The organism is Streptomyces sp. MMG1121 (assembly GCF_001280015.1).
Lineage (GTDB): Bacteria > Actinomycetota > Actinomycetes > Streptomycetales > Streptomycetaceae > Streptomyces.
Genome location: NZ_LGDV01000096.1, coordinates 1 through 57,671, shown reverse-complemented (window position 1 = coordinate 57,671; position 57,671 = coordinate 1). Strand labels below are relative to the sequence as shown.

Sequence of the window (57,671 nt, the reverse complement as noted above, 5' to 3'; positions counted from 1 at the left end):
TGTCCGGGAGAGGGGGACGGAGGCGGCCGCCGGTGGGGGAGTTACCGACTTGCCGGACTCCCGTGGGGGTACCGTTCGCGTGCCCAGGATCCGGCGGGCCATGCACGCCGTTCCGGAATTTCACCCGCCCGGTTTCACACGGGCGTTGTTACGTACGCCTCCGCCACGTTTCGTACGTCTTGCCGGCCGCCTTTCCCGTGCCGCGTCCGCTACTTCGTGCACCCCGTCCGTCCGGCGGCGAGGGTCGCGCAGGCCTTGGCCTGTGCCGCGTCCTTCACGGCGACCATCGGGGTGTAGGCGATGGCGTCTCCCGCGGCCGTGATCTCACCCGTCTGGCGGGCCGTGCCGGCAAGGACCTGCACCTTGTCGCCCTGCCTGGCGCCGGTGATCCGGCCCCAAGCGGTGCCGCAGGCCTTGCTGTAGCGGACCTCCAGGGTGGTGGCGCCGACGGTGGCGGTCTTGGCGGTGGTCACCAGGTCGCCGCTGCATCCCATGGCCTCGGCGTCCTTGCCGTCACAGGCGGAGCCGGCGCACTTGACCCCGGGCGGTGGGCTCGGGTGGCGGGTGGCGGCCGACGACGGGCGGGTGGCCGCGCCCTGCTGCCGGCCGTGGTCGCGCTGGGTGAAGAAGAAGACGGCGGCGATGACGACGAGCATGCCGACGAGCCCCGCGAGGAACATGGTCAGCCGCTGCCGTCCGCCACCTGCCCCGGCGGGCCGGGGCGCCTGCGCGTCGTACGCGTCCGGGGCACCCGGACCCGAGGCGGACCCGTCGGCCGCACCGGCTCCTCCCGCCCCGCTGCCGGACCCCGCACCGGCACCCTCCCGAGCACCGGAGCCGGGCGGGGCGTTCACCTGCGACGGCCCCTGATACCCGGCCAGGCCCCAGGAGTTGCCGGCGTCACCCCCGAAGGCGGCACCGGCACCACCGGCCGGGCCACGCCCCGCACCGTCGACCGGTCCGCCTACCCCGCCCTCGGCCGGGCCACGCCCCGCGCCCTCGCCCGGACCACGCCGCCCGCCGTCCCGGACGTCGGCGTCCTGGCCCGTCGGCTGGGGCGGGATCGTCGGGGAGACTCCGGCGGGACCGGCGATTCCCGTGGAGATGCCGGTGGGAGGCGGGGTCGCCTTGGTGCTGCCGTCACGCCGGCCCGGCGGGCCCCCGGTCGCCTCCGCCGCGCCGAAGTCCCCGAGCGCGGCGCGCGCCTGGGAGATGCGGATCGCCTCCATCGTGCGGTCGTGACGCATCTCCGCCCGGCTCCAGGCGCGTTCGGCCAGTTCCCACATCGTGGTCAGATGGACGGGGTTGGTGCCGGTGACCTCCGCGAGCGCGACGACCGCGCCCTTGGGCGCGAGGAGCCGGCCGCTCAGGTAACGCTCCCAGGACGTCCTGCTGTAGCCCGTGCGGTCGGCCAGTGCGGCCACGCTCAGCCCGCTGCGGTCCACCAGCCGCCGTATCTGGCTGGTGAACTCCGTGATCTGCGGGTCCAGATCCTCGGGCAGGTCCTTCCAGCGAGGCATCGTCTCCCCCCTCTTCCCCCCGGTCAGTGCTCTTGGTCCTGGCTACCCACAGGGATGCGCTGCCTAAGGATCCCAGTTCCCGGAGCGGGGGCGCACGGGAGCATGGCCGGCCGTGGGAATGCACCCGGCGCCACGGGGTCTTCGTAACGTATCCCGAACTGTCAAGACATCGACACCGGAACGGTACATGTGGCAGTGCGCGGACACCGTAGCGGAACGGTCACTTCCGTGCCACAGCGCAAGGACAGGCGTTGAACAGGCAGTTCAGGGGCGGAAGGCTGGATCCCGACGGCGGTTCGTCCCTCCTCGGGGGTGGGGACGAGCCGCCGTCACCGGCCCGCCGGGCTCACCCGCCCGGGGTCACCAGTCCCGTCTCGTACGCGAGGACGACCGCCTGGGCCCGGCTGCCCAGTTCGAGCTTGGTCATCGTGCGGTTGAGGTGGGTCTTGACGGTGGCCTCGGAGATGTAGAGGCGGTCGGCGATCTCCCCGTTCGACAGCCCGCGCGCGGTGAGCTTGAGGACCTCGGTCTCGCGGGAGGTGAGCACGCCGAGGTCGGGCGGGGCCGCGTCGGCCGGGGCGGGGGCCTGCTGCCGGGCGAAGGCCTCCACCAGGCGCCGGGTGACACTGGGTGCGAAGAGCGCGTCACCTCCGTCGACGGCGGCGACCGCGGCGAGCAGCCGCTCGGGCCCGGAGTCCTTCAGCAGGAACCCGGCGGCCCCGGCGCGCAGCGCGCCGTACACGTACTCGTCGAGGTCGAACGTGGTCAGCACCAGCACCCGGGGAGGGCGGCCGTCGGCCTCGGCGAGGATCCGCTCGGTGGCCTCGATGCCGTTCAGGCCGGGCATCCGGATGTCCATGAGGATCACGTCGGGGCGGGTCTCGGCGGCGAGCCGTACGGCCTGGGCGCCGTCGCCCGCCTCGCCCACCACCTCGAAGCCGGGCGCGGCCGCCAGCAGGCCGACGAGTCCGGCGCGGATGAGGAACTGGTCGTCGACGACGAGCACTCTGGTCATGCCGTACGGTCCCCCCCCCCGCCGTGCGCCGCCCTAGGTCTGCTCCGCCTCCGGCAGGTCCCCGCGGCCCCGCTCGGCGGCCGACGTGGGCAGGGTCAGACGGACCTCGAAGCCGCCCTCGGAGCGCGGGCCGACGGTGATCGACCCGCCGTAGAGCTTGGCCCGCTCGCGCATGCCAATCAAGCCGTGTCCACCGCCCGCCGGCACTCTGGCCGGATTCACCCCCTCCCCGTCGTCGGTGACGCGGACGCTCAGCTCATGGGCGCCGTACCGGAGTTCCACGCGTGCGCGTGCCGGGCCCGCGTGTTTGAGGGCGTTGGTGAGGGCCTCCTGGACGACGCGGTAGGCGCACAGTTCGACGCCGGGCGGTAGCGGGCGTGCGGTGCCCTCGACGGCGAGGTCCACGGGCAGTCCGCCGGCCCGGACCCGGTCGAGGAGTTCGCCGAGCCGCTCCAGGGTGGGCATGGGGGCCCGCGCGGGGGTCCCGGGGTCCTCCTCGCGCAGCACGTGGAGCATGCGGCGCAGCTCCTCCAGGGCCTCGCCGCTGGTGTCCGCGATGGTGGTGAGCGCGCCGCGGGCCGTGCCGGGGTCGGTATCGAAGACGAAACGGCCGAGGCCCGCCTGGACGGAGATCACCGACATGTGGTGGGCGACCACGTCGTGCAGTTCGCGCGCGATCCGCCCCCGCTCCTCGGCGACCGCGCGCCGGGCCCGCTCGGCCTGATCGGCGCTCAGCCGCCGGGTCAGCTCGGCGGAGCGGCGGGCCAGGTGCCCGAACCAGACCAGCACCGAGCAGTACAGCAGCGCCTGGCCGAGCACGGAGGCCATGGAGGGGGTGTGACTGATCACGCCGCCGTACGCCCACACCGCGGTCATGGTGGCCGCGCAGGCCAGGGCGGTGCGCACCCGCCGTACGGAGGCCACGGTGTACAGCGCGAGCATCAGGCCGAAGGTACACACCACCGGCCAGTAGCCGAGGGTGACATAGACGATCGAGGCCGCTTCGACGACGGCGAAGACGGCGACGGGCCACCGGCCGCGCAGGGCGACCGGCAGATGGGCGAGGGCGACCAGGACGTAGGCGCGGGCGTCGAGCTCCGGCCAGCCCCACGACCGCGACTCCTGCCCGAGCAGGACGGCGACCACGGCCATGGCGACCGCGATCAGGGTGTCCACGACGAGCGGGCGGGGGGGCATCGGTCGCACCGCCGCAGGTTAACGCCCGCGGCCGCGACCGGGAGTCAACCGCACGCGGTACCGCGGAAGTTGCAGGAGCCCGGCGCCTACGTCCGCGGGTGGCCGACGAGTTCGGCCCGTCGGCGGACGCGGGCCGGGGCGGACGGCCGTAGCGTCGATGGGCGGGGGAAGCGGCGGTGGCCCGCGTCCCCGGGGGAGACGCGGGCCACCGGCCGTGCGGGCACCGCTACTTGGTGACCGTGAAGTGCAGGGTGTCCTTCAGGAACGGGACCTCGATCCACGGTCTGGGCTGGGCCATCATCGTCAGCAGGACGATCGCGAGGCCGAGGATGCCGTACGTGGCGATGTCCGTGAACCGGGAGCGGACGGCGAGCATGCCGACGCTCGGCAGTATCCAGCGCATGACCGCGCCGGCCAGCAGGGCGGCCCCGATCAGCAGGGTGCCCCAGCGGAACACGTCGAGCGACGTCAGCAGCAGGCCGAGCGCGACCGCGCCCAGCACGACCAGCAACGGCCACTGCCGGGCGGGGGCCGACGCGTCACCGGGCGCGGCCCGGCCGCCGCCCTCGGGCCGCGCGGTGTCCCTGGTGATCCGCGGGAAGCGGCGGGTGGGCCGCTGCGGGCCCTTGTCCGGGTGCTGCGTGCCGCGGGTGACCGCCCCCGCGCGGGCGTTCTCAGCCGGCACTGCGCTCCGCCGCCTCGACCACGTTGACCAGCAGCTGCGCCCGGGTCATCGGGCCCACACCACCGGGGTTCGGAGAGATCCAGCCGGCCACCTCGGTGACGTCCGGGTGGACGTCACCGACGATCTTGCCGTCGGCGTTGCGGGAGACGCCGACGTCCAGGACGGCGGCGCCCGGCTTGACGTCCTCGGCGCGGATCAGGTGCGGGAAGCCGGCGGCCGCGATGATGATGTCGGCCCGCTTGAGGTGGCCGGGCAGGTCGCGGGTGCCGGTGTGGCACTGGGTCACGGTGGCGTTCTCGCTGCGCCGGGTGAGCAGCAGCGGCATCGGCCGGCCGATGGTGACACCGCGGCCGACGACCACGACCTCGGCGCCCTTGATCTCGACGCCGTGGGCGCGCAGCAGGGAGAGGATGCCGTTGGGGGTGCAGGGCAGCGGCGCGGGCTCGTTCAGCACCAGCCGGCCGAGGTTCATCGGGTGCAGGCCGTCGGCGTCCTTGGCCGGGTCCATCAGCTCCAGGATGCGGTTCTCGTCGATGCCCTTGGGCAGCGGCAGCTGGACGATGTAGCCGGTGCAGGCCGGGTCCTCGTTCAGCTCGCGGACGACCGCCTCGATCTCCTCCTGGGTGGCGGTGGCGGGCAACTCACGCTGGATGGAGGCGATGCCGACCTGCGCGCAGTCGCGGTGCTTGCCGGCGACGTACTTCTGGCTGCCGGGGTCGTCCCCGACCAGGATCGTGCCGAGGCCGGGCGTGACGCCCTTCTCCTTCAGCACCGCCACGCGGGCGGTCAGATCGGACTTGATCGCGGCTGCGGTGGCCTTGCCATCGAGAATCTGGGCGGTCATGCACCCATCCTCGCGGATGAACCGGTCCCGGTTCCAATCCGGGTCGCCGTACGCCGTACCACGTCCCCCGAACGCTGATCAACGAGGTTGCACTTGCACAACGCTGACCTCTCCGGCTGGACAAGCCCATATCCGGTCAAGAACGATGAGCAGCACAGTGCAGCGGGCAGCTCATCGGGGGGACGGACCGCATCTGTAGAAACTCTCCTCCGTGCAGTGCCGCGCCTCGTCCCCGCACTCGATCAACGGAGGAATCAGCGCCATGAGCTTCGGCGACCCGAACAACCCGTACGGCCCGCCGCCCCAGCAGCAGGGCTACGGCTACCCGCAGGGCCAGCAGCAGGGCTACGGCTATCCCCAGCCCCCGCCCGTCCAGCAGCCCTACGGCGTCGGCGCCCCGATGGCCGACATGCCGGGCAACGTCAGCGCGGCCCGGGTGATGCTCTGGGTGATCGTCGGCCTTCAGCTGATCGGCGCGGCTGCGTTCGTGTTCTACGCGGTGGTCGTGAACCACGCGAAGAACGACAGCACCCTTCAGGACGACTCCGCCTTCCAGCGGGTCGCCGACTACGGGACCGGCCTCCTGGTGGGCCTGGCGGTGTTCGCGCTCGCCTGGGGCGTCTTCGCGGCGGTCCTCGCCGCGAAGTTCAACACCGGCGGCAACGGCATCCGCATCACCACCTTGGTGTTCGGCATCATCACCGCGGTCCTCGGCCTGTACCCGTTCATCGTGGTGGGCCTCGTGCACACCGTCCTGTCGATCCTGATCGCCTGCTTCGTGGGCGGCGCCGGCGGCAAGGCCTGGTTCAACCGCCCGCGCTACTGAACCCACCCGCGCGACAGAACAGTTCGCGCCATTCACCGCCAAGGGCCGTGTCTCACCCGTCCAGGGGAGGCACGGCCCTGGTGTGTCCCCCTAGTCTGGCCGGAATGGCCGTACCGGCCGGGGTTGCCGTCAGGCACGGGGAGACGCACCTTGTACAGCATCATCGTCGTACCTCCGCCGACCCCGGAGGACGACCACCAGCAGATCCGCCTCGCCCCCGGCGAGCGCCTCGGCTTCGGGCGGGCACCGGGCAACGGCCTGCCGATCCCGCACGACGGGGTCTCGCGCCGGGCCGGCGAGGTCACCGCGCAGGGCACGTTCTGGATACTGAGCAACCTGTCCGCGCGCCACACGTACGTCGTGGAGAACCCGGAGGGCGCCGGCGAGCACATCAAGGTCGGCCCGGGCCGGCTCGACGCGCCCGTCCCGTTCGAGTTCTCCCGGATCGTGCTGCCGGCCGCCGGCGACCTGCTGCCCATCGAGGTGTGGGCACCGCGCCACGACTATCGCAACGACGACGCGGGGCCGGACGGCGACACCACCGCCGCCGCCTTCTCCGTCGACCGCACCAAGCGCTACTTCGCCGTCCTGGCCGCCCTGTGCGAGCCGCGGCTGCGCGGCGACCCGCACGCCCCGCTGCCCACCGTCGACCAGGTCGTCGACCGGCTGCGCCCCGCCTGGCCGGCCGCCTCGCGGGCCTCGGTGCAGTGGAACATCGACTACCTGGCCGTGAAGCTGCGGCTCAAGCCCGGTCCGGAGAGCGCGGACCCCGGGCCCCGGCTCAACGGCAAGAAGGAGTCCCTGGTCTCCCTGGCGCTCCGCTTCGACGTGGTGCGCGAGGACGACCTGGTCGTGCTCGCCGGGTCCGGATCCGCGAGCCGGACGGCTCGGTGACCGAGCCGTACGCCGTCGCGGTGCCCAAGGGCTACCGGGCCGGCGTCTGGGAGGTGCGCGAGCCGATCGCGACGGGCGCCTTCGGCAGCGTGTACGCGGCCCGGCGCGCCGAAGCCGCCGACGACCTGCCCGAGACCGCCGCCCTGAAGTTCCTGCCCACCGGCACCAACACCCCGCGCCAACTGACCCATCTGCGCGAACTCGTGCAGCGGGAGGTCGAGTTGCTGCGTCGGCTCAGGCGGCCACGGCTGATCCGGATGTACGAGACGCTCGTCGTCGACGACCCGGCCCGCCCCGCCCTCGACGGCGCCACCGTCCTCGTCCTGGAGAAGGCCGAGGGCTCGCTGTCCGCGCTGCTCGCCGGCTCGCCCCGCCCGGCGGCCGGGCCCGCACTGCTCGCGCAGGTCTGCGAGGGACTGGTCCAACTGCACCGGGCGGGCTGGGTGCACGGGGATCTGAAACCGGCCAATGTGCTGCTGATGGCGGACGGTTCGGCACGGCTCGGCGACTTCAACATGGCCGCCGAGCTGGAGGGCACCCACGCCTACACGCCCGCCTTCTCCACCCCCGACTACACCCCGCCCGAGCTGCTGTGGGCGGAGATCGGCGACCGCGGCCGGCGGATCCGCCCGTCCGCCGACGTCTGGGCCTTCGGCGTGCTCGCCCACCTCGTCCTCACCGGCGCCTTCCCGCTGCCCGGCGGCACGCCCGCGGCCCGCCGGGACGCGGCGGCCGGCTATGCGCGCAGCACCGACGACCTGCGCCTGTCGCCCGAACTGCCGGACGCCTGGCGGGAGATCGTCCGCGACTGTCTGGCCCGTACGCACGCCGAGCGGGTCGGCACGGACGAGCTGGCACGTCGCGTCGAGGCGGCGGCCACAGGCCGCCCGCCGCGTCGCTTCCCGCGCCGCCGACGCCGGTGGGCGGCCCTCACGGGCGCCGCCGTCGCCGTCGCGGCCCTCGGCTACGGCATCAGCACCCGGACCGGGAACGACGACGCCGGGGCCGCGTCCCTGGCGCGTTACGGCGCCGCGGAGCTCCGTACCGACCAGGGCGTCCCGGTCGTCTACCGCCGGCTCATCGTGGACTCCGCGCACACCTGCTCCCAGCCGGACGTCACCCCCGCGCTCATCGCGGCGATGCTGAAGTCCGAGAGCGATTTCGACCCGAACCTCGCCGACCCCGGCCATCAGGAGTTCGGCATCGCCCGCTGGACCCCCGCCGTGCTGCGCTGGTGGATGCGCGACGACGGCATCCCCGCCTCGGCCACGCCCACGCCCCCGCTCACCCCCTCCGTGTCCATCGCCGCCATGGGCCACTACCTGTGCTTCATGGACCCCCGCCTGAAGGCCGGCCTGCCCGGCGACAAGCGGGTGCTGCTCGCCGCCGCCTACCGGACGTCGTACACGAAGGTGAACGACACGGGCGGAGTTCCCCCGAAGTACCGCGACTACTGCGCCCATGTCGCTCACTACCTCAAGGAATACGCGCCCCCGGGCAAGAAGTGACCCTGAGACTTCCGAGGTACCGGCGGACGGACGCGACTGGGACGGTGGAACCACTCCGCCACGGCGGAGGAACCGAACCACTCGTTCACATGGGGGAACACGTGAACATCGCCAAGCCCGCCGCACTGCTCGTCGCGGCCACCGCCCTGCTCGCCGGCTCCACGGTCGCGGCCACCGCGACCACCGCGGCCGCACCGGACGGCACCCGGGTCACCGCACTCCAGCGCACCGCCGACCAGGTGCTCGCGGGACACTCGAAGCCGCTGAAGGTCTCCGCCGACCAGGTCCGCTACGACGGCCTGACCCTCACCGCCGCCCCGAAGGGCAAGGCCGCCGCCAAGGACCTCGACTGCGCCTACGGTCATCTGTGCATGATCGTCAAGGGCACCAAGTTCGACTTCTACAAGTGCCAGACCTGGACCGTCAACAACTGGACCGGGAACGGCCCGTTCACCAACAACCAGACGCCGGGCACGGTCGCGAAGTTCTTCAACCAGGACGGCAGCGTCCGCTGGACCTCGACGGCCTACCAGGCGGGCACGGCGACCTGGGACCCGATCTGGTCCCTGCGCCCCTGCTGACCTGACAGGCCGACGGCCTCCGGCTCCCTCGGGGGAGGGCCGGAGGCCGTCCGTTCGTGCTGGTGCGGTATCAGTGGAAGAAGTGGCGCGTGCCCGTGAAGTACATGGTCACGCCGGCCTTCTTCGCGGCCTCGACGACGAGTTCGTCACGGATCGAGCCGCCCGGCTGGACGATCGCCCGGACACCGGCGTCGATGAGGATCTGCGGGCCGTCGGGGAAGGGGAAGAAGGCGTCGGAGGCCGCGTAGGAGCCGCGGGCGCGCTCCTCGCCGGCCCGCTCGACGGCCAGCTTGCAGGAGTCGACACGGTTGACCTGGCCCATGCCGACGCCCACCGAGGCGCCGTCCTTGGCGAGCAGGATCGCGTTGGACTTCACCGAGCGGCAGGCCGTCCAGGCGAAGGCCAGCTCCGCCAGCTCCTCGGCGGAGAGCGCCTCGCCGGACGCCAGCGTCCAGTTGGCGGGGTCGTCGCCGTCGGCCTGGAGCCGGTCGGTGACCTGGAGCAGGAGACCGCCGTCGATCTGCTTGGCCTCGACGCGGTTGCAGGGGCCGTTCGGGGCCTTCAGCACACGGATGTTCTTCTTCTTGGTGAGGGCCTCCAGAGCCCCCTCCTCGTAGTCCGGCGCGACGATGACCTCGGTGAAGATGTCCGCGACCTGCTCGGCCATCTCCTTGCTGACCGGCCGGTTGACGGCGATGACGCCGCCGTACGCGGAGACCGGGTCGCAGGCGTGCGCCTTGCGGTGCGCCTCGGCGACGTCCGAACCCACCGCGATCCCGCAGGGGTTGGCGTGCTTGATGATCGCCACACAGGGCTCGTCGTAGTCGTACGCGGCCCGGCGCGCGGCGTCCGTGTCCGTGTAGTTGTTGTACGACATCTCCTTGCCGTGCAGCTGCTCGGCCGCCGCGAGGCCACCCGTGCCGTCGACGTACAGGGCGGCGGGCTGGTGCGGGTTCTCGCCGTAGCGCAGGGTGTTCTCGCGCTCGAAGGTGGCGCCCAGGAAGTCGGGGAACCGCGACTCGTCCACGGGGGCGTACGACGACGCGAACCAGGAGGCGACGGCCACGTCGTAGGCGGCGGTGTGCTGGAAGGCCTCGGCGGCCAGCCGTCGCCGGGCGGCGAGGTCGAAGCCGCCGTCCTTGACGGCGGCGAGCACGTCGGCGTACCGCTCGGGGCTGGTGACCACGGCGACCGACGGGTGGTTCTTGGCGGCGGCGCGGACCATCGACGGCCCTCCGATGTCGATCTGCTCGACGCATTCGTCGTCGCTCGCGCCCGAGGCCACGGTCTCGCGGAACGGGTAGAGGTTGACGACCACGAGATCGAACGGCTCGACGCCCAGCTCGGCGAGCTGCTCGCGGTGGCTGTCCAGGCGCAGGTCGGCGAGGATGCCCGCGTGCACCTTCGGGTGCAGGGTCTTGACCCGGCCGTCCAGGCACTCGGGGAAGCCGGTCAGCTCCTCGACCTTGGTGACGGGGACGCCGGCGGCGGCGATGCGGCCTGCCGTGGACCCGGTGGAGACCAGCTCCACACCGGCCTCATGCAGCCCGCGCGCGAGGTCTTCCAGCCCGGTCTTGTCGTAGACGCTGACGAGCGCCCGGCGAATGGAACGCTTGTTGCCCTCGGCGGTGGCGGTCACTGGATAACTACCTTTCGTCCCTCAATGCGATGGCCGTGGCGGGCGAGCCGCCCCACGACCTCGACGAGCAGCCTTCGCTCGACTTCCTTGATGCGCTCGTGCAGCGCGCTCTCGTCGTCCTCGTCCCGGATCTCGACCACGCCCTGGGCGATGATCGGGCCGGTGTCGACGCCGTCGTCGACGAAGTGGACGGTGCAGCCGGTGACCTTGGCGCCGTACGCGAGCGCGTCGCGCACACCGTGGGCCCCCGGGAAACTGGGCAGCAGGGCCGGGTGCGTGTTCACGAACCGTCCGCCGAAGCGCGCGAGGAACTCCTTGCCGACGATCTTCATGAACCCGGCGGAGACGACGAGGTCGGGCTCGTGGGCGCCCACGGCCTCGGCGAGGCCGGCATCCCACTCCTGACGGCTGCCGAAGTCCTTGACCCTGCACACGAAGGTCGGCAGTCCGGCCCGCTCGGCGCGGGCGAGCCCCTCGATACCGTCACGGTCGGCCCCTACGGCGACGATCCGGGCGCCGTACTGCTCGGCTCCGGTGCGCTCGATCTCGTCCAGCAGCGCCTGCAGATTGGTGCCGGATCCGGAGACCAGCACGACGAGACGCTTGACCGCGGGGTCAGCGGGGGTGGCGGCCACGGAGGGTGCCCTTTCTCGGGAACTTGTACATTCGTACGAATGCTTCGCGTCCCTGGATACGGGGAACTCTACGAAGCAGCCGACCGGCAGCAACGATACCGGCACTCGGGAAGGCCCCCACGGGACGGGGGTGTGGCCGGAAGGTAGCGTTCGGGAGGAACCGGCTCGGGAACGCGCACGCGGTGCGATGCGTTTTCGGGGTGGAAGCTCACGTCGGACAGCCGTATTCACCAAGGGGAAGACGCTCTCTTGATGCCCGATCGCAGCCTGCGACTCCGCACGTTCCCGCCGCGCCCGGCCCAGGGAGGCGAGCGTGGCGCCGTCCTGCTGCGGGAGCGCCCGGCCTCGCCGCCCAAGGCGCCCCAGGGAGGTCAGAACGGCGACGGACGCGACGACGGGCAGCAGAACGACAACCCGTTCGCCCCGCCCCCCGAGGGCACCCCGGACCGCCCTTGGCAGCCCCGCCGTCCCGAGGAGTCGGGCGACTCCGGGTCCGGTTCCGGCGGCGGCCACGGAAGCGGCGGCCCCTGGGGCGGTCCGGGAGGCGGCGGCTCCGGGGGCGGGTCTCCCTGGGGCAGCCAGTGGAGCGACCGGCAGCCCGGGCGCTCCTCCGGCGGCGGTTTCGGCGAGCGCCCCGGCGGCGGACCCCAGGGCTCCGGCGGCGGACCGGCCGGCTCCGGCATGCGCTGGGACCCGACCGACCCCGCCCAGCGCCGCGCGCGCTACGCCCTGCTGTCCGGCATGTGGGCGGTCTTCTTCGCCCTGTTCAGCTGGCCGTACGTGGCACTGCTGCTGGGCGTGCTGGCCCTGTACTGGGGCATCAGCGCCCTGCGCGCCAAGCCGCGCACCCCGAGCCCGGAGGGCCCGGCGCCCACCCCGGCCGGCCGGCCCCAGGTGACGTCGGCGGTGGGCGGCCTGGTGACGGCGTCCCTGGCCCTGGTCCTGGTGGCCTCGACGTTCACGGTCCAGTTCGTCTACCGCGACTACTACACGTGCGTGACCGACGCCCTGACCCATGAGGCCAAGCAGTCCTGCGACAGCTTGCTGCCGAAGCAGTTGCGGGGGGTTCTGGGGACCGGGGACAGCTGAGGCCCGGGGCGGGCCGCCGCTTTCAGTCGGCGGTGGCGGCTTCCGTCGGGGGTTCTTTCCCGGCTTCTTCCGCGGCCTCTTCCAGGGCTTCTTCCGTGACTTCTCGCGTGGCCTCTTGCGGGGGCCCGGTCCAGGGCTCCGTCAGGGGCTCCGTCAGGCGTTCGGTCTGAGGTTCCGTCCGGCGTTCGGGCTGAGGTTCCGTCCGGCGTTCGGGCTGAGGTTCCGTCAGGGGTTCGGTCTCAGTTCCCGTCGGGGGTTCCGTCTCGAGTTCCGTCGGGGCTTTCCCGGTGGCGGGCATGTGGTCGGTGGGGTCCGGCCGGGGCTCGGTGGGCGGCGCCGAGGGGGCGGCCGCTGCTCGTAGCGCCGCCCAGCGGGAGGCCCGGGCGAGGTCGTCGTGCCAGTCCGGGGTGGGCGGTTCACCGGCCGGGAGGACGTCGTAGGCGTCCTCGTCCTCGACGGCGCCGGGCCCAGCGGAAGCCGTCGTCTCCGCCGCCCTGCCCCTGGCAGGGTCCCGCTCCCGTCCGTTCCCGGTGCTCGCCGGGGCGGAGTCCGTCGTGGCCGCCCGGGTCTTCCGCCGTGCCCCCGTGTCCTGGGCCGGGACCTCCCCGGCCCGCGTACGCGGGCCCCACAGCCGCCACGCCCGCACCACCAGGGCCACCGGCATCGCGAGCACCGCCGTCCAGAGCCCCGCCGCTCCCCCGGTCTGCCACCACACCGGGCCGAAGCGGGCCAGCGCGGCCACACCCAGCGGGCCGCCCGCCAGTTCGGCGAGCACGGCGCAGACCACCGCGCAGACCGCCGCCGTCAGCAGGACCACCCCGGCGGTCCGGGCGGCCGACCAGCGGGCCGAGGCCGCTTCCCCGGGCTTCGGCCGGCCCACGGCGGCCCGTGCCACGAACCACCCCGCCGTCACTCCGGCCGCCACCGGCACCAGCCCCGCCGCCCAGTTCACCGGCGTGCCCGCGCCCGGGCCGGGCACCGCCGCCAGCAGCGGGAACGGCGGCAGCAGCGGGGCCGGATCGGAGGCGAGCGGATGCACCACGTGCCCGGCGCCGAGGACGAAGCCGGGGCCGAGGGCGTAGGACGCGGCCCACACCGCCGCGTTGGGGATCAGCGCGATGCCGAGCAGCAGGACGGCGAACCGGCCCGTCCAGCCCTCCGTCAGCTGGAGGAAGGACGCCTGCGCCGCCCCGCCGTGCCACACCAGCGACACCCCGAGCAGCAGCGCCCCGCCCCCGAGGAGCACGGTCGTCGCGGCGCCGGCGGCCCGTACGGCCGTACCCAGCCGCCGCCGTGTGTCCGGGCCGGACACCAACCGCCGCGTCGGCCCCGGCAGTACGGCCGCGGCGCTCAGCAGCGGTTCGCGCGGACAGCCGTACGCCGTCCACACCCCGGCCGCCGCCGCACCCGCCGCGACCAGCGGCAGACACGCCGTCACCCAGGGCCACACGGGGCGCAGTTCGGCACCCGCGCAGTACAGCGCGGCCGGGACGCCGACGCCCAGATAGCCGAGGACGACCCCGGTCCACGCCGTACGGGCGGGGACGGGTGGCGGTCCGTCGGAGTCGGTGGGCGCGTCGACGGCGTCCCTGGCCGCCCGGTACAGCAGCCACACCGGCAGTGCGAGCAGCAGCAGCGGGGTCACCCCCACCGGCAGCGGTGCGCCGGAGAGCGTGTCGGTGCGGTCCAGTTCGACGCCGTGCGCCAGCAGCCACAGGGCCGCGGCGACATGCAGTGCGCCGCCCGGTCCGCTGTCGGGGTACGGCGAGCTGACCCACAGCACCATCACGAGCACGGCGAGCGAGGCGAGTCCGAGTCCGGCGGCGACCGCGCCACCGAGGAGGCTCGCGGCCAGCCCGGGCGAGCGGTCGCGCAGCCGGGTCAGCAGCGGTGACAGCGAGGGGCGGCGAACGGTCATCGGGATCACGCCCGCCATGCTCCCAACGACACGCGCTTTCCCGGCGTAACAGGCGAACCACGGAAGTGTCGCTCAATATATGTTTATGTTCTTTTTCGTACGGAAGGGTGCACGGTGACGAGCCTGGACGAGCCCAAGGCGGAGAGCCCCGATCCTCTGACGCCCACTCAGGCCTTCGACGCGCTGTACGCGTTCTGCGCCCCCGCTCTCGTACGCCAGACCTATCTGCTCTGCGGGCGCCGGGAACTGGCCCGCGAGGCCGTGGAACGGGCCTTCCAGCTGGCCTGGCAGCGCTGGCCCGAGGTGGCCCGGGACCGGGATCCGGCGGGCTGGGTACGGGCGGTGGCATACGACTGCGCGCTCTCCCCCTGGCACCGTTTCCGCCCCCGCTACCGGAACCCGGGGCCGCCGCCAGCCGACCCGGCCGACCGCGCACTGCTGCACGCCCTGCTGAAGCTGCCGTCGTCGTACCGGCGCACGCTCGTCCTCTACGACGGCGTCGGCCTCGACCTGCCGGAGACGGCGGCGGAGACGGAGGCCAGCACCCCGGCTGCCGCGAACCGGCTGACCCATGCCCGACAGGCCGTCGCGGCCCGGATCCCGGAACTGGCCGACGCCGCCGAGCTGCACCGCCGGCTCCTCGAACTGGCCTCGGCCCAGCGGCTGCGCGCCGCGAGACCCACGACGGTACGGTCCGTCGGCGAGCGCCGGAACGCCTTCTGGACCCGGTCGGCGATCGCGTTCACCGTGGCGATCATCGGCGCGACGGCCCTCGCGGTGCGGACGGCCCCGACCCACTACGAGGCCCCGATCGCTCCCGCCCAGGCGGTGGGAGGGGTGCCGACCCGGGTCGCGCCGGGGCCGTTGTCCCAGGGCGAACAGGCCCTGCGGACGAAGCTGCACACCTCGCACGAGGGCGGCCCGGAGAGACTGGAGCCGCTGGCCGGATGAGTGAGAACGCCGGCAGGCCCGCCCCGGACGACGGGACGGGCCTGCCGGTGTGCGCCTGGGACGCTCAGCCGCCGAGGATCTCGCGGGCGAGCTTGGCCGTCTCGGTCGGGGTCTTGCCGACCTTGACGCCCGCGGCCTCCAGGGCCTCCTTCTTGGCCTGTGCGGTGCCGGAGGAGCCGGAGACGATGGCGCCGGCGTGACCCATGGTCTTGCCCTCGGGCGCGGTGAAGCCCGCGACGTAGCCGACGACCGGCTTCGTCACGTTCTCCTTGATGAACGCGGCCGCGCGCTCCTCGGCGTCGCCACCGATCTCACCGATCATCACGATCAGCTCGGTCTCGGGGTCGTCCTGGAACGCGGCGAGGGCGTCGATGTGCGTGGTGCCGATGATCGGGTCACCACCGATGCCGACGGCCGTCGAGAAGCCGATGTCACGCAGCTCGTACATCATCTGGTACGTCAGCGTGCCGGACTTCGACACCAGGCCGATGCGGCCCGGCTTGGTGATGTCGCCCGGGATGATGCCGACGTTCGACTGGCCCGGGGTGATGATGCCGGGGCAGTTCGGGCCGATGATGCGGGTCTTGTTGCCCTTCTTGCCGGCGTGCGCCCAGAAGGCGGCCGAGTCGTGCACGGCGATGCCCTCGGTGATCACGACGGCCAGCGGGATCTCGGCGTCGATGGCCTCGACGACCGCGTCCTTGGTGAACTTCTCCGGCACGAAGATGACGGTGACGTTCGCACCGGTCTCCTTGATGGCCTCGGCGACCGTACCGAAGACCGGTACCTTCTTGCCGTCGAAGTCCACGGTGGTGCCCGCCTTGCGCGGGTTCACGCCGCCCACGACCTCGGTGCCGTCACCGAGCATGAGCTTGGTGTGCTTCATGCCGGTGGCGCCGGTCATGCCCTGGACGATGACCTTGCTGTCCTTGTTGAGCCAGATAGCCATGGTGTGTTCTGTCCTCGTCCTGAGTGCTTACTTGGCGGCGGCCAGCTCGGCGGCCTTGTCGGCCGCGCCGTCCATGGTGTCGACGCGCTGCACCAGCGGGTGGTTGGCGTCGGTGAGGATCTTCCGGCCCAGCTCGGCGTTGTTGCCGTCGAGGCGGACGACGAGCGGCTTGGAGACGTTCTCGCCGCGGTCCTCGAGGAGCTTCAGGGCCTGGACGATGCCGTTGGCGACCTCGTCACAGGCGGTGATGCCACCGAAGACGTTGACGAAGACGGACTTGACGTCCGGGTCGCCGAGGATGATCTCCAGGCCGTTCGCCATGACCTGGGCGGAGGCGCCACCGCCGATGTCCAGGAAGTTGGCGGGCTTGACGCCGCCGTGGTTCTCACCGGCGTACGCGACGACGTCCAGGGTGCTCATGACGAGACCCGCGCCGTTGCCGATGATGCCGACCTCGCCGTCGAGCTTGACGTAGTTGAGGTTCTTCTCCTTGGCAGCGGCCTCGAGCGGGTTGGCCGCGGCCTTGTCGTGGAGCTCCTCGAAGTCGGGGTGACGGAACTCGGCGTTGTCGTCGAGCGACACCTTGCCGTCAAGGGCGATGACGTCGCCGGAGGCGACCTTCGCCAGCGGGTTGACCTCGACCAGGAGGGCGTCCTCCTTGATGAAGGTGTCCCACAGCTTCACGAGGACGTTCGCGACCTGGTCGGCGACCTCGGCCGGGAACTTGGCGGCCGCGACGATCTCGCGGGCCTTCGCCTCGTCCACACCGTCAATGGGGTTGATCGGGGTCTGGGCGACAGCCTCCGGACGGGTGGCCGCCACCTCCTCGATCTCCACGCCGCCCTCGACGGAGGCGATGGACAGGAAGGTCCGGTTGGCACGGTCGAGGAGGAAGGAGACGTAGTACTCCTCGACGATCTCCGGCGCGGTCTCGGCGATCATGACCTTGTGGACCGTGTGGCCCTTGATGTCCATGCCAAGGATGTCCGTCGCGCGGGCCACGGCCTCGTCCGCGGAGGCGGCCAGCTTGACGCCGCCGGCCTTGCCGCGACCACCGACCTTCACCTGCGCCTTGACGACGGACTTGCCGCCCAGCCGCTCGGTGATCTCGCGCGCCGCCTCAGGCGTGTCGATGACTTCACCGGCCAGCACCGGTACATCGTGCTTGGCGAAGAGGTCCCTCGCCTGGTACTCGAACAGGTCCACGCGCTTCCGTCCCTATCAGTGATCTCGCGGTTCGTTGGATGCGTGGGCGTGCCGCGAAGGGCAACGTGACGTCCGCTTGTCACAAGGGGGGCGCACACGGTGTCCGAGCGCGCGGCATGTCCGTCTCGCAGGTTATCTCTGCTTGCGGGGGGCCTCTAAATCGCGGGTCACACCTGAGCGGTGATACCTGTCACATGATGCCGGATTCCGTGGCACGGCGTGCCGCGATCCGGGTGACGTACGGGCCGTCCTCGCGCGATGTGCGAGGCCTCACCGGGCTGGGGTTGGCCCGGTGAGGCCTCTGGGCGACCCCGGTGGTTCCGGGGCCGCGGCGGTCGGCCCCCACCCCTATGGGGACCGGCCACCTCACCCGTGAGGGTCCGCCCGGACGATCCGACGGCATTCGGCCGTCCGGGTCCGGACGCCCCACGGAAGCGAGTCGGGAAACCACCGGCCGGCGATGGGCCATCGGCCATGGATCAACGGCCATGGATCATCGGCCGTCGGCCGTCGATCACCTGCCGCGCACGACCGGTGATCGGCGGGCCCCTGGCGCAGGCGCAGACCTAGCCGGGGAAGACGGGGATGTCCGCGTGCCGTTCCCGGGTCCGGGGCGCGTCGCCGCGCGCGGCGGCGCGGGGGGCGAACCACAGGGGCGCCCGGTCACCCGGGGTGACGGCGTAGGCGCAGGCGTCACTATGGCGGGACGTGGTGCCGTCGCCCGCCTGCTTGCCGAGGACGCCGTCCGGGTCTCCGGTGGGCGCGGGGCGACCGGGGGCGCCTACGACGGTGGCGGTGCCGGGGTGTGCGGAGGTCTGCGCCGGGCGCTGCGGCGCGGGGGTGAGCTGCGGGCCGTACGACGCGAGCGGCGCCGGTTCGGCCCTGCCGGGGGTACGGGTCCCGTTACGGGCGAGTCGCTGCCGTACTGCGGCCGGAGCGGCAGCCGGGGCGGCGGCCGGAGTCGCGGCCCGAGCCGCCGTGCCGCCGCTCCCCTGCCGCGGTCCCGGTGCCGGGACCTGCGCCTGCGGCGTCGACGGGGCCGGCTCAACCGGCAGCGGGAGAGAAGGCGGCGTGGCCCGTGGCCTTGCCTTCCCCACGGTCCGGGACACGTTCCCGGCGGTCCGGTACACGCCCTCCGCGGTCCGGGACACGGCGCTCGCCACCTCCCGTACGGAGGTGACGACCCGCTCGCCGCCCGAGCGCAGCACGCGGACCGGGTCCCCTGGTACGACCGCCCCGGATCCCGTCGACGTCACCGACTCCCGCACCGCCGTCACGGTCTCCCGCGGCGGAGTCCCGTCGGCCGCGTGCGCCTGCTCGCCGCAGAGGAACCCCAGCGCGAACAACCCGCCCACCAGGAGCGCCAGTTGGAGCGCGCGCCGCCCGCCCGCCGTACGCAGCACGCGCACGGTGGTGCCGAGGAAGGCTGCTGGGAAGGTCAAGGAGGGGAACGTCCTCGGGTCGGCTCGGCGCGGGCTGCGCCGATCCTCGCACGGCACGCCCACGGCCGCGCAAGCCCCCTGTTACCGATGGGTAGCCATGTCCCCTTTCCCGCCCGGTGTCATGCGGTGTCCGGTATCGGCAGCGCCCGCTTCTCCAGGGCCGCCGCCATCACCTCGGGGAACAGGTCGGGCGTACAGGCGAAGGCCGGTGTGCCGAGCGCGGCCAGCGCCGCCGCGTGCTCCCTGTCGTACGCGGGCGCCCCTTCGTCCGACAGGGCGAGCAGCGCCACGAACTGCACCCCGGACGCCTTCATCGCGGCCACCCGCTTGAGCATCTCGTCGCGGATGCCTCCCTCGTAGAGGTCGCTGATCAGCACGACCACCGTCTCGGCGGGCCGGGTGATCTGCGACTGGCAGTAGGCGAGCGCCCGGTTGATGTCCGTACCGCCGCCGAGCCGGGTGCCGAAGAGGACGTCGACCGGATCGTCCAGCTGGTCGGTGAGGTCGACCACCGCCGTGTCGAAGACGACCAGCCGGGTGCTGATCGACCGCATGGAGGCGAGCACCGCCCCGAACACGGATGCGTAGACCACGGACGCCGCCATCGAGCCCGACTGGTCGATGCAGAGGACGACCTCCTTCTTCACCGACCGCGCTGCCCGCCCGTATCCCACGAGCCGCTCCGGCACGACCGTGCCGTACTCGGGCAGGTAGTGCTTGAGGTTGGCCGCGACGGTGCGGTTCCAGTCGATGTCGTGGTGGCGCGGGCGGCTGATGCGGGCGCTGCGGTCGAGGGCACCGGTGAGGGTGGCCCTGGTGCGGGTCGCGAGCCGCTTCTCCAGGTCCTCGACCACCTTGCGGACGACGGCGCGTGCCGTCTCCTTGGTGGTCTCCGGCATCGCTTGGTTGAGCGAGAGCAGCGTGCCGACCAGGTGCACATCGGCCTCCACCGCCGCCAGCAGCTCCGGCTCCAGCAGAAGGGAGGAGAGCCCGAGCCGGTCGATGGCGTCGCGCTGCATGACCTGCACGACGGAGGACGGGAAGTAGCGCCGGATGTCTCCGAGCCAGCGCGCCACGGACGGTGCCGAGGCCCCGAGCCCGGCCGAACGGTCCCGTCCCGTCTGCAGTGTGTCCCCCTTGCCGTAAAGCGCGGCGAGCGTGCCGTCCATCGCCGCGTCCCGGCCGGACAGCGCGCATCCGGTGCCGTCGGCCTGGTCCCCGCCGAGCACCAGCCGCCAGCGCCGCAACCGCTCCCTCGCGGGGTCGCCGGTGTCGGTCCCGATGTCGTTCGCCATCGGCTCGGTCGTCATGTGCCCACCCCCGCACAGCTGTCGGTATCGCTCGTCTCGTGCTGTCGCTCTCCGTCCAGGCCGAGCAGCAGCCGCAGCACCGGCAGCACGGCGTCGGCGCGCTCGGTGTCCGGCTCGGCGGCGAAGCCCTGTGCCGCCGCGCCCTGTGCCGCCCGGCCGGCGGTCCGGTCGCCCGGGCCCCGCCGGACCAGTTCGCCGAGCGTTCTGCGCACCCCCGGCTCGTACGCAGCGAACGTGCGCCGCAGCAGCGGCAGTACGTCCGTGAACGCCTCCGCCGGCACCCCCGTGAGCCAGCTGTCGACCAGGCCGAGCAGCCGCTCGTCGTGCACCAGCAGCAGCCCGCCCCCGCCGCCGACGAAGCCCTCGATCCAGGCGGCCGCGTCTACGGGCGGGGTACCCGGCGACAGGACCAGCCCCATCAGCCGCGCCGCCTCCTGAGGTCCCAGCTCGCCGTCGTCCAGCAGCAGCCGCACCGCCCGCCCCCGCAGGACTCCGGCCACCGAGTCGCGCAGCGCCAGCGTCCGCAGCACGGCACGCCAGCGGTCCCGCAGACCGCCCTGTCCGGCACCGCCCTGCGCGCCCAGGCCGCCGTCATGACCGTGGGCGCTCGTGCCGCTCGTGCCGCTCGGGTCGGCACGGGCGGGCGAAGGGACTTTCCCCGCTCGATCGGACCCGGGAGGGGCAAAGACGCCCGCACGGACACCGACACTCTCCGCCAGCAGCACCACCGCCGCGTGAACGGCGTCCACATGGCCGCGCATCTCCTGCGCCGCGTCCGTGTCGAGCGCGGCGCAGGCTCCGGGCAGGCCGACGAAGACGCGCTCGGCGAGGCCCGCCGCGACCCCGGCCAGGGCGCCGGTGTCGGTGCCGCGCACATCGCCGTAGCGCAGGGACCGGACCAGGGCGGGCAGGGCCTGGGCGAGGTGGCCGACGTCCGTGTCGAGCGCGGCCCGGTCGGCGAGCACCCGCATGACGACCGGCAGGGCGTCCGGCAGACCGGCGAGCAGACAGAGCTCGGCGAGCGCGGTGACGTCGGCGAGGGTGCGCGCGGCCGCCGCGTCCGCCTCCGCCTTGGCCTGCGCCGCGCCGCGTACGGTCGTCCCCCACCCGCCCGCCTCGGCGACCCGCACCGACAGCTCCGGCTCCCAGCGCAGCCGCCAGGTCTCCCGGAAGGTGCCCGTGCTCCCCCGCGACCGGGCCGGCTCGCCCCAGCCGACGCCGAGCAGCCGCAGTCGGTGCAGCAGTCTGCTGCGGCCGGCGTCGGTGTCCCCGCGCAGGTCCAGCTCCAGCTCCCGCTCCTGCGCCTCCGGTTTGAGCCGCAGGGAACGCTGCCGGCGGGCCAGGTCGCGCTGGAGCGGCACCGCCGGGGCCGAGTCCGGCACCTCTCCCAGTACGTCCCCGACCACCAGCCGGTCGTGCACCAGCGCCAGCGGCATGTCCGAACCGTCGCCCATCACCGCGCGCACGGCGTCGGTGGTCTCGATCAGTCCGGCCAGCGGGCGGCCGCGCAGTGCCGCCAGGGTCTCGGCGAGCCTGACGGCCTCGATGACATGGGCGGAGGAGACGAACCGGTCCTCTTCGCGCAGCAGCCCCGCCACCTTGGTCAGCCAACGCTCCACCGGCCGGTCGGGGGCGTGGAACAGATGGCCGTACCAGCCCGGCGAGTCGATGCCCGCGCCGTATCCGCCGGCCCGGGCCAGCCTGCGGTACGTCCAGGGCACCCAGGTCAGGTCCGTCTTGACCTTGGGCAGGCCTTTCAGCAGGGCCCGGTCGCCGGCGACGGTGGTCCTCGCGCGCAGCGCGGGCACGTGCCAGGCCCCGCACACCACCGCCACCTCGTCCCCGAACTCCTTGTGCGCCGCCCGCAGTTGGAGCCGCATGTGGGCCTCGCGCACAAGGTCCCGCGCATGCCCGCCGGCACCGTACCGCTCGCGCAGCGCGCCCATGGCCTCCTCCAGGGCGGCGAACGGGGCGAAGGGATCCAGCTCGCCCGGGCCCCGGTGCTCGACGACGTCCTCCCACCAGCGCTCGGGATCGTCGTATCCGGCGGCCTCGGCGAGAACGGCGAGCGGGTCGACCCGGACCTGATCGCAGGCGTCCTGCGACTCCTCTCCGTCCTGAAGTCGACAGCCGCTCCGAGGCTCATCGCCGCTCTGAGGCTCATCGCTCCCCTGAGGCTCGTCGGCCCCCTTCCACGCGAGCGTGTGCGTGGCCGGCAGGTCGATGAAGCGGGCCGGGACGCCCTGCTCCAGGGCCCAGCGGATCGCCACCCATTCGGGGCTGAACTCGGCGAACGGCCAGAACGCCGAGCGGCCGGGCTCGTCCACGGCGTGGGCGAGCAGGGCGACCGGGGGCCGCAGGTCCGGGTCGGCGGCCAGCGGGATCAGCGCGTCGGCCTCGGGCGGGCCCTCGACCAGGACGGTCCGGGGCCGGGCGGCGGTCAGCGCGGCCCGCACCGCGCGCGCGGAGCCGGGCCCGTGGTGCCGCACGCCGAGCAGCAGCGGACCTGCGTCGTACGCCGTGCTCCGGCCGGAGCCGGTCATGCGCTCACCTCGCGGCAGGCGCGGTAGAAGTCCGTCCAGCCCTCACGCTCGCGGACGACGGCCTCCAGATACTCCTGCCAGACGACCCGGTCGGCCGCCGGGTCGCGGACGACCGCGCCGAGGATGCCGGCGGCGATGTCACCGGGGCGCAGTACGCCGTCGCCGAAGTGCGCGGACAGGGCGAGGCCGCTGGTGACGACGGAGATCGCCTCGGCCGTGGACAGCGTGCCGCTGGGTGATTTCAGCTTGGTGCGGCCGTCGGCGGTGATGCCGTCGCGCAGCTCGCGGAAGACGGTCACGACGCGGCGGATCTCCTCGATGCCGTCGGGCGCGGCGGGCAGGTCGAGGGAGCGGCCGATCTGCTCGACCCGGCGCGTGACGATGTCGACCTCGGCTTCGGCGCTCTCCGGCAGCGGCAGCACCACGGTGTTGAAGCGGCGACGCAGCGCGCTGGAGAGGTCGTTGACGCCGCGGTCGCGGTCGTTGGCGGTGGCGATGAGGTTGAACCCGCGGACGGCCTGGACCTCCTGGCCCAGCTCCGGGATGGGCAGCGTCTTCTCGGACAGGATCGTGATCAGCGTGTCCTGCACGTCGGCCGGGATACGGGTCAGCTCCTCCACGCGCACGGTCATGCCCTCGGCCATGGCGCGCATGACGGGGCTGGGCACGAGCGCGTCACGGCTCGGCCCGTGCGCGAGCAGGCGCGCGTAGTTCCAGCCGTACCGGATCGCCTCCTCCGGCGTGCCGGCCGTGCCCTGGACCAGCAGGGTGGAGTCGCCGCTGACGGCGGCCGCCAGGTGCTCGGAGACCCAGGTCTTGGCGGTGCCGGGGACACCGAGCAGGAGCAGGGCACGGTCGGTGGCGAGCGTGGTGACGGCGACTTCGACGATGCGGCGCGGGCCCACGTACTTGGGTGTGATCACCGTGCCGTCCGGCAGGGTGCCGCCTTGCAGGTACGTCGCCACGGCCCACGGGGACAGTTTCCAGCGGGCCGGGCGCGGGCGGTCGTCCTGCCGGGCGAGTGCGGTGAGTTCGGCGGCGAAGGCGTGCTCGGCGTGCGGTCGCAGTGCCGTCGAGACCTCGTTCCCGCTCGCCGCCCCCTCGTTCCCGCTCGCCACACCCTGGCTCTCGTTGGCTTCGACGGACTTCGCTTCCACGGACACAGTCATGGCTGAGGCCCCCTCCAGCTCGGCCGGTTCGGATCTGTCACCAACCGTGCACCACGCCACTGACAATCGCCCTGACCTGCACAAACATCAGCGCCGGGCCGATTGTCAGTGGCGGGACCTACCGTCGGAGACATGACTGAGCCGGAGGTGCGCTGGACCGCGGAGCAGGTGCTGGCACTGGCGCCTGACGCCGCGTCACGCAAAGCAGGCGGCAAGCTCGGCACGGCCGGTCCGTGGTCCGGGGCGGGAAGCAAAGAGGGGACGGTGTGGGGGCTGTGCAAGGGCAGCGGCAGCAGGCCGTACCAGACGGTGGTCGATCTCGCCGGCGCGGCCGGACCGGCGTACAAGTGCAGTTGTCCGAGCCGTAAGTTCCCGTGCAAGCACGCGCTCGGGCTGCTTCTGCTGTGGGCGGGCGGCGACGACTCGGTGCCGGTGCCCGCCGAGCCGCCGGACTGGGCCGAGCAGTGGCTCGCGAGCAGACGCGAGCGCGCCGGGACCAAGCCGGGCCGGAACGAGGGGGGTTCCACGGCCGGGCCCGCCGATCCGGAGGCGGCGCGGCGGCGGGCCGGGCGGCGGGCGGAGCGGGTCACCGCGGGCGCCACGGAGCTGGAGCAGCGCCTCGCGGACCTGCTCCGCGGCGGCCTGGCCGCGGCCGAGCAGGCGGGGTACGGCGCGTGGGACGAGACGTCGGCCCGCATGGTCGACGCGCAGGCCCCCGGACTCGCCGCGCGGACAAGGGAGTTGGGGGCGATACCGGCCTCGGGGGCGGGCTGGCCGGCCCGGCTGCTGGAGGAGTGCGCGCTGCTGCATCTGCTCGACCAGGCCTGGCTGCGCCGCGACGAGCTGCCGGACGCACTCGCGGCCACGGTCCGTTCCCGGCTCGGCCTGCCGGCCTCGGCGGAGGGTCCGCCGGTGCGCGACCACTGGCTGGTACTCGCCCAGTACGACACGGTGGACACGAAACTGACGACCCGCCGGATCTGGCTGCACGGCGCCGAGTCGGGCCTCACCCGGCTGCTGCTGTCGTACGGCGCGGCGGGGCGGCCCCCGGAGCTGTCCCTGCCGGTGGGCCTCGCCCTGGACGCGGAGCTGTCCGGTCATCCGGGGGCCGGCCGGGCCCGGGCCGCCCTCGGTGAGCGGTTCGCCCCGCCGACGCCGGCCGCGTTCCGCCCACCCGGTGTGGCCACGGCCGAGGCGGCGGCCCGGTACGGCGAGGCGCTGCGCGACGATCCCTGGCTGGAGTCGGTCCCGGTGACGCTGGAGCGGGTGATACCGGTCCCGGACGGCGAGCTGTGGCAACTGGCCGACGCCCACGCGGACACGGCCCTGCCGCTGACCCGGGCCGCCCGGTCCCGCCCCGGCCTGTGGCGGCTGGTCGCGCTGTCCGGCGGCGCCCCCGTGACGGTCTTCGGCGAGTGCGGCCACCGCGGCTTCACTCCGCTCACGGCCTGGGCGGCGGGTGCGGACGAGGCGGTGCCACTGTGCTGAGCGGACCGGCCGTGCGGGAAGCCGGGGCGCAGCGCCATCCGGAACACGACGGGGAACGCCATGAGGAAGGGGACGACATGAAGGGGACCTCGACCACCCGGACCGCGACGGCACCCGCAAGCTCCTGGGAAGAGCTGGTCACCACCGCCCTGCTCGGCACCGACCGGCGCCGCTGGGCGGGCGCGGTGCCCGGCCGGGAGGCACCCCTGGCGCTGCTCGACGCGGCCGCCCTGGCGACCGTACGGCGGCGGGCCGGGCTGCGGCCCGCGCGGGCGGCCCGGCGGCCGGAGCCGGCGCCCGCGGATCCGCGCCCGGCCCTGCCCGCCGCCGCGGGCCGCCGGTTGGCCGCCCTGCTGGCCGGCCGTTCCGGTGGGGCGAGCGGCGGCCGCCGGGGCAGCGCACCGGACCTCATGGAGCTGCTCCCGCAGTGGCTCGCGGCGGCCGTCGCGCACGGGTACGCGGCTCCCCCGCAGGCGCTGCCCGCCCTGCTGGACGCGGCCCGGGGCCGCACGGACCTGCGCCCGGCGGCGCTGGCGTTCGCGGGCCCGCGCGCGCTGTGGCTGGCCCGGCTGAACCCGGACTGGCGCTTCGCCCTGCGCGCGGCCCCCGGCGGCGGCGCCGCGCTGCCCGGCCCCGGCGACGCCGAGTCGGTGCGCCGGCTGTGGCAGGAGGGGCTGTTCGCCGAGCGGGTGGCGCTGCTGGGCGCGCTGCGCGCGCACAGACCCGCGCTCGCGCGCGAGCTGCTGGCGTCGACCTGGCCGCAGGAGCGGGCGGAGGACCGGCTGATGTTCCTCGACTCGCTGCGCACGGGCCTGTCCGCCGAGGACGAGCCGTTCCTGGAACAGGCGCTGGGCGACCGCAGCCGCAACGTCCGGGCGACGGCGGCGGAACTGCTGTCGGCGCTGCCGGATTCGGCGCTCGCCGCACGCATGGCCGCACGCGCCGCGGCCTGTGCGGCCCTCGACCGTACGGGACCCGCGCCGGCGATCGCGGTCGAGCCACCGCTCGAGTGCGACTCAAGCATGGAGCGCGACGGTGTGGTGGCGACACCTCCCGCAGGCAGAGGAGAACGCTCATGGTGGCTGGGGCAGTTGGTGGAGGCCGCACCGCTCGGCATCTGGCCCGAGCGGCTCGGCGGACGCACGGCGCGGGAGATCGTGGCACTGCCGGTGGCGGACGGCTGGCAGGGCGAACTGCACGCGGCCTGGTGCCGGGCGGCGGTGCGGCAGCGGAACGGCGCGTGGTCGAGGGCGCTGCTCGGCTCGCCGTCGGCGCCGGAGGCTGGCGGGCCGGGGGCGGTGTCCCTCGCGGAGCGCGCGAAGCTGCTGGCGACCCTGGACCCGGCGGAACGGGCCGCGTGGGTGGCCGGGTTCATCGCGACGCACGGCCTCTCGGAGGCGTTCCAACTGCTCGGGGTGTGCGCGGTGCCCTGGGCGCCACCGCTGGGCCGGTCGGTCGTGGACGCACTCAACATCGCACGCGACGCGGGCAGTTACCCCTGGAGCTTCAGCGGCGTGATGGGGCTGGCGGAGCGCTGCCTGGACCCCGCGGAGGCCGCCCGGCTCCAGGCGCTGCTGGCGATACCCGACGAGCGGGAGGACGCGGCGCCGGGGGCCGGGGGGTACTGGGCGGAGGCCTTCCAACGGCTGGTCACCACGCTGCGGCTGCGGGCGGCGATGGCGGACGAGTTGACGCCGGCGGGCACCACCCGCGGGCCCTGCCCGGACGAACCGTCGGCTCAGCCGCCGGAGGCGGCCGGCTGACGGACGTTCGCCCGCACCCACTCCACGATCGACGTGGTCGTCGCACCCGGGGTGAAGATCTCCGCGACGCCCTTCTCCTTCAGCGGCGGGATGTCCTCCTCCGGGACGATGCCGCCGCCGAAGACGACGATGTCCGCGGCGTCGCGCTCCTTGAGCAGGTCGATCACCGCGGCGAACAGCGTGTTGTGCGCGCCCGAGAGAATGGACAGGCCGATCGCGTCGGCGTCCTCCTGGATGGCGGTGTCCACGATCTGCTCCGGCGTCTGATGGAGCCCGGTGTAGATGACCTCCATACCGGCGTCGCGCAGGGCACGCGCGATGACCTTGGCCCCGCGATCGTGGCCGTCGAGCCCCGGCTTGGCGACCACCACGCGGATCGGACCGGCTGCCACACCCATCACTGCCTCCATCGAACGACCACGGAAGCGATCGCTTCCGTCATTAAGGACAAGTACCGCACTTTTGGCGCGTTCCGCCACCCGTCGCGAAGTGAACGAACGTTATCTCCAGCATCCCGCAACCGGCAGTTTTACGGTGCGCGGCGAGGGGGAAATCACACGGTGGGACATGAGGGCACACGGGGGATCGAGCCGTCCTCCGGTGTGCCGACAGGAGGTCGGCCATGAAGGTCACCGGAGCACTGCCACCCTTCCTCCCGTTCTACCGGCGCCTGTGGCCCGGAAGACTGGCCGGACTGTCCATGGCGCTGCTCAAGGCGACCGCCCTGGAGGCCGCGATCCTGGCCGGCCACCTCCTGCTGTATCCGACCGGTCTGACCCAGGAGCGCCGCTCCCCCGCCCTGCCCGCCGCGGACGGCACCGCCCAGCTGCCGGTCCCTTCGGCCCCGCCGGTCGTGCTGCTGCACGGATTCATCGACAACCGCTCGGTGTTCGTGCTGCTGCGCCGAAGCCTCGCCCAGCACGGCGGACAGCGCGTCGAGTCGCTCAACTACTCCCCGCTGACCTGCGACATCCGCGCCGCGGCCGAGCTGCTCGGGCGGCACGTCGAGGAGATCTGCGAGCGCACCGGCAGCCCGCGGGTCGACATCGTGGGCCACAGCCTCGGCGGGCTGATCGCCCGCTACTACGTGCAGTGCCTCGGCGGGGACCTGCGGGTGCGCACGCTCGTCACCCTGGGCACCCCGCACGCGGGGACCCGGGTCGCGCCGCTGGCCGACGCCCACCCGATCGTGCGCCAGATGCGGCCCGGTTCGGGAGTGATCGAGGAGCTGTCCCGGCCCGCGCCCGGCTGCCGTACACGGTTCGTCAGTTTCTGGAGCGACCTGGACTCCATCATGGATCCGGTGGAGTCGGCCTGCCTGGACCATCCCGATCTGGACGCGCAGAACGTCCGGGTGACCGGCATCGGGCATCTCGCCCTGCCCGTGCACCCCGCGGTCGCCGCCGGGATACGCGAGGCGCTCGACACCGCGCACCCCGGGGGCGCGGTCGCCGGCGGTCTGACGGTGGCGTGAACTGTGTGACGGTGGCATGACCTTTCCGACGGCGACGTGACGTACAGGTGACCAACAGTCACCTCACATCGAACGCCCATCGAACTCTCGGCCAAACTCGTGCCCGGCGTCCCCCGAAAGACCGCCGAATGCCCGTTTCCGGCCAACGCGAAACCGGCAGAAGATTGTCGCGCCCAGGTACCGGCGGGTACAGTCGCCGCACTGCTCTGGCAGCCCCTGTTGTCGAGGCGAAAGAGAAGTTGGTGAACGACCGTCACCCGTCGGGGACCATGACCACCCCGGCCCCGGCTTCCGACGCCTCCGCCGCGCACTACGACCACGCGCCGTACGGGACCCATGAAGCCCCCTACGGCAACAACTTCACCACGTACGGCGGCTACGACGCCACCGGTTTCGCGCCAGGCCACGACAGCACCGGCACCTTCCACAGCGACCCGCTCTTCGGCAGCCTGCCCGGCGAGCAGAGCACGGGCGCGTACGACACGACGCAGTGGCAGACGCCGCACTACGACGCGTACGCCGCCCAGCACCACGCCGCCTACGACTCCGGTGTCTACGACGCCGGCGCCTGGACGGTCCCCGCGCAGGCCACCGGGAACGAGACCAGCGGTCACTGGGACGCGAGCGCCTGGCAGCAGCCCGACCAGTCCGGCGGCGCCGACCCGACCCAGCAGTGGGCGTGGGGCACCCAGGGCTTCGACACCGGCACGTACGACGCCACGCAGTGGAATTCCGCCGGCCCGGCCGAGCAGGTTGCCGAACCGTTCGACCAGCAGGCCACCGCCACGTTCGAGCAGGTCGGCGACGCATCGGCGACCGCGGCCTTTCCGCAGGCGGGATACGAGGACGGGGCACCGTACGAGGACACCGACCTCGGCGAGGCGTACCCCGGCGACGGCGGCGGCGATCCGGGCAGTACCGGTGAACTGCGCGTCGAACCAGCCCTGTTGGACGGCCAGGAGGAGATCACTCCCGCTCCCCGCGCGGGCGCTCGGAGCGCAGGGCGCTCCCGGCGTCGTACGCCCGCCAAGCGCTCCGCGCTGCTGACCGTCGCCGTGCCCTCGGCCTGTGTGATGGGGGTCGCCGGGATCGCCGCCGCCTCGGTCGGCGCGCTGACCGACGACGGCAAGGAGACCACCGCCTCCGCCTCGGACGCACACGCGGTGAAGCCGTCGGTCGCCAACAGCAAGCTGGACGCGCAGCTCAAGACGCTCTCCGCCGGCGCAGAGAACTTCGCCGACCGGGCGAGCCGGACGCAGGAGCGGATCGACCTCAAGAACCAGCAGGTGCTGGAGAAGAAGAAGGCCGCCGCGGAGGCCGCGCTCAAGGAGCGGCTGCGCCCCAAGTTCGTCCTGCCGGTCACACAGAAGGGGCTCAGCGCCTACTTCGGCCAGGCGGGCGTGAACTGGATGTCGGTGCACACGGGCATCGACTTCCCCGTCTCCTACGGCACCACGGTGATGGCCGCCATGGACGGCACCGTCTCCACCAAGTGGAACAGCGCCTACGGCAACATGCTGATCCTGACGGCGAAGGACGGCACGCAGACCTGGTACTGCCATCTGTCCAGCTACCGCGTCCCCTCCGGCACGACCGTCAAGGCCGGCCAGCCGATCGCCTACTCGGGCAACTCCGGCAACTCCACCGGTCCGCACCTGCACTTCGAGGTACGACCAGGCGGCGGGGCACCCATAGACCCGCTGCCGTGGCTGCGCAGCCACGGGCTGGACCCGACCTGAGCCCCGTATGACGTGAGCCCCGCCGATCCGGCGGGGCTCGTCTCCTCTACAGCTTCTCCACCGGCGCATACCGCAGCAGCAGCCGCTTCGACTTGCCGTCGCCGAAGTCGATCGTCGCCTGGGCCTTGTCCTCGACGCCCGACACGGCGACGACCGTCCCGAGCCCGAACTGGTCGTGGGTGACCCGGTCGCCGACCGCCAGGGACACCACCGGCTTGTCCGCCGTACGCCGCGTGGCGAATCCGGACGCGCCCGCCGCTGACGAACGCGAGCGGGACGAGGACAGCGAGGCGGCGATCCCGGAGGCCGGGCCGGAGGACACCGGCGCCGCCGCGCCCGTCCGCTTCCACTCCACGTGGGCGGCCGGGATCTCCTCCAGGAAGCGGGAGGGCGGGTTGTACGACGGCTGGCCCCAGGCGCTGCGCAGCGCCGACCGCGTGAGATACAGCCGCTCACGCGCGCGTGTGATGCCGACGTACGCCAGGCGCCGCTCCTCCTCCAGCTCCTTGGTCTGGCCGAGGGCGCGCATGTGCGGGAACACGCCGTCCTCCATGCCGGTCAGGAAGACGACCGGGAACTCCAGGCCCTTGGCGGTGTGCAGCGTCATCAGGGTGATGACGCCGGAGCCCTCGTCGTCCTCGTCGGGGATCTGGTCGGAGTCGGCGACCAGCGCCACCTGCTCCAGGAACTCGGACAGCCCCACCGGCTCGCCCTCGCCGCGCTCCTGCTCGAACTCCAGGGCCACGGCCGCGAGTTCCTGGAGGTTCTCAATGCGGGTCTCGTCCTGCGGGTCGGTGGAGGCCTGCAACTCGGCCAGATAGCCGGTGCGTTCGAGGACCGCCTCCAGGACGGTGGCCGGTCCGGCGCCGGACTCCACGATCGTGCGCAGATCCTCCATCAGCGTGTTGAACCGCTTGACGGCGTTGGTGGAACGCGCGGCCATGCCGTACGCCTCGTCCACGCGCTTGAGCGCCTGCGGGAAGCTGATCTTCTCGCGCTGGGAGAGGGCGTCGATCATCGCCTCCGCGCGCTCGCCGATGCCCCGCTTGGGCACGTTGAGGATGCGGCGCAGCGGTACCGAGTCCTCCGGGTTGGCGAGGACGCGCAGATAGGCGAGGACGTCCCGGACCTCCTTGCGTTCGTAGAAGCGGACCCCGCCGACGACCTTGTAGGGCAGGCCGACGCGGATGAAGATCTCTTCGAAGACGCGGGACTGGGCGTTGGTGCGGTAGAAGACGGCGACGTCGCCGGCCTTGGCGTCGCCCGCGTCGACCAGGCGGTCTATCTCGTCGGCGACGAACTGGGCCTCGTCGTGCTCGGTGTCGGCGACGTAGCCGGTGATCCGCGCGCCCTGGCCTGCGTTGGTCCACAGGTTCTTCGGGCGGCGGGACTCGTTGCGCTCGATGACCGCGTTGGCAGCGCTCAGGATGGTCTGCGTGGAGCGGTAGTTCTGCTCCAGCAGGATCGTCGTCGCGTTCGGGTAGTCCTCCTCGAACTGGAGGATGTTGCGGATCGTCGCGCCCCGGAAGGCGTAGATCGACTGGTCCGCGTCACCGACGACGCACAGCTCGGCGGGCGGGAGGTCGTGCTCGTTCGCAGGGGTGTCGGCGCCGTCGCCCGTGCCGACCAGCTCGCGCACCAGCGCGTACTGGGCGTGGTTGGTGTCCTGGTACTCGTCGACCATGACGTGCCGGAAGCGGCGGCGGTAGTGCTCGGCGACGTCCGGGAAGGCACGCAGCAGATTGACCGTCGTCATGATCAGGTCGTCGAAGTCGAGCGCGTTGGCCTCGCGCAGCCGCGACTGGTAGAGCGCGTAGGCCTGGGCGAGGGTCTTCTCGAAGCCGTCGGTGGCCTGCGCGGCGAAGTCCTCCTCGTCGATCAGCTCGTTCTTCAGATTGCTGATCTTGGCGCTGAAGGACTTGGGCGGGAAGCGCTTGGGGTCGAGGTCCAGGTCGCGGCAGACCAGGGCCATCAGGCGCTTGCTGTCGGCAGCGTCGTAGATCGAGAAGGACGACGTGAAGCCGAGCTTCTTCGACTCGCGGCGCAGGATGCGCACGCACGCGCTGTGGAAGGTCATCACCCACATCGCGTGCGCGCGCGGGCCGACGAGCTGCTCGACGCGCTCCTTCATCTCGCCCGCGGCCTTGTTGGTGAAGGTGATCGCGAGGATCTGGCCCGGGTGCACGTTCCGCTCGGCCAACAGGTGGGCGATGCGGTGGGTGAGGACGCGGGTCTTGCCGGAACCGGCGCCGGCGACGATGAGCAGCGGGGAGCCGGCGTGCACGACCGCCGCGCGCTGGTTGTCGTTCAGCCCCGCCAGGAGCGCTGCCGGGTCGATCGCGGGGCGCGGGGCGCCGTCGCGGTAGTACGCGTCCCGGTCCGGCGGCGCGTCGAACTTCCCGCCGAACAGATCGTCCGGAACCGGCTCCGGAGCGTGATCGTCCTCGGGCGGCGGCGGAGGCTCCTCCTCGTGCCCGCGAGGGGTTTGGAGGTCCGCCAGGAAGCTGTCGTCAAAGAGGCTGCTCATCGCTCTCCGAGTCTAGGGCGCCCCACCGACAACCGGTCGCCATACCCGGAACATGACAGCCTTCCAGGAGAGTCGATCATGGCGTCCGGCCGGCCCTGCACCCCTTCACGCTGCGGAACCGTCCGATGACGCAGCCGGGAAACTACCTCCAGGTCACGAAAATGTATCGGACATATCACGCACCAACCTTCACAGGAGTCACACGAGTTGGCTAGCGTGCGTCCGGGCCGTACGACCCCTACCGGCGAACCCCGCCGGGCCGCGCGGCCCCCGCCGAGTCCGGCGTGCCCCTCGGGGCGCCCGGAGCCGGGGACCCACCGATCCCGGGGTGAATCGGCCGACTCCCGCCCGGGACGACGCCGTAGGGCAAACCTTCCGAACGCGCCCGAACCCGACAGCTAACCCGGTAGGCGGCCCACTGGAAGGAGTCGCCTCCCTTGGCGTCGCACCGCAAGCCGCGCCCCGGCGGGACCCACGGAGCGGGCATCCGCACCCCCGCCCTCGCCACCGCCGCCCTCACCTCCATAGCCATGCTGTCCCAGACCGCCGAGGCCGCCCCCGGGACCGACCATGCCCGGCCGAGTCTGGAGGAGGTGGAGAAGAAGGTCGACGACCTCTACCGGCAGGCGGAGTCGGCGACCGAGAAGTACGACGCGGCCAAGGAGCAGACCGGCAAGGAGCGCGGGCGCGCCGACGCGCTCCGCGAGGAGGTCGCGCGCCGCACCGGCCGCCTCAACAGGGCCCGCGAGCAGCTGGGCTCCTTCGCCGCGGCCCAGTACCGCACCGGCGCCACCACGCCCGACACGGCCACCTTCCTGCTGGCGGACAGCCCGCAGGACTACTTCGACCAGACCCAGCTGATGAACCGGCTGACCTCGCGCGAGAAGAGCGCGGTCGACGCCTACGTCGGCGAGCAGGCCGCCACCATGAAGAAGCGGCGGGAGGCCGCGGAGAGCCTGCAGACGCTGACCGACTCGCAGCACGACCTGCAGAGCGCGAAGGCCGCCGTCCAGAAGAAACTCGCCTCCGCGCGCGAGCTGCTGTCGCAGCTGACGGCCCAGGAGAAGGCGCGGCTGGCGGACATCGAGCGGGCCAGGCAACGGGAGGCGGCACGCAAGGCGGCCGAGCTGGCGAAGCAGCAGGCCCAGCGGCCGAGCAGCTCGTCCGGCTCGTCGTCGTCCGGCTCGGCCTCGACCGGCTCCGCGTCTTCCGGGTCCTCCGGCTCGTACGACGCGAAGGCCGCGAAGGCCCTCGACTTCGCCCGCGCCCAGATCGGCAAGCCGTATGTGTGGGGCGCCACCGGGCCCGGCTCCTACGACTGCTCGGGCCTCACCCAGGCCGCCTGGAAGGCCGCCGGCGTCACGCTCCCGCGCACCACCTACGACCAGGTCGACGCCGGCACCACGGTCTCACTGGCGAACGCGCGGCCGGGCGACCTGATCTTCTTCTACGACGACATCAGCCATGTCGGCCTCTACATCGGCAACGGCATGATGATCCACGCCCCCAAGCCGGGCGCGTACGTCCGCGAGGAGTCGGTGTACTACGGCGGAGAATCGATCATCCACAGCGTGGTCCGCCCGGGGTGACGTCTGGTCCCGGTCAGCTCCACAGGACGGCGATGAAGATGTTCGCCATGGTCAGCAGGCCGACGACCCCGAAGGCGCTCTTGTCGACCTTCTCCTCGTCGCGCTTCACGTAGACCAGCCCGAGGATCACGATCAGGAACGCCAGCTTCACACCGATCTTGATGGCGTTGACGTGGTGATGGTCGGCCTGGTTGAGGCCGACCAGGATCACCCCGGTGACGAGCATGGTGAGCGCGCCGTGCAGCATCCCGGGGACGAACCGGGCCGTGCCCTGGCCCATCGCCTTCATCTGGGTGAGGAAACCGCCGAGCAGCGCGGCGATGCCGATGATGTGCAGGCCGACGAAGAGATGGATGAGTACGTCCATGGGGCCGGAGCCTAACCAGGGAGCACCGGCCCCCTGTCACCGGCCCCGGCCCACAGCCGTCCGGACCCGCGCACGACCGTCGTGGATCTTGCATATATGCGACCCATAGCACCTCGCGACTACCGTCTGTCCCTCTTTCCGCGCATCGGTCACCACGCTGCGTGAAGGGGGCGACCCTGGAGGACCGATGCGATCACATACGGTCACATCTCGGTCTGTCGAAGTCAGTTCCGTACATCGCGTTACCTGCTCGTCACATCCCGGCCTACCGTCCTCCCCCAGGTGACCGGCTTCCCATCGCCGCCCGTGCCAGGGGCGGCGGCCGGGCACTCCGCCGAGAAAGGTCCGGCGGCGGCCCGTTCCCCCTGTGCGGGCCGCCGCCGGACGTGCAGTCCGCTCGGTCGTCGAGAGTCGTACGGAAGGACGTGACGGTCCAGGTGGCAGCGCACCGCAAGCCCCGGCAACGCTCGCTCGGCGGCCCCACGGCCCGGACGGCCGCCACGCTCGCCCTGGCGGGCGCGGCCACCGCGACGGGGTTCGACGGGACGGCCCACGCCGAGCCGCAGCTGACGCCGGCACAGGTGAAAGCCACGGTGGACACGCTGTACCAGCAGGCCGAGGCCGCGACCGAGAAGTACGACGGCGCCAAGGAGCAGGCGGACACGGCCCAGCGGCGGCTCAACGCGCTGCACGACGAGACCGCCCGCAAGCAGCAGAAGCTCAACTCGGCCCGGGACGCGCTGGGTTCGTTCGCCTCGGCACAGTACCGCGACGGCGGCTTCGCCCCGGCCTGGCAACTGGCCCTGTCCAGCGATCCCGACCAGTATCTGGAGGACGCCGCCCTCGCCGAGCGGGCCGGCGAACGGCAGGCCGCCACCGTGTCACAGGTACGCGAACAGCTCCGGGAGATCGAGCAGTTGCGCGGCGCCATGCGCGTCCAGCTGACGTCGCTGCGCGCCCGGCAGGTCGAGCTGCGGCGGCAGAAGACGGCCATCACCGGCAAGCTGGACGAGGCCCGGCGGCTGCTGGCACGGCTCACCCCCCAGCAGCGGACCGAGATCACCGGTGACGGCGCTGCCCCGGGACGCGCCTCCCGGTCGGCCACGGACGCCCGGGAGGCCCTGGCGCGGGCAGGGTCCGCAGCGGCGCCCGACACCCGCGCGGCGGCGGCCCTCGCCTACGCCTACGCCAAGCTCGGCAGCCCCTATGTGTGGGGCGCGACCGGCCCGAACGCCTTCGACTGCTCGGGCCTGGTCCAGGCCGCCTACCGCTCCGCCGGCATCTCCCTGCCCCGCACCACCTACGCCCAGATCAACGCGGGCCGACGCGTCTCACGCGCCGAACTCCAGCCCGGGGACCTGGTGTTCTTCTACTCCGGCGTCAGTCACGTCGGCATCTATGTCGGCGGCGGCCAGATGATCCACGCGCCGAACCCATCGGCACCGGTCCGGCTGGCCCCGATCGACCAGATGCCGTTCGCCGGAGCCACCCGGGTGGCGTGAGCGCGAGCCCCCTACGGGTCAGACCAGACGGCGGGCCGTCGCCCAGCGGGTCAGTTCGTGCCGGTTGGACAGCTGGAGCTTGCGCAGGACCGCGGAGACATGGGACTCGACCGTCTTCACCGAGATGAACAGCTGCTTGGCGATCTCCTTGTAGGCATAGCCCCGGGCGATCAGGCGCAGCACCTCGCGCTCGCGCTGGGTGAGACGGTCCAGGTCCTCGTCCACGGGCGGGGCGTCGGTGGAGGCGAAGGCGTCCAGGACGAACCCGGCCAGCCTCGGGGAGAAGACCGCGTCGCCCTCCTGGACCCGGAAGATCGAGTCGACCAGGTCGGTGCCGGTGATGGTCTTGGTGACATAGCCGCGGGCGCCGCCACGGATCACACCGATCACGTCCTCGGCAGCGTCCGACACGGACAGTGCGAGGAAGCGGACGGGCTGCTCGGCGTCGGCCATCAGCGCCGCGCACCGGCGCAGTACTTCGACTCCGCCGCCGCCCGGCAGATGGACGTCGAGGAGGACCACCTCGGGCCGGGTCGCGGTGATGACCGTGACCGCCTGGTCGACGTCCGCGGCCTCGCCGACCACCTCGACACCGGTCTCGGCGGTCTGGCCGATCTCGGCCTGCACGCCGGTGCGGAACATACGGTGGTCGTCCACGAGCACGACCCGTACGTGCCGTCCGCCCGCGTCGGCTCCTGTCGTGCCGTTCGCCTCGGTCGCGTCGCTCATGACGTCTTCTCCGCCCTCTCCATCTCCAGCTCGACCTCCGTGCCGCCGCCCGGCACCGCCCTCAGCCGGGCCGTGCCGCCGTTGCGCTCCATACGGCCGATGATCGATTCTCTGACGCCCATCCGGTCGGCGGGTATCGAGTCGAGGTCGAAGCCCGGGCCGCGGTCGCGCACGGACACGAAGACCGTCTTCCCCTCGACTTCGGCATAGACCTGTACGGCGCCGCCGTCGCCACCGTACTTGGCGGCGTTCACCATCGCCTCGCGCGCGGCCTGCATCTGCGCGGTGGTCCTCTCGTCCAGCGGGCAGTCGCCGACGATGACGACCTCGATGGGCACACCGTGTTTGTCCTCCACCTCGGCGGCGCTGCGCCGCACCGCCTCGGCGACCGTGTCCGGCTCGTCGGCCTCGTCCTTGCCCGTGCCCTCCGGCTTGTACAGCCACGTGCGCAGGTCGCGCTCCTGGGCGCGGGCGAGGCGGCGCACCTCGTTCCCGTTGTCGGCGTTGCGCTGGATCAGGGTGAGGGTGTGCAGCACCGAGTCGTGGACGTGGGCGGCGACCTCGGCGCGCTCCTGCGCGCGGATACGCATCAGGCGCTCCTCGGACAGGTCCTGGGTCATCCGGACCAGATAGGGACCGGCGAGCAGGGTGATGCCGACGAGCACGGCGAGCGCCGCCTGGAGGACCGCGCCGAGGTGGGCCGCCGAGCCCTGGAGCACGAAGATGGCGGAGACACCGGCCGTGACGAGCAGGACACCGCCGGCCGCGCGCAGCAGCGTGAGCGTGCGACGTCGACGGCCGACCTCGACCCAGCGGGCCCTGCGGGCGTTGTCCGCCTGTCTCCACACGAGGGCGACACCGGCGGCGACGAGCACGGCGGGCAGCAGATACGCCTTGGCGGCGCTGCCCAGGTTGACGCTGCCCACGAAGACCATGGACACGATGACCATGAGGAGCAGCGCGACGATCTGGCCACGGTCCGGCTTGCGGGCCACGAGCCTGCGGCGGCCGTCCGGTGCCGTCTCCGTGCCCACCAGCGACGGCGGCTTCTCGCCGACACCGCCGAGGCCGAGAGGGACGAAGAACCAGAACGCCGCGTACAACAACGCACCCAGTCCGTCGGCCATGAACAGGCCGACGAAGACGAGCCGCACCCAGATGACGGGCAGCCCGAGATGCCCGGCGAGGCCCCGCGCCACTCCGCCGAGCCAGCGTCCGTCGCTGCTGCGGTAGAGCTTGCGCGGCGGCCGCGGGTCGTCGACTGGCAGGCTTGCGGCTTCCGGCATGCCAACGATGGTCACATGGCCGGCGGGGCCAGGCATCAGGGTCGGCCCCCGAGACGCCCCTGATCTTCGGCGGAACCGGGTCGGGGAGCGCCGGGCAGGGGCGGTCCCGGGCCGGTCGAACGCTTCCCCGCCCCGTCTCAGGGCCGATTTCAGGGTTCGCCCAGGGTCGTCCCGACTGCCGCCGCGGCGGGCGGGCCGTCACCATGGAGGCATGACGGATCACGAGCACGCCGCGACGGGTCCGGGACCCGGCACCGGCCCGCGCCCGGCCCCGGGCACCGGACCGACGGATGCCGGGCCCGCCGCGACGCACAGGACGGGAGCGGCCGGCGCCGGCACCGACATCCCCGCCGGGGAGCAGGAGCAGGCCCCCGCGCCCTTCGACCGGTTCCGGCGCGACCGCCGGAACCGGATGATCGGAGGCGTGTGCGCGGGCCTGGGCCGGCAGACGGACATGGACCCGGTGATCTTCCGGATCACCCTGGCCGTGCTCGCCGCGACCGGCGGCATCGGTCTGATCTTCTACGGCTTCGTCTGGCTCCTCGTGCCGTACGAGGACGAGGAGGAGAACGAGCTGCGCAAGCTCCTGACGGCCCGGGTCGACGGGCAGGCGCTCGCCGCCGTGCTGTTCGCCCTGGTCGGCTGCGGGATCTTCCTGACCATGCTGAGAAACGGCGGGGTGCTGACCTTCGCCGCGGTGCTCTCCCTGCTGCTGGCGGGCGCCGGGTACTGGTCGCGGCGCCGTGACGCCGCCGACCCCGACCCGCTGTCGGCGCAGGCCGCGGCCGACGCCCCGCCGGAGGCGCAGGCACCGCCGGTCATCACCACCTACCCGTCCTGGTGGCGGGACCCGATCGTCAAGGACGGCACCCACGACGGCGGCACAGGCTATCTGTGGGGGCCCGGCGACGCCCGCGAGCGGGACCTCGTCTCGGTCGTGGACGTCGGGGTCGCCATCCCGTGGCCCCACACCAGCTCCGCCGGCCCCGTAGAGCCACGGTCCGCCGCCACACCCCCGAGACCGCGCGGGCCGCGCTGGATCGGTGGCTGGGTGTTCCTGCTCGCCCTGGTGGCGGGCGGCCTGGGCACGGGGCTCACCTGGGACACGCACCCGCTGGGCACCAGTCTCCAGACCGGCCTCGCCTGTGCGCTGGCGGTCTTCGGCCTGGGCCTCGCGATCAGCGCGTTCCTGGGGCGCACGGGGGCCGGGACGGTGTTCCTGGCGCTCATCACCGCGGCCCTGCTCGCCGGGGCGTCGGCCATGCCCAAGGACATCACCTCCCATTGGAGAGACACCTCCTGGGCGCCCGCGGCGACGGCGCAGGTGCAGCCGAGATATGAGCTGGGCACCGGCCGGGGCACGCTGGATCTGACCCGGGTGCATCCGGCCAAGGGGCAGACGGTCTCGACGGACGCCCATGTGGGCGCGGGGCAGCTGAAGGTGGTCCTGCCGGCGGCCGGGACCGTGCGGTTGACCATCGATGTGGGGGTGGGCGACATCAGGTTGCCCGGAGAGAGCAGGAAGGACGTGGACGTGCAGCCGCGCAGGCACAAGGCGGTGACGCTGGCGCCGGCCAAGGGCGCCAAGGACGCCGGCACGCTGGACATCACGCTCGGGGTCGGTGCGGGACAGGTGGAGGTCAGCCGTGCTGCGTCATGAGTTCCAGCCCGGGAGGCTGGTCGCCGGGCTCTTCCTCACGGCCGCCGGGGCGGTCTACGCGGGAGATGCGGGCGGCCTGTGGCAGACGCCGTGGTTCGCGGTCGTCCCGCTGGTCGTGGGCGGACTGTGCCTGGCCGGTGCCACGGCGACCGTGGCCCGGGCGATACGCAGACGCGGCGGCACGGAGAGCGGCTAGCGGTATCCGCCCTGTCGGTGCCGGGACCGCCAGACCGCGTCCAGCGAGAGGTAGGGGGCACCGGCGAGGATCAGGGGGAGCCAGGCCATCAGGTAGGCGAGGTCGTTGCCGTAGTAGTAGGGGGTCGTCGCCCAGCTCACTGTCATCCAGAGGCTGAACGAGATCAGCGCCCCGCCGAGCGCGGCCAGCCGGGCGAGCAGACCGATCAGGGTGCCGATGCCGACGGCCAGTTCTCCGAAGGCGATGGCGTATCCGAAGCCGACCGGGCTCTTCAGGGCCAGGTCGACCAGGGCGGGGATGGCGGCGGAGTCGCGGGCCGCCCGCATGGTGTCGCCGACCGACCCGGCGCCGCCGGACTTCATGAAGGCGCTGTCGGTGAGCTTGTCCAGGCCGGCGTAGATGAAGGTGACGCCGAGGAAGACACGCAGCGGCAGCAGGGCGTAGTGGGCGGCGACGTCCCGCCAGCCGCGAGGACCGTTCAGCCGGTTCATGTGCGTGTCCGTCCGAATGCCGTGAGTCATCGTCGCCAGCCGCCTCTCGCCCGCCGTCCCACCCCTCATTCGACGATACGTATGACAGGCGGGGCGCGTTCAATCCCCTCCCGGATGTTTTTCCGGAATTCGGGCGGGCGTACGAAGGGCCCGGGGGGCGGACCCGGGCCGGGATCTGCCGCGCCGGGTGCCCGAGGACCCGCTCCACGGCGGTGAGTCCCTCAGGGACGAGCGGTGAGCGCCGCGGGTTTCAGGCGGCGCTCTCGAAGCGGGCGAAACCGTATGGCCAGTCGTAGTCCAACCGGTCCAAGGAGGTGTCGGTGGTGCAGCAGGAAGTGCTCATGTCGAGCCCGGGCCGGTCGCTCATCGGACGCCTCCTCGCCCTTCTGACCCGGCTCCCCCGTCTCGTCCGTCCCTCACTCCGTCACCTGGACCGTGTACCGGTTGGTCGCCACACCGGCTGCGGTGACCACCTGGACCTCCACCGCCCCGGGCTCGACCTCGACCGGTACGGGGACGGTCAGGACGCTGTCGGAGGGGTTGCGAAAGCCGCCGGTGACGGGAACGAGCGGTACGTGCACGTCGACGACGCCGATGCGGACGACCATGCGGGAGAGCCGGTCGGCGGCCCGGGCGCCGGGCGGGACGAAGCCGGCGCCGCGGATCTCGATGTCGTCGCCGGTGCGGATCGGCCCGTCCAGGTCGCCGGGTTCGCGGGCGCGGACCACGGAGAGGACGACCGGGCGGCCGCCCTCGGCGTACTTGCCGGCCAGGTAGGTCGCCGCCGAGATCAGCACGATCACGCCCAGCCCCCAGGGCAGGTCGGGCAGTTGGTCGGGGCGGCGGGCGAGCCGTACGGCGGCGAACAGCAGGGCGACGGCGTTGATGGCGACGTACTGGATGTCGGTGAAGGCGCCCCGGCCGGAGTCGTCGGTGAGCAGGTCGGCGGCGCGCGGCCGGTGGGCCGACACCTTCTGCAGTCGCTGGGCGAGGATGCGCAGGCTCACCACTCGGCGGACCAGCACGGCGATGCCGCACACCACGGCGAGGACGGTCACCACGCCCGTGCCGCGCGCGAGGTCGAGTCCCGAGAGCAGCGCGTCCCGTTCGGCGTGGTCGGAGGCGGCCGCCAGCCGGGCCGCCAGCAGCAGGACGGCGTAGCCGACGAGCAGCACCCAACCGGCCGCAACCGTGCGGGAGGTGGAGATCCGGTTGTCCTCGCCGATCACGGGGGCGAGCGCCCCGCCGCGGGCCCGGTGGAGCCGGCAGGCGGTGGTGAGCGTGCCGGCGATGACGAGCGCGGCGAGCAGGGCCGCGGTGCGGGCGCCCGTCCAGCCCGCGCCGATCGCGGTGAGCGCCTCGCCGAGCAGCAGGGCGACGACCACGGCCCATACCGCGGCCACCGTCCACAGCCACAGCCCGGCGAGCCACGCCTCGCCCTCGGCACGCCCGCGTTCGGCGACGGCCTCCGCCCGCTGGGTCAGCTCCTCGGAGACCCACTGGCGAGACGCCGAGGCCGAGTGCACCACGGCCGCGGGCAAGCCCTGCCCGGCCGCGAACTCGTCGCGTCGGCGCAGGAACGCGGCGACGGCGCGCCGGTGCCCCTCACGGGCGCCGTGCGGACAGTCCCCGCAGGTACAGCCGCCCTCGTGAGTGCTGTCGGCACCCGTGTCCCCTCTCGCCTCCTGCACCGCCACGCCGGACGCCCGCCTTCCCCACGACCTTCTGACGCGGCCGGCGGCCCCTCGGTGGACCGTCCCGTTGCCGCGCAACTCGCTTGCGCCGTCAGCGAATTGTGCCTTACGGAGGCCCGCCCGGGCTCGTCGGGCCGGGTCACGGCGGGTGAAGTGGGGGCCGGTGTGTTGACCCGGCTGGGAGAATTTCCGTATGGCCGAGATCATCGCGCGGGACGGGACCTGGGCCTTCGACGGCAGCACGATCCGGATCACCCCGGGACTGCATCGGTCCGTGCCGCTGTTCCGGCAGACGTACGGGGAGGTCTCCGTACCCCTGGAGGCGGTCTCGGGCGTCGTCTACGAACCCGAGCGCAAACGTGGCCGGCTGCGGATGCGGTTGCGCGACGGCGCCGATCCGCTGCTCCAGGCGACGGGCGGGCGGCTGCCGGACCCGGCCGACCCCTACCGGCTGTCGGTGGACGCGGACCGTTCGGGGGTCGCGGAGTACGTGGCGCAGGAGATCCGGCACGCGCTGCTGCTCGACCGGGTCCCCCAGGAGCCCACGGCGGGCTATCTACTGCCAGGACCGCCGGTGCCGGTGTCGGTGCGGTCTTCGGACGGCACGGTCTCCTTCGACGGCGGCCAGGTGCGCATCGACTGGTCCGACACCTCCGACCGGGTCAAGCGCGCGACCGGCCCGCGGATCATCGGCCTGGGCGATCTGGTGCAGGTGGAGTGGCTGCCCAACTCCGGGTACGAGGACGGCTTCCTGCGGTTCGTGACCCCGGAGACGGTGTACTCCAAGCTGCCGCCCGAGCGGGACCCCTACACCCTGGACCTGTGGGGCAGCGTGCGGCGCGATCTACTGACCGCGCTGGTCGCGACGGCCGTCACCGCCCGGCTGCCGCACCCCTCCACCCGTGTGGCCGGCGCCCGCGACGGCCTGGGCCGGCTCCGCGCGGCCGTACCCGCGCAGGCCGACCACCATGACGTGCTGCTGCGCCGGCTGCGGGAGTTGGGCGAGCTGCACCGGAACGGGGTGCTCACGGACGAGGAGTTCGCGTTGACGAAGGCGGCCGTTCTCAGGGGGTTCAGCTGAGCAGATCCGGTTCGCTGCGGCTGATGTCCTGCCACAGCGGCTGGTAGTTGATCCAGGCCACCAGGTCGCCACCGAGCTGTTCGCGGGTGGCGACGGCCAGTTTGTGGTCGATGAGGACCGGGCGGCCGGCCGCCTTCGCCATCAGCTGCACCTGACAGGACCGCTCCATGGACAGGAACCACCAGGCCGCCGCGTCCACCGAGTCGCCGACGGTGAGCAGTCCGTGGTTGCGCAGGACGAGCGCCTTGCGGGAGCCGAGGGCGGCGGCGATGCGGCGGCCTTCCTCGGCGTCGACGGTGACGCCGGTGTAGGAGTCGTAGAGCGCCGCGTCCTCGTAGAAGGCGCAGCTCTCCTGGGTGAGGGGGTCGATCAGTTCGCCGAGCGCGGCGAGGGCGCGGCCGTGCACGGAGTGGCAGTGGGCGACGGCGACCACGTCGGGGCGGGCGGCGTGCACCTGGGCGTGGACGGTGAACGCGGCCTGGTTGACGTGGTAGCGGCCCTCGACGACCTGGCCGTCCTGGTTGGCCAGGACGAGATCGCTGACGGTGACGTGCTTGAACGGCATGCCGAACGGGTTGACCCAGAAGCAGTCGGTGAACTCCGGGTCGCGTGCGGTGATGTGTCCGGACACCCCGTCCTCGAGCCCGGCCCGCCCGAAGATCCGCAGGGCTCCGGCGAGCCGCTCCTTGCGATGCCGCCGTTCGTCCTCGACCGCGTCGTGCATCGGCGGCATGGCGAACTGCAGCTGGTCGGTGGGCAGCGGCAGGGGCGGGGTCGGCCCGTGCATAGGTCCTCCAGCACTGGGATTGCGGTACGCGCCGGAAGTTACCCCCGGTCAGCGCAAAAGGGCAGAGCTGTTTTGTAAAGATGACGTACGCAGCGAATACACGACAGAGGTTGTCCGGTTTGCCGGGAAGACTGACGCGTATGACGGATACGAACTGGGCGGCCTTCCTCTCGGCCGCACCCGAGCTGGCGGGGATCGTCGAGGAGCGGTTCGGTGCCCACCGGCATCACGTCCTCGCGACCCTGCGCAAGGACGGCTCGCCGCGCACTTCCGGACTGGAGGCCGACTTCCGGGCCGGTGAGCTGTGGCTCGGCATGATGGACGGCTCGCTCAAGGCCCGCGACCTGCGCCGCGACCCTCGCTTCGCACTCCAGGCGAACCCTGGTGAGGGCACGGGGGCGGTCGGCGGGGACGTGCGGATCGCGGGGCGGGCGTACGAGGTCGGGGGCGGGCCGGGGGACGGGGAGACCAAGGCCTGGTACGTGAAAGAGGTGGAACCGCCGCAGCCGTTCCACCTCTTCCGCACCGAGTTGACGGAGGTCGTGCGGACCTGCGTCGAGGACGACGCGTATCTCGTCGTCCAGGTCTGGAAGCCCGGAGAGGCGGTGCGCACTCTCAGGCGGACCTGAGTCCCGTCAGGGGATCACTCCCACTCGATGGTGCCCGGGGGCTTCGAGGTCACGTCGAGGACGACGCGGTTGACGTCCCGGACCTCGTTCGTGATCCGGGTCGAGATCTTCGCGAGGACGTCGTACGGCAGCCGGGACCAGTCGGCGGTCATGGCGTCCTCGGAGGAGACCGGGCGCAGGACGATCGGGTGGCCGTAGGTGCGGCCGTCGCCCTGGACGCCGACCGAGCGGACGTCCGCGAGCAGGACCACCGGGCACTGCCAGATGTCGCGGTCCAGGCCGGCCACGGTCAGTTCCTCGCGGGCGATGGCGTCGGCGTCGCGGAGCAGGTCCAGACGCTCCTTGGTGACCTCGCCGACGATGCGGATGCCGAGGCCGGGGCCCGGGAAGGGCTGGCGCTGGACGATCTCGTCCGGCAGGCCCAGCTCCTGGCCGACCATGCGGACCTCGTCCTTGAACAGCTTGCGCAGCGGCTCGATCAGCTGGAACTCGAGGTCCTCGGGGAGGCCGCCGACGTTGTGGTGCGACTTGATGTTCGCCGTGCCGGTGCCGCCGCCGGACTCGACCACGTCCGGGTACAGGGTGCCCTGGACCAGGAACTCGACCGCCGGGCCCTCGTCCGCGATGATCTCGGCCTGCGCCTGCTCGAAGACGCGGATGAACTCGCGGCCGATGATCTTCCGCTTCTCCTCGGGGTCGGAGACACCCTTCAGCGCGGTGAGGAAGCGCTCCTCGGCGTCGACGACGACCAGCTTGACGCCGGTCGAGGCCACGAAGTCCTTCTCGACCTGCTCGGTCTCGCCCTTGCGCATCAGGCCGTGGTCGACGTAGACGCAGGTCAGCTGGGAGCCGATGGCCTTCTGGACGAGGGCGGCGGCGACGGCGGAGTCCACGCCGCCGGACAGGCCGCAGATCGCGCGCCTGTCGCCGACCTGCTCGCGGATCGCGGCGACCTGTTCGTCGATCACGTTGCCGGTGGTCCAGGACGGGGTCAGGCCCGCGCCGCGGTACAGGAAGTGCTCCAGCACCTGCTGGCCGTACGCGGAGTGCATGACCTCGGGGTGGTACTGGACGCCGTAGAGCTTCTTCGCGTCGTTCTCGAAGGCGGCGACCGGGACGACGTCCGTGGACGCGGTGACCGTGAAGCCCTCGGGGGCGGCGGAGCAGGCGTCGCCGTGCGACATCCACACGTGCTGCTCGGCCGGGGTGCCCTCGAAGAGGGTGGAGGACGTCCTGGAGACGTGCAGGTCGGTACGGCCGTACTCGCGGGCGCCGGTGTTGTCGACGGTGCCGCCGAGGGCTCGCGCCATCAGCTGGAAGCCGTAGCACATGCCGAAGACGGGGACGCCGGCCTCGAAGATCGCGCTGTCGAGGTGGGGGGCGCCCTCCTCGTACACGGACGAGGGGCCACCGGAGAGGATGATCGCCGCGGGGTTCTTGGCGAGCATCTCCTGGACCGGCATGGTGCTCGGCACGATCTCGCTGTAGACCCGCGCCTCGCGGACGCGACGGGCGATGAGCTGGGCGTACTGCGCGCCGAAGTCGACGACCAGGACGGTGTCGGGGGCGGCGGCAGCGGGAGTCGCTGATGACACGGGGTGCCTTCCGGCGGGTCGGGCGGGGGTCTGTGGTTCTGATTCTAACGGGGCGCCGGTGCGAGAGTCCCGCTCACCGGGGCTCCGCCCCCCGGAGCCCCCACTTTGCGGGCGGGGAAGACCGGGCGCCGTCTGGCATACTTGCCGCATGCTCGCGCACTCGATCTTCCTCTTTACCTATGGCAACCGGCCCGCCGGATGCCATGGTCGTGCTGCTTGAGCGAAACGCCGAGCGACTTCCCAGGCGCCCCGGGCCGACAAGGCCCGGGGCGCCTGACGTTTTCCGGGGTCTGTCGGTTCGGGGCACCTCAGTCGGTCCACCGCCCCAGCCACCTTCGTCAGGAGCCCCGACATGACCACCACCTCCGCGGAAGAGACCATCGCCGACGCCCGGCAGCGCATCGATGTGCTCGACGACCGGATCATCGGTCTCATCCAGGAACGGATGGCCGTCTCCGCCGTCGTGCAGCAGACCCGCATCGCCTCCGGCGGGCGGCGTGTGCACCTGTCCCGCGAGATGGACATCCTCGGCCGCTACCGCGAGGCCCTCGGCAAGCCCGGCACCTCCCTCGCCATGACCCTGCTGGAGCTGTGCCGGGGGCGCGTCTGAGCGTCGTACCGGAGTTCGAGCGTCGTCTCACCCGTACGGCGCGTGACCGGTCCGCGTCCCCCTTCGTTGAGCGGGATGTCCGTGCCAGCCAGGGGCGGGCCCGACAGAACCACGCGTGGCTCGCTGGAGCGATGAGGCGTACGGGTCGTGCCGTGCGCCGTGGGACCTCGCTCCGGAAGTGACCGGACGGCAGGGGACAGCAGCCCGGTCACCCAAGAGAACGGCCGGCTCCGGGGACGCCCGGGGCCGGCCGGCGGAAAACTCCACACATGGACCAGTGCCGGGTCATGCCCAGCACCCTGCGCAGAAGCCCCGAGTCCCCGCGCAGACCATGGCATTACTGCACCTCACCCGCCTGTCGCGGGTCAGGACCACCGAACCAGCGGCGCAACCCCCCGGCGCCGCTCCCAGGCACTGACGTCGCCCTGACGTCGGTGCTGGCCGAAGAAGGGCCCCGCGGTCTCTCCGTCCCGCGGGGCCCTTCGCCATGAGCAAGACCGGGTGACTCAGGTCACATGCAAATCGAGGGCGGGGCGAGCAACCGTTCATGGTCCTCGCTGATCAAACCAGCCGAGTCGTGCGACGCGAGTCTGCGAACTTGAGAGGGACCTGCCTTCGGAGGGGGATGCAGGTCCCTCTACTTCTTCGGCGGTACGGCCGGCATCCCCAGGAACGGCAGGCGCAGGGCGCCGAAGGCCTCCTCCGGGACCGCCGGGGACTGCGGCTCCACCGGCTTCAGCCGCTCGTACGCCGCTCCCGGTGCCGGACGCGGGTCCTCCTCACCCTTGTTCGGCCAGAAGGACATCGCGCGCTCGGCCTGCGCGGTGATCGTCAGCGAGGGGTTCACACCCAGGTTCGCCGAGACCGAGGCGCCGTCCACGACCGAGATGCCCGGGTGGCCGTAGAGGCGGTGGTAGGGGTCGATCACGCCCGTTTCCGCGGAGTCGCCGATGGGGCAGCCGCCCAGGAAGTGGGCGGTCAGCGGGGTGCCCATCAGCTCACCGACGTTGCTGCCCGCGAAGCCGTTGATCTCGGCGGCCAGCTCGGTGGCGGCCTGCGTGGCGGCCTTGATCTGCTTGGGGTTGGGGGCGCCATGGCCCTGGCGGGCGGTCAGCAGGCCCTTGCCGACCCCGTCCGGCTTCAGATACGTCGTCAGCGAGTTGTCCAGCGACTGCATGACCAGGCCGATGATGGTGCGCTCGGACCAGCGCCGGTTGGAGAGGGAGCGGGCCACCAGGACCGGGTGCCTGGCCGCGTTCGCCAGCCAGCCGAGAACGCGCGAGGAGCCTTCCGCGTACGGCACCTGGAGGATCGACAGTCCGCCCATCGCGTTGGAGCCCCTGCCGTAGCGGACCGGCTCGATGTGCGTGTTCTCGTCCGGGTGGATCGAGGACGTGATCGCGACGCCCCGGGTGAAGTCGGCCTTCGCGGCGCCGTGCGCCTTGCGGTAGCGGCGGTTATCGGTCTGCGCGCCGACCAGCGCCTCGGAGTTGGTCCGGGTCAGGTCGCCGAGCCGGGCGGACAGATACGGCAGCTGGCCGCCCGCCTTCATGCGGTGCAGGAGCGTCTGCGTGCCGTAGGTGCCCGCCGCGAGGACGACCCTGCGCGCGGTGAAGAGGCGGCCCTCGCCCTTCTTCCTCCGGTCCGTCGGCAGGGTCGCCACCGCGTACCCGCCGCGCGAGTCGTCCGTGACGGACACGACCGTCGTCATGGGGTGGACCACCGCGCCGGCCTGCTGGGCGAGATGGAGGTAGTTCTCGTTGAGGGTGTTCTTCGCGCCGTGGCGGCAGCCGGTCATGCACTCGCCGCACTCGGTGCAGGCCTTGCGGGACGGGCCGGCTCCGCCGAAGTACGGGTCGGCGACCTCCTGTCCCGGGCCCGCCTGCGTCGCCCCGTCGGCGTCCTTGCCGTCACCGAAGAACACGCCGACCGGCGCGAGATGGAAGGAGTCGCCCACGCCCATCCGCTGGGCCGCCGCCTTCAGATGCACGTCGGACGGCGTCATGGTCGGGTTCAGGCGGACGCCGAGCATACGCCGGGCCTGGTCGTAGTACGGCTTCAGCTCCTCCTGCCAGTCGGTGACGTCCCGCCACTGCGGGTCCTCGAAGAAGGCCTTCGGCGGTACGTAGAGGGTGTTGGCGTAGTTGAGCGAGCCGCCGCCGACGCCAGCGCCGGCCAGGACCATGACGTTGCCCAGCAGATGGATCCGCTGGATGCCGTACATGCCCAGCTTGGGGGCCCACAGGTAGTTCTTCAGGTCCCAGGAGTTCTTCGGCAGGGCCTCGCGGGTGAAACGGCGTCCCGCCTCCAGTACGCCCACCTTGTAGCCCTTCTCGGTGAGGCGCAGGGCGGACACCGAGCCACCGAACCCCGAGCCGACCACGATGACGTCGTAGTCGTACCCGTCCTCGTCCCGGGCCTGGACAGACTTCTCCTGCGACACGTGCTCTCCTCGTCGAGAACGGGTGTTTCCGAACGGGTTTTCCTAGCGGAACCGGAACGCCTTCATCAGGCGCAGACTGGTGCTCATGAACCGGGCGTACCCCTCGTCCGTCATGCCCAGCGACGGCGCCATCGGCAGCAGCCGCTGCTGGGCCACCGTCTGGGCCTCCGTGTACTTGAGGATGCCCTCGGAGCCGTGGCGGCGGCCGAGGCCGGAGTCCTTCATGCCGCCCATCGGGGACTGGACGCTGCCGTAGGCGGGCGCGTAGCCCTCGTTGACGTTGACCGTGCCGGTGCGCAGGCGGGCGGCGACCTCGCGGCCGCGCCGGGCGTTCTTCGTCCAGACCGAGGAATTGAGGCCGTACGGCGTGGCGTTGGCCCGCTCGACCGCCTCGTCGTCGGAGGAGAAGCGGTAGATCGACACGACCGGGCCGAAGGTCTCCTCCTCGCACACGGCCATCGAGTCCTCGACGTCGTCCAGGACGGTGGGTTCGAAGAAGTAGGGGCCGATGTCGGGGCGGGCCACCCCGCCCGCGACCACCTTCGCGCCCTTCGCCACGGCCTCCTCCACGTGCCGTTCGACGGTCTTCAGCTGGCGCTCGCCGACCAGCGAGCCCATGTCGGCGCCGTAGGCGAGGGAGTTGCCGAGCCGCATGGCCCGGGTGCGGGCGGCGAAGCGCTCCAGGAAGGCGTCGGCGATCGACTCGTGGACGTACAGCCGCTCGATGGAGATGCAGAGCTGTCCGGCGGAGGAGAAGCAGGCGCGTACGGCGCCGGCGGCGGCCTTCTCGATGTCGGCGTCGTCCAGCACCAGCATGGCGTTCTTGCCGCCGAGTTCGAGGGAGACGCCGACCAGGCGGGCGGCGGCGCCCTGGGCGACCTCACGGCCGGTCCGGGTGGATCCGGTGAAGGAGACGTAGTCGGCGTGCTTGACCAGCTCCGGTCCGACGGCCGGGCCCTCGCCGAGCACGACCTGGAAGACGCCGTCGGGCAGTCCGGCCTCGATCAGCAGGTCACGCGCCCACAGCGCGGTCAGACAGGTCTCCGTGTCCGGCTTCATCACGACCGCGTTGCCGGCCACGAAGGCGGGCAGCGCGTCGCCGACGGACAGCTCCAGCGGGTAGTTCCAGGGGGCGATCTGGCCCACGACCCCGCGCGGGTGGCGGAGTTCGGTGACCTTGGTGAGCGTGGGGATGGCGCCGGTGTGCCGCTTCGGCCTCAGATAGGCGGCGCCCCGGCGGCCGTAGTGGCGGGCCGCGACGGCGACGGCCTGTACCTCCTCGTGCGCGTGCAGCCGGGCCTTGCCGGTCTCCAGCTGGATGAGGTCGAGGACCTCGGCCTGCCGCTGGAGCACCAGGTCGTGGAAGCGCAGCAGGACGGCGGCCCGCCGCGCCACCGGGGTCTTCTCCCAGACGGACTGCGCGGCGCGGGCGGCCCCGAAGGCCTTCTCCACGTCCTGCGGGGTGGACTCGGGCAGGTCGGCCAGCTTCTCGCCGGTGAACGGGGTGTGGTTCGCGGTCCGGCCCGAGCCGACGACTCCCTTGGTGAGCCGGGCCACCAGTTCCGGGGTGACCACGTCGGCGGCGGTGCGGGCGCCTTCGGGGGCGGGCGCGAGGGGGTTGGTACCGGCGATGTCCGAGGCCTGCGTGTCCGTCATGAGGCGCAGGGTATGCCGGAGCGCAGGCTTTGTGTACCCGTCGGTAATGGGGATTCACCGAGTGCTCACACACTGCCAGTGATCACTGGCAGTGAATGTGCTGATCAGGGCGTTGACACCCGGCCGAACAGGACGATCATTCGAGCCCGGCTTTTTTCGCCAGCAGCAGGCCGAGCGCGGTGCGGGGGGTGCGGCGGCGGGGGTCGGGGACCCGGGCGCGCTCCTGCGCGGGTGCGGGATCGGGTGCCGGGTCCGGTGCCGGTGCCGGGTCCGGTGTCGGGTTCGGTGTCGGGTCCGGTACAGGGGTGAGGCCCAGGTAGTCCTGGAGGGCCGCCGTGACCTCCGTCGCGTCGGGGCGCGCCGCCGGCTCGGCGGCGTGCATCCGGTCCAGCAGCGGACTCAGCGCGCCCAGCCGTGCCGGGTCCGTGTCGCCCACCGCGGCCCGCAGCAGCGCGCCCAGGGACCACAGGTCGCAGGCCGGTCCGGCGCCGGGCCCCGCGGCCCGCTCGGGGGCGACGAACCCGGCGGGCGCATCCGCCGGGTGGCCGTCGCCGGTCCCGAAGTCGGTGACGACCACGCGTCCGGTGCCGGACTCCAGCAGCACATTGGCCGGTTTGACGTCCCGGTGCACGATGCCGACCGCGTGCGCGGCGGACAGGGCACCGAGCACGGCGAGCCCGATCCGGGCGGCCTCGGCGGGTGGCAGGGGGCCGCGCCGCAGCACCTCGCGCAGCGACTCACCCTCCACCAACTCCATGACGACCCAGGGGACTTGGTCCTCGGTGACGACGTCCAGCACCGAGACGGCGGAGGGATGGCGCACCCGGGCGGCGGCGCGGGCCTCCGTGGCGAGCCGGTGCGCGATCCGGCGGCCGTTCTCGTCGTCGGCCGGATCGCCGGGCAGCAGTGGTTCCTTGACGGCGACCTCGCCCCGCCCCCGCTCGTCCCGCGCGCGCCAGACGGTCCCGGTGGGGCCGGATCCCAGACGTCCGGCCAGCCGGTAGCGGCCACCGATCAGACGTATGCCGGGCGGGTGTTCGCCGTCTCCAGTCATGTCACATGAGTACCGTGCGCACCACACCGTTGTCGAAGCGGGCGGTCAGGCGGCCCGCCGGTGGAAGGTGAAGCCCCGGGACGCCTCGCATACCTCCACGGCCCCGCCGTCGCCCGAGAAGTGGGCCAGCTTGCCGAGCAGCCGGTAGCGCCCGGTGAGCAGGCGTCCGGCACTCGGATCCGGTCCGGGACCCGGCGCCCGCTGTTGCGGCGGTTGCAGAACAAAACTCGTCGTGTCGTCGGCCGTGTGGCCGACTCCCCCGTCGCTGCTCATGGTTCATCCACACCGCGCCACCGGCGTGTCCGGATCCACAGGCAACGGGGACCGGTCACGAAGCCGTGACCGAGAAGGTGTCGAGCGCGACGTCGAAGTACTCCCGCGCCTCCCGCACCTTCGCGACCGGCGCCGACACCCATACGTCGTACAGCCGCCCGGAGTCCTCCCAGCACAGGTCGTACGTATGGCGCGGGCCCTCCGCCGCGCTGAAGCCGTCCCAGCCGAACTCCCAGAGCGCGGCCGGGTGTCCGGCGTGCGTGGCGGGGGTGACGCGGCCGTCGTGGTAACCGGGGTTCGTGTCCTGCCCCTTGGCCGCCGACCGTTCCAGCACGCCCCGCGGGCCGCCCGGCTGGGGTTCGGTGACCTTGATCCCGAGTCGGAAGGTCTCCCCGGGCGAGAGATAGAAGACGCGCTCGCCCTGCGGACTGCGGGTGAAGTCGTCCGGTACGGCAAGGGAGAACCCGGCCGGGTCCCGGGCCGTGCGGTAACCGGAGGGTGCGGTGTGCGCACGGGTGGCCGTCGGCCGTGTCGACGTGGTCGGCGAGGGCGAGCGCGAGGCCGGGCTCGTACCCGTACCCGTACTGGTCGCCGGGGACGTCGCCGTACCGCCCGGGCTGCCGCCGCCCCCGTCGCCCTTCCCGTGCAGCAACAGGGCCGCCGACACACCCGCCCCGGCCAGCGCGGCGACGAGCACCGCCGCGATCAGCACCCCGCGCGTAGCGGTCCGGGGCGGGAGGTCGGCCGGCGGCGCGGACACGGCGGGCGGGTGCGGAGCGCCGTGCGCAAGGTCCGGCTGGGTCGGCGAGTAGGGCGTCGCGGCCCCGGCCGTACGACCCGCACGGCCGGGGCCGATCCGGTGGCCGCGACCGCCGCCCGTGGCGCCGGACGTGCCGGGCGCCTCGGGGGTGCGGCCCGTCTCCAGATACGTCCGCAGCATCTGTTCGGCTTCGGCCGCGCCGAGCCGCCGGTCGGGGTCCCGATCCAGCAGCCCCCGTACGACGGGCAGCAGCGGCTCGGCCTCGGCGGGTGGCCGGATCTCGGCGGCGACGACGGCGTGCAGGATGCCGCCGATCGAGTCGCGCCGGAACGGCGACTCGCCGCTCAGCGCCGTGCACAGCAGCGCGCCCAGCGACCACAGATCGGACTCCGACCCGGTGCGCACCCCCGACATCCGCTCCGGCGCCGTGTACTCGGGCGAGCCGACGAAGGAGCCGGTCTCGGTGAGCGTGGTGGCGCCCGCGACCTGTGCGATGCCGAAGTCGGTGAGCACGACCCGGCCCGTGCCGGACTCGATCAGGACGTTCGCGGGCTTGATGTCCCGGTGCAGCACCCCCGCCTCGTGCGCCGTGCGGACCGCGCTGAGCAGGGCGACGCCGATGCGCGCGGCCTCGACGGCGTCGACCGGGCCGTCCCGGGCGATCCGGTCGGCGAGCGAACCACCCTCGACCAACTCCATCACCAGATACGGCCGTTCGTCCTGCTCCACGATGTCGTGCACGACGATGATGTGCGGATGCCGCAACTGGGCGACCGCCCGTGCCTCACGGAACGTACGGTCCCGGCGGCGTCGGGTGTCGTCGTCCGGGAGCGAGTCGTCCGGGAGGAGCTCCTTGACCGCGACCAGGCGCCCCAGCAACTGGTCGCTGGCCCGCCACACGACGCCCATGCCGCCACGCCCGATGCGTGCCTCCAGGCGGTAACGGCCCGCGATCACCCGGAAGTCGGCGCCCTCGGTCCCCATGCGCCCCATCATGCCGCACCGGACCCATCCGCTCCGGGACGCCGATCAGCCAAGCCGGACCGCTCAACCAGCGGTTTTCAGCCGTATCAGCCGTTGCTCGGCTGCTGCCAGCTCTGCAGCACCCACTTGAACTGCTTGCTGGTCTTCGCCCAGTCCCCGGCCGGCGACGACATGTAGATGGCGTACTCGATGCCCGCGCGCGAGAAGTACGTCTCCTCGATGGCGTGCCGGGGACCGGCGACGTGCGGCGGATCCTTCTTCAGCGCGTTCCAGGTGTACTCCCACAGCGCGCCGTCGCGGTCGCGGTAGATGTTCTCCTTCATGGCCACCCGCTTGTAGTCGACCAGCCGCTGGAGCTGCTGTTCCAGGTCCTGCTGGTGCTGGAGCGGGGTGGGGAAGTCCGGGGAGCTGTCGATGGCGATGCGGACGAAGGTCAGTCCGCCGTCCGGGGTGTAGTCGACCTGCTTGAGGTCACCCTTGATCTCGTAGACCTTCCGCTTCCAGCCCTTGGGCAGCGAGAGGCTGAAACCGAGCGGGTCGGGGTACGACGTCCAGCTCGCGGGGATCGTGCCGTCGGGGCCCGGCGCGCTCGTGTCGCCCCCGGAGGGGGTCGTGGCCGGGCCGGCTCCGCCGCCCGAGCCGGTGTCGCTCCGCATCCCGCCCCACTCCTGGAAGGCGACCGCCGCGCCACCGCCGAGCACGGCCGCCGCTGCGACGACGAGGGCGAGCGTGCGCAGCCGGCGCCGGGGGCGGGGCCGGCCCGCCGCGCCACGGCCCGCCGGACCTGCGGCCGGTCCCGGCGGCGTGGGCGCCACGGCCGTCGGCCGGGTCGGCGTACGGCCGGGAACGGTGCCCTCCGAGCCGTAGCCCGAGGAGGCCGGGGAGCCGAGGGAACCCAGGGCACCCGAGGCGCCCGTGGCGGGTGTGCCGTCATGCAGGCCCGAGCTCTGGGTCGGTACGAAGGCCTGGGCCGCGTCGGGCCGGCGGCCCTCCGCCGCCTCGGCGAGCATCTGCTCCGCCTCCCCCGCGTCCGGCCGGCGGTCCGGTTCCTTGCGCAGGAGTGCCGCTATGACCGGGCCGAGCGAACCGGCGTGGCGCGGCTCGTCGGCCTGCTCCTCGACGACCGCCTGCATGGTGCTCAGCGGCGAGGTGCGGCGGAACGGCGAACGCCCCTCCACCGCCGTGTACAGCGTGGCGCCCAGCGCCCACAGGTCCGAGGACGGACCCGGGTCGTGGCCGCGTACCCGCTCGGGCGCGAGATAGTCGACCGAGCCGACGACCTCTCCGGTGCGGGTGATGGTGGTGTCGCCCTCGATCTGGGCGATGCCGAAGTCGGTGAGCAGGACGCGGCCGTCCTTGCCGAGGAGGACGTTGCCGGGCTTGACGTCCCGGTGCAGCACTCCGGCGGAGTGCGCGGCGCGCAGTGCCCGCAGCACCCACAGCCCGATCCGCGCGGCCTCCCTCGGCTCCACCCGCCCCCGCTCCTTGACCGCGTCGGCCAGCGAGTTGCCCTCGACCAGCTCCATGACGATCCAGGGGCGGCCGTCGTGTTCGAGGACGTCGTGCACGGTGACGACGGCGGAGTGGTTGATGCGCGCGGCGGCGCGCGCCTCGGCCCGGGTACGGGCGAGCAGGACCGCCTGCTCGCTGTCGGAGACGTAGAGGGCGGCGGTCAACTCCTTGACGGCGACCGTCCGGTGGAGCACCTCGTCGTGGGCGCGCCACACCCGGCCCATGCCACCGCTGCCGATCGAATCGGCGAGCCGGTAGCGGCCCGCTATGAGCAGGCCCTGCATCTGATTCACGTTGCCCCGCAATGCTCTTGACAGGGTCAGACTAAGGACCGGTGTGCCCACAGGGAACAAGCGGGGTACCAAGGTGACAGCACTGTGACGCTAGTGGGCTCCCCGACCGCCTGTCGGCCCATCCTCCCGCCCGCTCCCCCATTTGTTTTCCCGCCCGTTCTCCACACGTTCGCCATCCGTTCAGTGCCCCCTCCTCCCAGGGTGCGGCACCGGGGCCGCTCAGCCGGTGTAGCGGTACGTCGCGGTGGCCTGCTCGTACAACCGGGTCACCTCGTCGCGCTGGGACTCCGGGCCGCGGACCTGGATGATGTGGTAGCGGCCGTTGAGCAGGATGGCCATGTTGCGGACGAACAGGTCCCGCCCCTGCCCGTCGGTCCAGGTGAACTGCCCCTCGGCCATGGTCCGTCCGCCCACCTCGATGGTGCGCAGCCCGGTGGCCGTGGCCCAACTGGAGTCCCGGTACGGCTGGAGTTCGCTCTCCTTGTCGCGCTGGTAGACCATCGGGTCGCTGCCGTACGCGGAGGCGCTGTCCCTTCCCGCCACGACGATCAGCTCGAAGTTCCCGTGCCCGTAGACCACCTGCCCGCTGCCGTTCTTCGGTGTGCGGTCCCAGCCCTTGGCGACGGCGATGTCGAAACCGTCCGGGTCCGTACGCAGGGTGAAGCCGTCGGCGACGGACGGGGCGCCGCCGGTCTGCGTCCCGGTGGCGGGCGCGGACGCGGAGGGGCCGCCGTCCGCGGACTGTCCGGAGGACGGCTGCCGGCTGCGGGAGGGGGCGGGGCTCGCCTGCCCCGCGCTGCCGGTACGGTCGCCGCCCGCCGCCCCGCTGTGCCCCTGCTTCGGCATGAAGAACATCGCGTACGCGATCGCGCCGGCCAGCAGGAGCAGGATCAGCAGGAGCAGGGTCCGCCCGAGATGACGCGGCGAACGGGCCTCTTCCCGGACCCGCGCATCCTCCCGGACCCGCATGTCCTCCCGGGCCCGCTTGTGCCGGCCGTGCGGATGGGCCTGGGTCTCGCCCCGCCCGGCGCGCCGACGCCGCAGCCGCACCAGTTCGCCACGACGCCGGACGATCGGCAGCCGGTGCGGGTCGGCGGGCGGGACCGGCACGACATGGGTGCCGGCGTCCGGCTCGGGCGCCGAGCGCACCAGCGACCGCAGCCAGCCGTTCAGCTCCTCGAAGTCCAGACGCTCGGTGGGGTCCTGGCGCAGCAGCGACTCGACGACCGGCCGCAGCGGGCCGCACTCCTCGGCGAAGGCGGGCGGCTCGGCGCACACCAGCTGCACCAGCTCGGCCGTCGACTCCTCCGGGTACGGCGCGTGCCCCTGCACGGCCCGGAACAGCAGCGACCCGAGCGCCCACAGGTCGGTCGCGGGTCCGATCGGCGCCGCCAGCTGCCAGTTCTCGTGCACGGGCCCGGCCTGCTCCGGCGCCCACCGCTCGGTCACGGGCCCCACGACGGTCATCCGCACCTGCCGTGCCCGCTCAGCAGCCAACGCGGTCCCGGGAACACGCCGCACTCCTCCGAGGGCCCCGGTGTCGCCCCAGGCGGCGGGGGCGGGGGCCT

General features: G+C 72.7%; 46 protein-coding genes, 1 pseudogene and 1 riboswitch. Of the genes and pseudogenes, 17 read left to right on the top strand and 30 right to left on the bottom strand.

Features of this window, described 5'->3' with window-relative positions; genetic code table 11:
• Positions 1-209: 209 nt before the first annotated feature.
• The 5 genes from ADK64_RS10080 to ADK64_RS10060 form a co-directional block, all read right to left on the bottom strand.
• Positions 210-1,520, bottom strand: coding sequence for a helix-turn-helix domain-containing protein (locus ADK64_RS10080; protein WP_053657265.1), 1,311 nt, complete (start codon positions 1,518-1,520; stop codon positions 210-212).
• 346 nt (positions 1,521-1,866) lie between these two features.
• Positions 1,867-2,535 (bottom strand): response regulator, encoded by a 669-nt coding sequence (locus tag ADK64_RS10075; protein ID WP_053657263.1) that lies wholly within the window; start codon positions 2,533-2,535, stop codon positions 1,867-1,869.
• A gap of 33 nt (positions 2,536-2,568) precedes the next feature.
• Positions 2,569-3,732, bottom strand: coding sequence for a sensor histidine kinase (locus ADK64_RS10070; protein ID WP_053657261.1), 1,164 nt, complete (start codon positions 3,730-3,732; stop codon positions 2,569-2,571).
• Between the two features lie 226 nt (positions 3,733-3,958).
• Positions 3,959-4,417, bottom strand: a complete 459-nt coding sequence (locus ADK64_RS10065) for a DUF3017 domain-containing protein (RefSeq protein ID WP_078992581.1) — start codon at positions 4,415-4,417, stop codon at positions 3,959-3,961.
• Positions 4,407-5,261, bottom strand: a complete 855-nt coding sequence (locus tag ADK64_RS10060; protein WP_053657259.1) for a bifunctional methylenetetrahydrofolate dehydrogenase/methenyltetrahydrofolate cyclohydrolase — start codon at positions 5,259-5,261, stop codon at positions 4,407-4,409. The genes ADK64_RS10065 and ADK64_RS10060 overlap by 11 nt, the downstream gene beginning before the upstream one ends.
• A gap of 262 nt (positions 5,262-5,523) precedes the next feature.
• On the opposite strand from ADK64_RS10060, the gene ADK64_RS10055 reads away from it, so the two are divergent.
• The 4 genes from ADK64_RS10055 (at position 5,524) to ADK64_RS10040 (ending at position 9,070) form a co-directional block, all read left to right on the top strand.
• Positions 5,524-6,087: a hypothetical protein gene (locus tag ADK64_RS10055; protein WP_053657257.1), complete on the top strand. Its 564-nt coding sequence runs from the start codon at positions 5,524-5,526 to the stop codon at positions 6,085-6,087.
• Positions 6,088-6,237: 150 nt separating this feature from the next.
• The gene (locus ADK64_RS10050) at positions 6,238-6,981 is read left to right on the top strand and encodes an FHA domain-containing protein (RefSeq protein ID WP_053657255.1); all 744 of its coding nucleotides are present in this window, start codon (positions 6,238-6,240) and stop codon (positions 6,979-6,981) included.
• Complete coding sequence (locus tag ADK64_RS10045; protein WP_053657253.1) at positions 6,978-8,489, top strand: serine/threonine protein kinase; 1,512 nt, start codon at positions 6,978-6,980, stop codon at positions 8,487-8,489. Before ADK64_RS10050 ends, ADK64_RS10045 begins: the two co-directional genes overlap by 4 nt.
• Positions 8,490-8,590: 101 nt before the next feature.
• The gene (locus ADK64_RS10040) at positions 8,591-9,070 is read left to right on the top strand and encodes a hypothetical protein (RefSeq protein ID WP_053657401.1); all 480 of its coding nucleotides are present in this window, start codon (positions 8,591-8,593) and stop codon (positions 9,068-9,070) included.
• Between the two features lie 70 nt (positions 9,071-9,140).
• Here the strand turns inward: ADK64_RS10040 and purH are convergent, their stop codons facing one another.
• Positions 9,141-10,709, bottom strand: a complete 1,569-nt coding sequence (gene purH / locus ADK64_RS10035; protein WP_053657251.1) for a bifunctional phosphoribosylaminoimidazolecarboxamide formyltransferase/IMP cyclohydrolase — start codon at positions 10,707-10,709, stop codon at positions 9,141-9,143.
• Complete coding sequence (gene purN / locus ADK64_RS10030; RefSeq protein ID WP_053657249.1) at positions 10,706-11,344, bottom strand: phosphoribosylglycinamide formyltransferase; 639 nt, start codon at positions 11,342-11,344, stop codon at positions 10,706-10,708. The genes purH and purN overlap by 4 nt, the downstream gene beginning before the upstream one ends.
• A 252-nt stretch (positions 11,345-11,596) precedes the next feature.
• Between purN and ADK64_RS10025 the strand changes: the two genes are divergently transcribed.
• A complete protein-coding gene (locus ADK64_RS10025; RefSeq protein ID WP_053657247.1) occupies positions 11,597-12,433 on the top strand; it encodes a hypothetical protein in 837 nt (278 codons plus the stop codon).
• A 22-nt stretch (positions 12,434-12,455) separates the two neighbouring features.
• On the opposite strand, the gene ADK64_RS10020 is transcribed toward ADK64_RS10025, so the two are convergent.
• On the bottom strand, positions 12,456-14,369 hold the full coding sequence (locus ADK64_RS10020; protein ID WP_063789885.1) for a DUF6350 family protein: 1,914 nt from the start codon (positions 14,367-14,369) through the stop codon (positions 12,456-12,458).
• A 96-nt stretch (positions 14,370-14,465) separates the two neighbouring features.
• Here ADK64_RS10020 and ADK64_RS10015 point away from each other — a divergent pair, with 96 nt between their 5' ends.
• Positions 14,466-15,302 carry an RNA polymerase sigma factor gene (locus ADK64_RS10015; RefSeq protein ID WP_053657245.1) on the top strand — a complete coding sequence of 279 codons (837 nt, stop codon included), beginning with the start codon at positions 14,466-14,468 and terminating at the stop codon, positions 15,300-15,302.
• 64 nt (positions 15,303-15,366) lie between these two features.
• On the opposite strand, the gene sucD is transcribed toward ADK64_RS10015, so the two are convergent.
• The 6 genes from sucD to ADK64_RS09985 all read right to left on the bottom strand — a co-directional run bounded on the left by sucD (position 15,367) and on the right by ADK64_RS09985 (position 23,921).
• A complete protein-coding gene (sucD, locus tag ADK64_RS10010) occupies positions 15,367-16,251 on the bottom strand; it encodes a succinate--CoA ligase subunit alpha (protein WP_053657243.1) in 885 nt (294 codons plus the stop codon).
• Positions 16,252-16,278: 27 nt separating this feature from the next.
• Entirely contained in the window at positions 16,279-17,457 is a 1,179-nt protein-coding gene (gene sucC, locus ADK64_RS10005) for an ADP-forming succinate--CoA ligase subunit beta (protein ID WP_053657242.1), read from the bottom strand.
• Positions 17,458-18,023: 566 nt separating this feature from the next.
• Positions 18,024-18,899 carry a hypothetical protein gene (locus ADK64_RS44815; protein WP_053657238.1) on the bottom strand — a complete coding sequence of 292 codons (876 nt, stop codon included), beginning with the start codon at positions 18,897-18,899 and terminating at the stop codon, positions 18,024-18,026.
• 119 nt (positions 18,900-19,018) lie between these two features.
• Complete coding sequence (locus ADK64_RS09995; RefSeq protein ID WP_234384518.1) at positions 19,019-20,209, bottom strand: vWA domain-containing protein; 1,191 nt, start codon at positions 20,207-20,209, stop codon at positions 19,019-19,021.
• Positions 20,206-22,752 (bottom strand): DUF5682 family protein, encoded by a 2,547-nt coding sequence (locus ADK64_RS09990; RefSeq protein WP_053657234.1) that lies wholly within the window; start codon positions 22,750-22,752, stop codon positions 20,206-20,208. The genes ADK64_RS09995 and ADK64_RS09990 overlap by 4 nt, the downstream gene beginning before the upstream one ends.
• Positions 22,749-23,921 (bottom strand): ATP-binding protein, encoded by a 1,173-nt coding sequence (locus ADK64_RS09985; RefSeq protein WP_053657231.1) that lies wholly within the window; start codon positions 23,919-23,921, stop codon positions 22,749-22,751. The genes ADK64_RS09990 and ADK64_RS09985 overlap by 4 nt, the downstream gene beginning before the upstream one ends.
• A 132-nt stretch (positions 23,922-24,053) precedes the next feature.
• Here ADK64_RS09985 and ADK64_RS09980 point away from each other — a divergent pair, with 132 nt between their 5' ends.
• Positions 24,054-25,409 (top strand): SWIM zinc finger family protein, encoded by a 1,356-nt coding sequence (locus ADK64_RS09980; RefSeq protein WP_053657227.1) that lies wholly within the window; start codon positions 24,054-24,056, stop codon positions 25,407-25,409.
• Positions 25,410-25,486: 77 nt separating this feature from the next.
• The gene (locus ADK64_RS09975) at positions 25,487-27,172 is read left to right on the top strand and encodes a DUF5691 domain-containing protein (RefSeq protein ID WP_053657397.1); all 1,686 of its coding nucleotides are present in this window, start codon (positions 25,487-25,489) and stop codon (positions 27,170-27,172) included.
• On the opposite strand, the gene ADK64_RS09970 is transcribed toward ADK64_RS09975, so the two are convergent.
• Positions 27,148-27,570 carry a cobalamin B12-binding domain-containing protein gene (locus ADK64_RS09970; RefSeq protein ID WP_053657225.1) on the bottom strand — a complete coding sequence of 141 codons (423 nt, stop codon included), beginning with the start codon at positions 27,568-27,570 and terminating at the stop codon, positions 27,148-27,150. The two genes, ADK64_RS09975 and ADK64_RS09970, sit on opposite strands and share 25 nt — an antisense overlap.
• Before the next feature lie 224 nt (positions 27,571-27,794).
• On the opposite strand from ADK64_RS09970, the gene ADK64_RS09965 reads away from it, so the two are divergent.
• Both ADK64_RS09965 and ADK64_RS09960 read left to right on the top strand, forming a co-directional pair.
• Complete coding sequence (locus ADK64_RS09965) at positions 27,795-28,646, top strand: esterase/lipase family protein (RefSeq protein ID WP_053657222.1); 852 nt, start codon at positions 27,795-27,797, stop codon at positions 28,644-28,646.
• 242 nt (positions 28,647-28,888) lie between these two features.
• Positions 28,889-30,385: a M23 family metallopeptidase gene (locus ADK64_RS09960; RefSeq protein WP_053657219.1), complete on the top strand. Its 1,497-nt coding sequence runs from the start codon at positions 28,889-28,891 to the stop codon at positions 30,383-30,385.
• A 46-nt stretch (positions 30,386-30,431) separates the two neighbouring features.
• Here ADK64_RS09960 and pcrA read toward each other — a convergent pair whose 3' ends face one another.
• Positions 30,432-32,912, bottom strand: a complete 2,481-nt coding sequence (pcrA, locus tag ADK64_RS09955; RefSeq protein WP_053657216.1) for a DNA helicase PcrA — start codon at positions 32,910-32,912, stop codon at positions 30,432-30,434.
• Between the two features lie 261 nt (positions 32,913-33,173).
• Positions 33,174-33,342, top strand: a riboswitch (cyclic di-AMP (ydaO/yuaA leader).
• Between the two features lie 7 nt (positions 33,343-33,349).
• On the opposite strand from pcrA, the gene ADK64_RS09950 reads away from it, so the two are divergent.
• Entirely contained in the window at positions 33,350-34,501 is a 1,152-nt protein-coding gene (locus tag ADK64_RS09950) for a C40 family peptidase (protein ID WP_053657212.1), read from the top strand.
• A gap of 13 nt (positions 34,502-34,514) precedes the next feature.
• Here the strand turns inward: ADK64_RS09950 and ADK64_RS09945 are convergent, their stop codons facing one another.
• Complete coding sequence (locus ADK64_RS09945; protein ID WP_053657210.1) at positions 34,515-34,868, bottom strand: hypothetical protein; 354 nt, start codon at positions 34,866-34,868, stop codon at positions 34,515-34,517.
• A 437-nt stretch (positions 34,869-35,305) separates the two neighbouring features.
• Between ADK64_RS09945 and ADK64_RS09940 the strand changes: the two genes are divergently transcribed.
• Positions 35,306-36,370, top strand: coding sequence for a C40 family peptidase (locus tag ADK64_RS09940; protein ID WP_053657394.1), 1,065 nt, complete (start codon positions 35,306-35,308; stop codon positions 36,368-36,370).
• Positions 36,371-36,388: 18 nt separating this feature from the next.
• On the opposite strand, the gene ADK64_RS09935 is transcribed toward ADK64_RS09940, so the two are convergent.
• Both ADK64_RS09935 and ADK64_RS09930 read right to left on the bottom strand, forming a co-directional pair.
• On the bottom strand, positions 36,389-37,099 hold the full coding sequence (locus tag ADK64_RS09935; RefSeq protein WP_053657207.1) for a LuxR C-terminal-related transcriptional regulator: 711 nt from the start codon (positions 37,097-37,099) through the stop codon (positions 36,389-36,391).
• Complete coding sequence (locus ADK64_RS09930; protein WP_420712950.1) at positions 37,096-38,421, bottom strand: PspC domain-containing protein; 1,326 nt, start codon at positions 38,419-38,421, stop codon at positions 37,096-37,098. The genes ADK64_RS09935 and ADK64_RS09930 overlap by 4 nt, the downstream gene beginning before the upstream one ends.
• Positions 38,422-38,596: 175 nt before the next feature.
• On the opposite strand from ADK64_RS09930, the gene ADK64_RS09925 reads away from it, so the two are divergent.
• Both ADK64_RS09925 and ADK64_RS09920 read left to right on the top strand, forming a co-directional pair.
• Positions 38,597-40,045, top strand: coding sequence for a PspC domain-containing protein (locus tag ADK64_RS09925; RefSeq protein ID WP_053657203.1), 1,449 nt, complete (start codon positions 38,597-38,599; stop codon positions 40,043-40,045).
• Complete coding sequence (locus ADK64_RS09920) at positions 40,032-40,241, top strand: hypothetical protein (protein WP_053657201.1); 210 nt, start codon at positions 40,032-40,034, stop codon at positions 40,239-40,241. Before ADK64_RS09925 ends, ADK64_RS09920 begins: the two co-directional genes overlap by 14 nt.
• Here ADK64_RS09920 and ADK64_RS09915 read toward each other — a convergent pair.
• Together ADK64_RS09915 and ADK64_RS09910 are read right to left on the bottom strand one after the other, a co-directional pair.
• Positions 40,238-40,762, bottom strand: a complete 525-nt coding sequence (locus tag ADK64_RS09915) for a DoxX family protein (protein WP_078992578.1) — start codon at positions 40,760-40,762, stop codon at positions 40,238-40,240. The two genes, ADK64_RS09920 and ADK64_RS09915, sit on opposite strands and share 4 nt — an antisense overlap.
• Before the next feature lie 386 nt (positions 40,763-41,148).
• Entirely contained in the window at positions 41,149-42,429 is a 1,281-nt protein-coding gene (locus ADK64_RS09910; RefSeq protein ID WP_053657196.1) for a hypothetical protein, read from the bottom strand.
• 190 nt (positions 42,430-42,619) lie between these two features.
• Here ADK64_RS09910 and ADK64_RS09905 point away from each other — a divergent pair, with 190 nt between their 5' ends.
• Positions 42,620-43,507 carry a DUF4429 domain-containing protein gene (locus ADK64_RS09905; protein ID WP_053657193.1) on the top strand — a complete coding sequence of 296 codons (888 nt, stop codon included), beginning with the start codon at positions 42,620-42,622 and terminating at the stop codon, positions 43,505-43,507.
• On the opposite strand, the gene ADK64_RS09900 is transcribed toward ADK64_RS09905, so the two are convergent.
• Complete coding sequence (locus tag ADK64_RS09900) at positions 43,500-44,294, bottom strand: class II aldolase/adducin family protein (protein ID WP_053657191.1); 795 nt, start codon at positions 44,292-44,294, stop codon at positions 43,500-43,502. The genes ADK64_RS09905 and ADK64_RS09900 overlap by 8 nt on opposite strands.
• 140 nt (positions 44,295-44,434) lie before the next feature.
• Here ADK64_RS09900 and ADK64_RS09895 point away from each other — a divergent pair, with 140 nt between their 5' ends.
• On the top strand, positions 44,435-44,923 hold the full coding sequence (locus ADK64_RS09895) for a pyridoxamine 5'-phosphate oxidase family protein (RefSeq protein ID WP_053657188.1): 489 nt from the start codon (positions 44,435-44,437) through the stop codon (positions 44,921-44,923).
• Between the two features lie 14 nt (positions 44,924-44,937).
• Here ADK64_RS09895 and guaA read toward each other — a convergent pair whose 3' ends face one another.
• Positions 44,938-46,518, bottom strand: coding sequence for a glutamine-hydrolyzing GMP synthase (guaA, locus tag ADK64_RS09890; RefSeq protein WP_053657183.1), 1,581 nt, complete (start codon positions 46,516-46,518; stop codon positions 44,938-44,940).
• Positions 46,519-46,870: 352 nt separating this feature from the next.
• Here guaA and ADK64_RS09885 point away from each other — a divergent pair, with 352 nt between their 5' ends.
• The gene (locus tag ADK64_RS09885) at positions 46,871-47,128 is read left to right on the top strand and encodes a chorismate mutase (RefSeq protein ID WP_053657181.1); all 258 of its coding nucleotides are present in this window, start codon (positions 46,871-46,873) and stop codon (positions 47,126-47,128) included.
• A gap of 637 nt (positions 47,129-47,765) precedes the next feature.
• Here ADK64_RS09885 and ADK64_RS09880 read toward each other — a convergent pair.
• From ADK64_RS09880 to ADK64_RS09850, 7 genes and pseudogenes are all read right to left on the bottom strand, one after another.
• The gene (locus tag ADK64_RS09880) at positions 47,766-49,571 is read right to left on the bottom strand and encodes a GMC family oxidoreductase N-terminal domain-containing protein (protein WP_053657178.1); all 1,806 of its coding nucleotides are present in this window, start codon (positions 49,569-49,571) and stop codon (positions 47,766-47,768) included.
• A gap of 42 nt (positions 49,572-49,613) precedes the next feature.
• Positions 49,614-51,227 carry a succinic semialdehyde dehydrogenase gene (locus ADK64_RS09875; RefSeq protein ID WP_053657177.1) on the bottom strand — a complete coding sequence of 538 codons (1,614 nt, stop codon included), beginning with the start codon at positions 51,225-51,227 and terminating at the stop codon, positions 49,614-49,616.
• Positions 51,228-51,363: 136 nt separating this feature from the next.
• Complete coding sequence (locus ADK64_RS48385) at positions 51,364-52,281, bottom strand: serine/threonine-protein kinase (RefSeq protein ID WP_053657175.1); 918 nt, start codon at positions 52,279-52,281, stop codon at positions 51,364-51,366.
• Positions 52,282-52,326: 45 nt separating this feature from the next.
• Positions 52,327-52,554 (bottom strand): hypothetical protein, encoded by a 228-nt coding sequence (locus tag ADK64_RS09865; protein WP_053657171.1) that lies wholly within the window; start codon positions 52,552-52,554, stop codon positions 52,327-52,329.
• 55 nt (positions 52,555-52,609) lie between these two features.
• The gene (locus tag ADK64_RS09860; RefSeq protein WP_053657168.1) at positions 52,610-54,298 is read right to left on the bottom strand and encodes a serine/threonine-protein kinase; all 1,689 of its coding nucleotides are present in this window, start codon (positions 54,296-54,298) and stop codon (positions 52,610-52,612) included.
• An 86-nt stretch (positions 54,299-54,384) separates the two neighbouring features.
• Entirely contained in the window at positions 54,385-56,094 is a 1,710-nt protein-coding gene (locus tag ADK64_RS09855) for a serine/threonine-protein kinase (protein ID WP_053657166.1), read from the bottom strand.
• Positions 56,095-56,322: 228 nt separating this feature from the next.
• Positions 56,323-57,671, bottom strand: a pseudogene (locus tag ADK64_RS09850) (serine/threonine protein kinase); the annotation flags it as partial.

Coding starts and splice junctions, on each gene's coding strand:
- ADK64_RS10080 (WP_053657265.1), bottom strand. CDS start 1,520: ATGCCTCGCTGGAAGGACCTGCCCGAGGATCTGGACCCGCAGATCACG.
- ADK64_RS10075 (WP_053657263.1), bottom strand. CDS start 2,535: ATGACCAGAGTGCTCGTCGTCGACGACCAGTTCCTCATCCGCGCCGGA.
- ADK64_RS10070 (WP_053657261.1), bottom strand. CDS start 3,732: ATGCCCCCCCGCCCGCTCGTCGTGGACACCCTGATCGCGGTCGCCATG.
- ADK64_RS10060 (WP_053657259.1), bottom strand. CDS start 5,261: ATGACCGCCCAGATTCTCGATGGCAAGGCCACCGCAGCCGCGATCAAG.
- ADK64_RS10055 (WP_053657257.1), top strand. CDS start 5,524: ATGAGCTTCGGCGACCCGAACAACCCGTACGGCCCGCCGCCCCAGCAG.
- ADK64_RS10025 (WP_053657247.1), top strand. CDS start 11,597: ATGCCCGATCGCAGCCTGCGACTCCGCACGTTCCCGCCGCGCCCGGCC.
- ADK64_RS10020 (WP_063789885.1), bottom strand. CDS start 14,369: ATGGCGGGCGTGATCCCGATGACCGTTCGCCGCCCCTCGCTGTCACCG.
- sucD (WP_053657243.1), bottom strand. CDS start 16,251: ATGGCTATCTGGCTCAACAAGGACAGCAAGGTCATCGTCCAGGGCATG.
- ADK64_RS09995 (WP_234384518.1), bottom strand. CDS start 20,209: ATGACGACCGAGCCGATGGCGAACGACATCGGGACCGACACCGGCGAC.
- ADK64_RS09990 (WP_053657234.1), bottom strand. CDS start 22,752: ATGACCGGCTCCGGCCGGAGCACGGCGTACGACGCAGGTCCGCTGCTG.
- ADK64_RS09985 (WP_053657231.1), bottom strand. CDS start 23,921: ATGACTGTGTCCGTGGAAGCGAAGTCCGTCGAAGCCAACGAGAGCCAG.
- ADK64_RS09980 (WP_053657227.1), top strand. CDS start 24,054: ATGACTGAGCCGGAGGTGCGCTGGACCGCGGAGCAGGTGCTGGCACTG.
- ADK64_RS09975 (WP_053657397.1), top strand. CDS start 25,487: ATGAAGGGGACCTCGACCACCCGGACCGCGACGGCACCCGCAAGCTCC.
- ADK64_RS09970 (WP_053657225.1), bottom strand. CDS start 27,570: ATGGGTGTGGCAGCCGGTCCGATCCGCGTGGTGGTCGCCAAGCCGGGG.
- ADK64_RS09965 (WP_053657222.1), top strand. CDS start 27,795: ATGAAGGTCACCGGAGCACTGCCACCCTTCCTCCCGTTCTACCGGCGC.
- pcrA (WP_053657216.1), bottom strand. CDS start 32,912: ATGAGCAGCCTCTTTGACGACAGCTTCCTGGCGGACCTCCAAACCCCT.
- ADK64_RS09945 (WP_053657210.1), bottom strand. CDS start 34,868: ATGGACGTACTCATCCATCTCTTCGTCGGCCTGCACATCATCGGCATC.
- ADK64_RS09935 (WP_053657207.1), bottom strand. CDS start 37,099: ATGAGCGACGCGACCGAGGCGAACGGCACGACAGGAGCCGACGCGGGC.
- ADK64_RS09930 (WP_420712950.1), bottom strand. CDS start 38,421: ATGCCTGGCCCCGCCGGCCATGTGACCATCGTTGGCATGCCGGAAGCC.
- ADK64_RS09925 (WP_053657203.1), top strand. CDS start 38,597: ATGACGGATCACGAGCACGCCGCGACGGGTCCGGGACCCGGCACCGGC.
- ADK64_RS09915 (WP_078992578.1), bottom strand. CDS start 40,762: ATGACTCACGGCATTCGGACGGACACGCACATGAACCGGCTGAACGGT.
- ADK64_RS09905 (WP_053657193.1), top strand. CDS start 42,620: ATGGCCGAGATCATCGCGCGGGACGGGACCTGGGCCTTCGACGGCAGC.
- ADK64_RS09900 (WP_053657191.1), bottom strand. CDS start 44,294: ATGCACGGGCCGACCCCGCCCCTGCCGCTGCCCACCGACCAGCTGCAG.
- ADK64_RS09895 (WP_053657188.1), top strand. CDS start 44,435: ATGACGGATACGAACTGGGCGGCCTTCCTCTCGGCCGCACCCGAGCTG.
- ADK64_RS09885 (WP_053657181.1), top strand. CDS start 46,871: ATGACCACCACCTCCGCGGAAGAGACCATCGCCGACGCCCGGCAGCGC.
- ADK64_RS09875 (WP_053657177.1), bottom strand. CDS start 51,227: ATGACGGACACGCAGGCCTCGGACATCGCCGGTACCAACCCCCTCGCG.
- ADK64_RS48385 (WP_053657175.1), bottom strand. CDS start 52,281: ATGACTGGAGACGGCGAACACCCGCCCGGCATACGTCTGATCGGTGGC.
- ADK64_RS09865 (WP_053657171.1), bottom strand. CDS start 52,554: ATGAGCAGCGACGGGGGAGTCGGCCACACGGCCGACGACACGACGAGT.
- ADK64_RS09860 (WP_053657168.1), bottom strand. CDS start 54,298: ATGGGGACCGAGGGCGCCGACTTCCGGGTGATCGCGGGCCGTTACCGC.
- ADK64_RS09855 (WP_053657166.1), bottom strand. CDS start 56,094: ATGCAGGGCCTGCTCATAGCGGGCCGCTACCGGCTCGCCGATTCGATC.